General features: G+C 52.7%; 49 protein-coding genes (1 of these 49 running past the window's edge). 36 read left to right on the top strand and 13 right to left on the bottom strand.

Annotated features, from left to right (window positions below):
* The 5 genes from purL to glnB form a co-directional block, all read left to right on the top strand.
* Positions 1 to 1,748, top strand: the 3' portion of a protein-coding gene (purL, locus tag D9597_RS07805; protein WP_130222053.1) for a phosphoribosylformylglycinamidine synthase. It extends 2,140 nt beyond the left edge of the window; the window shows 1,748 of its 3,888 coding nt (coding positions 2,141-3,888); its start codon lies beyond the left edge, outside the window; its stop codon occupies positions 1,746 to 1,748.
* A 596-nt stretch (positions 1,749 to 2,344) separates the two neighbouring features.
* The gene (gene qseE / locus D9597_RS07800) at positions 2,345 to 3,772 is read left to right on the top strand and encodes a two component system sensor histidine kinase QseE/GlrK (protein ID WP_130214661.1); all 1,428 of its coding nucleotides are present in this window, start codon (positions 2,345 to 2,347) and stop codon (positions 3,770 to 3,772) included.
* Positions 3,773 to 3,935: 163 nt separating this feature from the next.
* Positions 3,936 to 4,649 carry a two-component system QseEF-associated lipoprotein QseG gene (gene qseG, locus D9597_RS07795; protein ID WP_130222052.1) on the top strand — a complete coding sequence of 238 codons (714 nt, stop codon included), beginning with the start codon at positions 3,936 to 3,938 and terminating at the stop codon, positions 4,647 to 4,649.
* Positions 4,639 to 5,973, top strand: coding sequence for a two-component system response regulator GlrR (gene glrR / locus D9597_RS07790; RefSeq protein ID WP_064526171.1), 1,335 nt, complete (start codon positions 4,639 to 4,641; stop codon positions 5,971 to 5,973). Before qseG ends, glrR begins: the two co-directional genes overlap by 11 nt.
* A gap of 60 nt (positions 5,974 to 6,033) precedes the next feature.
* Positions 6,034 to 6,372: a nitrogen regulatory protein P-II gene (gene glnB, locus D9597_RS07785; RefSeq protein ID WP_000717691.1), complete on the top strand. Its 339-nt coding sequence runs from the start codon at positions 6,034 to 6,036 to the stop codon at positions 6,370 to 6,372.
* Positions 6,373 to 6,415: 43 nt separating this feature from the next.
* On the opposite strand, the gene hmpA is transcribed toward glnB, so the two are convergent.
* Complete coding sequence (gene hmpA, locus D9597_RS07780; RefSeq protein WP_130214657.1) at positions 6,416 to 7,606, bottom strand: NO-inducible flavohemoprotein; 1,191 nt, start codon at positions 7,604 to 7,606, stop codon at positions 6,416 to 6,418.
* Positions 7,607 to 7,936: 330 nt separating this feature from the next.
* Here hmpA and glyA point away from each other — a divergent pair, with 330 nt between their 5' ends.
* On the top strand, positions 7,937 to 9,190 hold the full coding sequence (gene glyA / locus D9597_RS07775; protein ID WP_000919159.1) for a serine hydroxymethyltransferase: 1,254 nt from the start codon (positions 7,937 to 7,939) through the stop codon (positions 9,188 to 9,190).
* 197 nt (positions 9,191 to 9,387) lie between these two features.
* On the opposite strand, the gene D9597_RS07770 is transcribed toward glyA, so the two are convergent.
* The gene (locus D9597_RS07770; RefSeq protein ID WP_130222051.1) at positions 9,388 to 10,581 is read right to left on the bottom strand and encodes an ROK family protein; all 1,194 of its coding nucleotides are present in this window, start codon (positions 10,579 to 10,581) and stop codon (positions 9,388 to 9,390) included.
* A 117-nt stretch (positions 10,582 to 10,698) separates the two neighbouring features.
* Here D9597_RS07770 and D9597_RS07765 point away from each other — a divergent pair, with 117 nt between their 5' ends.
* The 6 genes from D9597_RS07765 to D9597_RS07740 all read left to right on the top strand — a co-directional run bounded on the left by D9597_RS07765 (position 10,699) and on the right by D9597_RS07740 (position 19,628).
* Positions 10,699 to 13,980 carry a DUF5107 domain-containing protein gene (locus tag D9597_RS07765; RefSeq protein ID WP_130222050.1) on the top strand — a complete coding sequence of 1,094 codons (3,282 nt, stop codon included), beginning with the start codon at positions 10,699 to 10,701 and terminating at the stop codon, positions 13,978 to 13,980.
* A gap of 96 nt (positions 13,981 to 14,076) precedes the next feature.
* Positions 14,077 to 15,060 carry a substrate-binding domain-containing protein gene (locus D9597_RS07760; protein WP_105268353.1) on the top strand — a complete coding sequence of 328 codons (984 nt, stop codon included), beginning with the start codon at positions 14,077 to 14,079 and terminating at the stop codon, positions 15,058 to 15,060.
* Between the two features lie 22 nt (positions 15,061 to 15,082).
* Complete coding sequence (locus D9597_RS07755; RefSeq protein ID WP_130222049.1) at positions 15,083 to 16,594, top strand: sugar ABC transporter ATP-binding protein; 1,512 nt, start codon at positions 15,083 to 15,085, stop codon at positions 16,592 to 16,594.
* A gap of 24 nt (positions 16,595 to 16,618) precedes the next feature.
* On the top strand, positions 16,619 to 17,617 hold the full coding sequence (locus D9597_RS07750) for an ABC transporter permease (RefSeq protein WP_001276664.1): 999 nt from the start codon (positions 16,619 to 16,621) through the stop codon (positions 17,615 to 17,617).
* Positions 17,618 to 17,649: 32 nt separating this feature from the next.
* Positions 17,650 to 18,744: a zinc-binding dehydrogenase gene (locus tag D9597_RS07745; protein ID WP_165383535.1), complete on the top strand. Its 1,095-nt coding sequence runs from the start codon at positions 17,650 to 17,652 to the stop codon at positions 18,742 to 18,744.
* Between the two features lie 11 nt (positions 18,745 to 18,755).
* Positions 18,756 to 19,628, top strand: a complete 873-nt coding sequence (locus tag D9597_RS07740; protein ID WP_130222048.1) for an aldose 1-epimerase — start codon at positions 18,756 to 18,758, stop codon at positions 19,626 to 19,628.
* A gap of 159 nt (positions 19,629 to 19,787) precedes the next feature.
* Here the strand turns inward: D9597_RS07740 and D9597_RS07735 are convergent, their stop codons facing one another.
* The 6 genes from D9597_RS07735 to hcaE form a co-directional block, all read right to left on the bottom strand.
* Positions 19,788 to 20,210, bottom strand: a complete 423-nt coding sequence (locus tag D9597_RS07735; RefSeq protein WP_001087245.1) for a DoxX family protein — start codon at positions 20,208 to 20,210, stop codon at positions 19,788 to 19,790.
* Between the two features lie 96 nt (positions 20,211 to 20,306).
* Positions 20,307 to 21,509 (bottom strand): phenylpropionate dioxygenase ferredoxin reductase subunit, encoded by a 1,203-nt coding sequence (gene hcaD, locus D9597_RS07730; protein ID WP_130222047.1) that lies wholly within the window; start codon positions 21,507 to 21,509, stop codon positions 20,307 to 20,309.
* 9 nt (positions 21,510 to 21,518) lie between these two features.
* Complete coding sequence (gene hcaB, locus D9597_RS07725; RefSeq protein WP_130222046.1) at positions 21,519 to 22,331, bottom strand: 3-phenylpropionate-dihydrodiol/cinnamic acid-dihydrodiol dehydrogenase; 813 nt, start codon at positions 22,329 to 22,331, stop codon at positions 21,519 to 21,521.
* Positions 22,328 to 22,648 carry a bifunctional 3-phenylpropionate/cinnamic acid dioxygenase ferredoxin subunit gene (locus tag D9597_RS07720; protein WP_130222045.1) on the bottom strand — a complete coding sequence of 107 codons (321 nt, stop codon included), beginning with the start codon at positions 22,646 to 22,648 and terminating at the stop codon, positions 22,328 to 22,330. The genes hcaB and D9597_RS07720 overlap by 4 nt, the downstream gene beginning before the upstream one ends.
* Positions 22,648 to 23,166, bottom strand: coding sequence for a 3-phenylpropionate/cinnamic acid dioxygenase subunit beta (hcaF, locus tag D9597_RS07715; RefSeq protein ID WP_130222044.1), 519 nt, complete (start codon positions 23,164 to 23,166; stop codon positions 22,648 to 22,650). The genes D9597_RS07720 and hcaF overlap by 1 nt, the downstream gene beginning before the upstream one ends.
* Complete coding sequence (hcaE, locus tag D9597_RS07710) at positions 23,163 to 24,524, bottom strand: 3-phenylpropionate/cinnamic acid dioxygenase subunit alpha (RefSeq protein WP_130222043.1); 1,362 nt, start codon at positions 24,522 to 24,524, stop codon at positions 23,163 to 23,165. Before hcaE ends, hcaF begins: the two co-directional genes overlap by 4 nt.
* A 135-nt stretch (positions 24,525 to 24,659) precedes the next feature.
* Between hcaE and hcaR the strand changes: the two genes are divergently transcribed.
* A complete protein-coding gene (gene hcaR / locus D9597_RS07705) occupies positions 24,660 to 25,550 on the top strand; it encodes a DNA-binding transcriptional regulator HcaR (RefSeq protein ID WP_130214633.1) in 891 nt (296 codons plus the stop codon).
* A 159-nt stretch (positions 25,551 to 25,709) separates the two neighbouring features.
* Positions 25,710 to 26,849 (top strand): 3-phenylpropionate MFS transporter, encoded by a 1,140-nt coding sequence (locus D9597_RS07700; RefSeq protein WP_130222042.1) that lies wholly within the window; start codon positions 25,710 to 25,712, stop codon positions 26,847 to 26,849.
* Here D9597_RS07700 and csiE read toward each other — a convergent pair.
* The 3 genes from csiE to suhB form a co-directional block, all read right to left on the bottom strand.
* A complete protein-coding gene (gene csiE, locus D9597_RS07695; RefSeq protein WP_130222041.1) occupies positions 26,841 to 28,121 on the bottom strand; it encodes a stationary phase inducible protein CsiE in 1,281 nt (426 codons plus the stop codon). The two genes, D9597_RS07700 and csiE, sit on opposite strands and share 9 nt — an antisense overlap.
* 190 nt (positions 28,122 to 28,311) lie before the next feature.
* Positions 28,312 to 29,166: an alpha/beta hydrolase gene (locus D9597_RS07690; RefSeq protein ID WP_130222040.1), complete on the bottom strand. Its 855-nt coding sequence runs from the start codon at positions 29,164 to 29,166 to the stop codon at positions 28,312 to 28,314.
* Between the two features lie 144 nt (positions 29,167 to 29,310).
* Positions 29,311 to 30,114, bottom strand: a complete 804-nt coding sequence (gene suhB / locus D9597_RS07685; protein ID WP_000553451.1) for an inositol-1-monophosphatase — start codon at positions 30,112 to 30,114, stop codon at positions 29,311 to 29,313.
* Positions 30,115 to 30,232: 118 nt separating this feature from the next.
* On the opposite strand from suhB, the gene trmJ reads away from it, so the two are divergent.
* From trmJ to sseB, 11 genes are all read left to right on the top strand, one after another.
* Positions 30,233 to 30,973: a tRNA (cytosine(32)/uridine(32)-2'-O)-methyltransferase TrmJ gene (gene trmJ / locus D9597_RS07680; protein ID WP_000940019.1), complete on the top strand. Its 741-nt coding sequence runs from the start codon at positions 30,233 to 30,235 to the stop codon at positions 30,971 to 30,973.
* Positions 30,974 to 31,241: 268 nt separating this feature from the next.
* Positions 31,242 to 31,730 (top strand): Fe-S cluster assembly transcriptional regulator IscR, encoded by a 489-nt coding sequence (gene iscR / locus D9597_RS07675; RefSeq protein ID WP_001241354.1) that lies wholly within the window; start codon positions 31,242 to 31,244, stop codon positions 31,728 to 31,730.
* Between the two features lie 115 nt (positions 31,731 to 31,845).
* Positions 31,846 to 33,060 carry a cysteine desulfurase gene (gene iscS, locus D9597_RS07670; protein WP_130222039.1) on the top strand — a complete coding sequence of 405 codons (1,215 nt, stop codon included), beginning with the start codon at positions 31,846 to 31,848 and terminating at the stop codon, positions 33,058 to 33,060.
* Positions 33,061 to 33,087: 27 nt separating this feature from the next.
* Positions 33,088 to 33,474, top strand: a complete 387-nt coding sequence (gene iscU / locus D9597_RS07665) for a Fe-S cluster assembly scaffold IscU (protein WP_000331707.1) — start codon at positions 33,088 to 33,090, stop codon at positions 33,472 to 33,474.
* 16 nt (positions 33,475 to 33,490) lie between these two features.
* Positions 33,491 to 33,814, top strand: a complete 324-nt coding sequence (gene iscA / locus D9597_RS07660; protein WP_000028953.1) for an iron-sulfur cluster assembly protein IscA — start codon at positions 33,491 to 33,493, stop codon at positions 33,812 to 33,814.
* Positions 33,815 to 33,909: 95 nt separating this feature from the next.
* Positions 33,910 to 34,425, top strand: coding sequence for a co-chaperone HscB (hscB, locus tag D9597_RS07655; RefSeq protein WP_000384413.1), 516 nt, complete (start codon positions 33,910 to 33,912; stop codon positions 34,423 to 34,425).
* Positions 34,426 to 34,441: 16 nt separating this feature from the next.
* Positions 34,442 to 36,292: a Fe-S protein assembly chaperone HscA gene (gene hscA / locus D9597_RS07650; RefSeq protein WP_130222038.1), complete on the top strand. Its 1,851-nt coding sequence runs from the start codon at positions 34,442 to 34,444 to the stop codon at positions 36,290 to 36,292.
* 1 nt (position 36,293) lies between these two features.
* Positions 36,294 to 36,629, top strand: coding sequence for an ISC system 2Fe-2S type ferredoxin (gene fdx / locus D9597_RS07645; protein ID WP_001124469.1), 336 nt, complete (start codon positions 36,294 to 36,296; stop codon positions 36,627 to 36,629).
* 11 nt (positions 36,630 to 36,640) lie between these two features.
* Positions 36,641 to 36,841, top strand: a complete 201-nt coding sequence (iscX, locus tag D9597_RS07640; RefSeq protein ID WP_000523616.1) for a Fe-S cluster assembly protein IscX — start codon at positions 36,641 to 36,643, stop codon at positions 36,839 to 36,841.
* A gap of 177 nt (positions 36,842 to 37,018) precedes the next feature.
* The gene (gene pepB, locus D9597_RS07635; RefSeq protein ID WP_130222037.1) at positions 37,019 to 38,302 is read left to right on the top strand and encodes an aminopeptidase PepB; all 1,284 of its coding nucleotides are present in this window, start codon (positions 37,019 to 37,021) and stop codon (positions 38,300 to 38,302) included.
* Between the two features lie 117 nt (positions 38,303 to 38,419).
* Positions 38,420 to 39,196, top strand: a complete 777-nt coding sequence (gene sseB / locus D9597_RS07630) for an enhanced serine sensitivity protein SseB (RefSeq protein ID WP_001298396.1) — start codon at positions 38,420 to 38,422, stop codon at positions 39,194 to 39,196.
* Between the two features lie 30 nt (positions 39,197 to 39,226).
* Here sseB and timP read toward each other — a convergent pair whose 3' ends face one another.
* Positions 39,227 to 39,352, bottom strand: coding sequence for a small toxic inner membrane protein TimP (gene timP / locus D9597_RS23515; RefSeq protein ID WP_276319951.1), 126 nt, complete (start codon positions 39,350 to 39,352; stop codon positions 39,227 to 39,229).
* A gap of 339 nt (positions 39,353 to 39,691) precedes the next feature.
* A complete protein-coding gene (gene sseA / locus D9597_RS07625; RefSeq protein ID WP_130222036.1) occupies positions 39,692 to 40,537 on the bottom strand; it encodes a 3-mercaptopyruvate sulfurtransferase in 846 nt (281 codons plus the stop codon).
* Between the two features lie 206 nt (positions 40,538 to 40,743).
* On the opposite strand from sseA, the gene yfhM reads away from it, so the two are divergent.
* The 11 genes from yfhM (at position 40,744) to D9597_RS07570 (ending at position 57,413) form a co-directional block, all read left to right on the top strand.
* Positions 40,744 to 45,702, top strand: a complete 4,959-nt coding sequence (gene yfhM, locus D9597_RS07620; protein WP_130222035.1) for an alpha2-macroglobulin — start codon at positions 40,744 to 40,746, stop codon at positions 45,700 to 45,702.
* Positions 45,703 to 48,015, top strand: coding sequence for a peptidoglycan glycosyltransferase PbpC (gene pbpC, locus D9597_RS07615; RefSeq protein WP_130222034.1), 2,313 nt, complete (start codon positions 45,703 to 45,705; stop codon positions 48,013 to 48,015).
* A gap of 148 nt (positions 48,016 to 48,163) precedes the next feature.
* A complete protein-coding gene (gene ndk, locus D9597_RS07610; protein WP_000963835.1) occupies positions 48,164 to 48,595 on the top strand; it encodes a nucleoside-diphosphate kinase in 432 nt (143 codons plus the stop codon).
* A gap of 149 nt (positions 48,596 to 48,744) precedes the next feature.
* Positions 48,745 to 49,899 (top strand): bifunctional tRNA (adenosine(37)-C2)-methyltransferase TrmG/ribosomal RNA large subunit methyltransferase RlmN, encoded by a 1,155-nt coding sequence (locus D9597_RS07605; protein ID WP_130207500.1) that lies wholly within the window; start codon positions 48,745 to 48,747, stop codon positions 49,897 to 49,899.
* A gap of 284 nt (positions 49,900 to 50,183) precedes the next feature.
* A complete protein-coding gene (gene rodZ, locus D9597_RS07600; RefSeq protein ID WP_130222033.1) occupies positions 50,184 to 51,194 on the top strand; it encodes a cytoskeleton protein RodZ in 1,011 nt (336 codons plus the stop codon).
* Between the two features lie 26 nt (positions 51,195 to 51,220).
* Positions 51,221 to 52,339 carry a flavodoxin-dependent (E)-4-hydroxy-3-methylbut-2-enyl-diphosphate synthase gene (gene ispG / locus D9597_RS07595; protein WP_000551807.1) on the top strand — a complete coding sequence of 373 codons (1,119 nt, stop codon included), beginning with the start codon at positions 51,221 to 51,223 and terminating at the stop codon, positions 52,337 to 52,339.
* A 110-nt stretch (positions 52,340 to 52,449) separates the two neighbouring features.
* Positions 52,450 to 53,724 carry a histidine--tRNA ligase gene (gene hisS, locus D9597_RS07590; protein ID WP_130222032.1) on the top strand — a complete coding sequence of 425 codons (1,275 nt, stop codon included), beginning with the start codon at positions 52,450 to 52,452 and terminating at the stop codon, positions 53,722 to 53,724.
* Between the two features lie 17 nt (positions 53,725 to 53,741).
* A complete protein-coding gene (gene yfgM / locus D9597_RS07585; protein ID WP_130214611.1) occupies positions 53,742 to 54,362 on the top strand; it encodes an ancillary SecYEG translocon subunit YfgM in 621 nt (206 codons plus the stop codon).
* A gap of 10 nt (positions 54,363 to 54,372) precedes the next feature.
* Positions 54,373 to 55,551: an outer membrane protein assembly factor BamB gene (gene bamB, locus D9597_RS07580; RefSeq protein WP_130222031.1), complete on the top strand. Its 1,179-nt coding sequence runs from the start codon at positions 54,373 to 54,375 to the stop codon at positions 55,549 to 55,551.
* A gap of 117 nt (positions 55,552 to 55,668) precedes the next feature.
* The gene (der, locus tag D9597_RS07575) at positions 55,669 to 57,135 is read left to right on the top strand and encodes a ribosome biogenesis GTPase Der (RefSeq protein WP_130222030.1); all 1,467 of its coding nucleotides are present in this window, start codon (positions 55,669 to 55,671) and stop codon (positions 57,133 to 57,135) included.
* 62 nt (positions 57,136 to 57,197) lie between these two features.
* Positions 57,198 to 57,413, top strand: coding sequence for a zinc ribbon domain-containing protein (locus D9597_RS07570; protein ID WP_130207487.1), 216 nt, complete (start codon positions 57,198 to 57,200; stop codon positions 57,411 to 57,413).
* Positions 57,414 to 57,671 lie beyond the last annotated feature (258 nt).

Here is a 57,671-nt window from a genome sequence, read left to right as displayed (position 1 = left end):
TGGCTGTCGGTGAAGCGTTAACCAATATTGCCGCAACACAGATTGGCGATATCAAACGCATTAAACTTTCCGCTAACTGGATGGCGGCGGCAGGCCACCCTGGTGAAGATGCGGGCCTGTATGAAGCCGTTAAAGCCGTGGGCGAAGAGCTTTGTCCGGCGCTGGGCCTGACGATCCCGGTGGGTAAAGATTCAATGTCGATGAAAACCCGCTGGCAGGAAGGTAGCGAAGAGCGTGAAATGACCTCGCCGCTGTCGCTGGTTATTTCTGCATTTGCCCGCGTGGAAGATGTGCGTCACACCATCACGCCGCAGCTTTCTACCGAAGATAACGCACTGCTGCTGATTGATTTGGGCCTTGGCAATAATGCGCTGGGCGCAACGGCGCTGGCGCAGGTTTATCGTCAGCTTGGCGACAAACCGGCTGATGTGCGCGACGTCGCGCAACTGAAAGGCTTCTATGACGCGATTCAGGCGCTGGTTGCACAGCGTAAGTTGCTCGCGTACCACGACCGCTCTGATGGCGGCCTGCTGGTAACGCTGGCGGAAATGGCATTTGCCGGTCATTGCGGCATTGAAGCGGATATCGCCTCTCTGGGCGACGATCACCTGGCGGCGCTGTTTAACGAAGAACTGGGAGCGGTGATTCAGGTGCGTGCCGCTGACCGTGAAGCGGTCGAAGCGGTACTGGCACAGCATGGCCTTGCTGAGTGCGTCCATTATGTCGGCCAGGCTGTATCTGGCGACCGTTTTGTGATTACCGCCAACGGGCAGTCGGTATACAGCGAAAGCCGCACTACGCTGCGAGTCTGGTGGGCGGAAACCACCTGGCAGATGCAGCGCCTGCGTGACAACCCGGAGTGTGCCGATCAGGAGCATCAGGCGAAATCCAACGACGCTGATCCGGGCCTGAATGTGAAACTGTCGTTCGATATTAACGAAGATGTAGCAGCTCCGTTTATCGCTACTGGCGCGCGCCCGAAAGTTGCCGTACTGCGTGAGCAAGGCGTGAACTCGCATGTTGAAATGGCGGCAGCTTTCCATCGTGCGGGCTTCGATGCTATCGACGTGCATATGAGCGATCTGCTGGCTGGACGCACTGGTCTGGAGGATTTCCATGCCCTGGTCACGTGCGGTGGTTTCTCCTACGGTGATGTGCTGGGTGCCGGTGAAGGTTGGGCGAAGTCTATTCTGTTCAACAACCGTGTACGCGATGAGTTTGCAACCTTCTTCCATCGTCCGCAAACGCTGGCGCTGGGGGTATGTAACGGTTGCCAGATGATGTCTAATCTGCGTGAGCTGATCCCAGGTAGCGAGCTGTGGCCACGTTTTGTGCGTAACACCTCCGATCGCTTTGAAGCGCGTTTCAGCCTGGTTGAAGTGACCCAAAGCCCGTCTCTGCTGTTGCAGGGGATGGTGGGCTCGCAAATGCCGATTGCTGTGTCTCACGGTGAAGGGCGCGTTGAAGTACGCGACGCGGCGCATCTGGCGGCACTGGAAAGCAAAGGGCTGGTTGCGCTGCGCTATGTCGATAATTTCGGCAAAGTCACCGAAACCTACCCGGCTAACCCGAACGGTTCCCCGAATGGTATTACGGCGGTCACGACTGAAAGTGGTCGAGTCACCATTATGATGCCGCACCCGGAGCGTGTTTTCCGTACTGTCAGCAACTCCTGGCATCCGGAAAACTGGGGCGAGGATGGCCCATGGATGCGTATTTTCCGTAATGCGCGTAAGCAGCTGGGGTAAGGCTGCGGAAATTTCACGCAACCCATTGTTTTGTAGGCCGGATAAGACTTTTACGCCGCATCCGGCATTACACACAACCACTTAGCCAACAATTATAAGCTCCCAACTCCGGGAGCTTTTTTTGTGTCTGTAAATCACGACAATGGGTGGTTTGCCGTGTCGCTTATAGGTGACATGTAACTTATTGATTTAATTTAAAACGAATAATTTAAGCTTTGGGCGTCTCTTTTAAGCGACACACTGGCTGATTTATAGCCAATCTGTGAAACAGCCATTAATCCATTAAAGCTATGTTTTATCAGTACGTTATCAAACTATTTTATTTATTGGCACAGTTACTGCATAATAATAACCAGTGGCTCATTCACCCACTTATGTCAGCCCCTTCGGGACGTGCTACATAAAATTCGAATGACGCACAACAAGGTGCCTGCCGTCCAACTTCTGATATCAGCGTAGCTATATCAACCATCGGGCGAAACGTCGAGTTAGGCACCGCCTTATTCCACAACAAAGCCGGGTAATTCCCGGCTTTGTTGTATCTGAACTCCCCCTCGGTTAGCATCAGGCTATTCGCGTCTGACGAGAGTAACACCTTGAAACGCTGGCCTGTTTTTCCCCGTTCATTACGACAATTAGTCATGCTGGCATTCTTGCTGATTCTGCTGCCTCTGCTGGTACTGGCATGGCAAGCCTGGCAAAGCCTGAATGCGCTTAGCGATCAGGCGGCGCTGGTCAATCGCACAACGCTTATTGACGCCCGGCGCAGTGAGGCAATGACTAATGCGGCACTGGAGATGGAGCGTAGCTACCGTCAGTATTGCGTGCTGGACGACTCAACCCTGGCGAAGGTCTATCAAAGCCAGCGTAAACGTTACAGCGAAATGCTCGATGCCCACGCTGGCGTGCTGCCGGACGATAAACTTTACCAGGCATTGCGTCAGGATTTGAACAATCTTGCCCAACTCCAGTGTAACAACAGTGGGCCGGATGCGGCTGCTGCCGCGCGTCTGGAAGCCTTTGCCAATGCCAATGCCGAAATGGTACAGGCCACGCGCACCGTGGTGTTTTCACGCGGGCAGCAACTCCAGCGAGAGATAGCCGAACGCGGACAGTATTTCGGCTGGCAGTCACTGGTGTTGTTTCTGGTGAGTCTGATAATGGTGCTGCTTTTCACCCGAATGATTATTGGTCCGGTGAAAAATATCGAGCGGATGATCAACCGTCTGGGGGAAGGACGCTCACTGGGTAATAGCGTCTCGTTTAGTGGACCGAGCGAGTTACGCTCGGTTGGGCAACGTATTCTTTGGTTAAGTGAACGCCTGTCATGGCTGGAATCCCAGCGCCATCAATTTTTAAGACATTTATCTCATGAATTAAAAACGCCACTGGCGAGTATGCGCGAGGGCACTGAATTACTGGCTGACCAGGTTGTCGGGCCGCTTACGCCAGAGCAAAAAGAGGTGGTAAGCATCCTCGACAGCAGCAGCCGCAATTTGCAAAAACTTATAGAACAACTGCTTGATTACAATCGTAAACAGGCAGATGGCGCGGTGGAACTGGAGAATGTTGAGCTGGCACCGTTGGTGGAGACGGTAGTTTCCGCTCACAGCCTGCCAGCTCGGACTAAAATGATGCATACCGACGTTGATCTCAAGGCAACTGCATGCCTGGCGGAACCCATGCTACTGATGAGTGTGCTGGATAATCTTTACTCCAATGCGGTGCACTACGGGGCTGAATCCGGTAACATTTGCCTTCGCAGCAGTTTACATGGCGCACGGGTTTATATTGATGTCATCAATACAGGCACACCCATTCCGCAAGAGGAACGCGCCATGATCTTCGAACCCTTTTTTCAGGGAAGTCACCAGCGAAAAGGGGCGGTGAAGGGGAGCGGTCTGGGATTAAGCATTGCCAGGGATTGTATTCGCCGTATGCAGGGGGAACTGTATCTGGTCGACGAGAGCGGGCAAGACGTTTGCTTCCGCATTGAATTGCCTTCGTCGAAAAACACGAAATAATGTTAAGGCCTATCCCATCAGGCTATTTTATTTGCCAGTTCGGCCCCGGGCAGTGCTCGAAATCCTCACGTACTACGTGTACGCTCCGGTTTCTCCGCACTGTCCGTGTCCAAACTGCCTGCAACAATTACGCCCACTGGGATAGGCTCTGAGTCTGGTGAATATGCGACACATTTTTCAACGATTTTTATCCCGACGGCTGTGGCTGGCGGGGTTGCCTTGTCTGGCGCTGCTGGGCTGCGTGCAGAATCACAATAAGCCAGCCATTAATGCGCCAGTAGAAGAAAAAATCCCGGTTTATCAACTGGCTGATTATCTTCCTACTGAATGTAGCGACATCTGGGCGCTGCAAGGTAAATCAACTGAAACTAACCCGCTTTACTGGCTACGGGCGATGGATTGCGCCAATCGCTTAATGCCAGCGCAGTCGCGTCAGGAAGCGCGCAAGTATGGTGATGGCAGCTGGCAAAATACCTTTAAGCAGGGGATTTTGCTTGCCGATGCCAAAATCACGCCTTTTGAGCGCCGCCAACTGGTCGCGCGCATTGATGCGTTAAGTACTGAGATCCCGGCGCAGGTTCGCCCGTTGTATCAACTCTGGCGCGACGGACAGGCGTTGCAACTGCAACTGGCGGAAGAGCGCCTACGTTACAGTAAACTCCAGCAATCCAGCGACAGCGAACTGGACGCCCTGCGCCAGCAACATCACGTTCTACAGCAACAACTGGAACTAACCACCCGCAAGCTGGAGAACCTGACGGATATTGAACGCCAACTCTCGACTCGCAAACCGGCCGGAAATTTCCCACCGGACACGCCGCACGAGAGTGAAAAAAACGCGCCATCCACCAATGAGGTCACCCCTGATGAGCCATAAACCTGCGCATTTATTATTGGTCGATGACGATCCGGGATTACTGAAATTACTTGGCCTGCGCCTGACCAGCGAAGGCTACAGCGTGGTCACGGCAGAAAGTGGTGCCGAGGGGCTGCGGATACTGAATCGTGAAAAAGTGGATTTAGTCATCAGCGACCTGCGGATGGATGAAATGGATGGTATGCAACTGTTTGCTGAAATCCAGAAAGTGCAGCCAGGTATGCCGGTAATCATCCTCACCGCGCATGGCTCCATTCCCGATGCCGTTGCCGCGACACAGCAGGGCGTGTTTAGTTTCCTCACCAAGCCCGTTGATAAAGACGCACTATATCAGGCAATTGATGATGCGCTGGAACAATCCGCGCCAGCCACCGACGAACGTTGGCGCGAGGCGATTGTCACTCGCAGCCCGCTGATGCTGCGCTTGCTGGAACAGGCCCGGCTGGTGGCGCAATCCGACGTTAGCGTTTTGATTAACGGTCAGAGCGGCACCGGGAAAGAGATTTTTGCTCAGGCTATCCACAACGCCAGCCCGCGTAACAGCAAGCCGTTTATTGCCATTAACTGTGGCGCATTGCCCGAGCAGTTGCTGGAGTCGGAGCTGTTTGGTCATGCACGCGGCGCGTTTACTGGTGCCGTCAGCAATCGCGAAGGTTTATTCCAGGCGGCGGAAGGCGGTACGCTGTTTCTCGATGAGATTGGCGATATGCCCGCGCCGTTGCAGGTCAAACTGCTGCGCGTGTTGCAGGAGCGTAAAGTGCGCCCGCTGGGCAGTAACCGCGATATTGATATCGACGTGCGGATTATTTCTGCGACCCACCGCGACTTACCAAAAGCGATGGCGCGCGGGGAATTCCGCGAAGATCTCTATTACCGCCTCAATGTCGTCAGCCTTAAAATTCCGGCACTGGCGGAGCGCACAGAAGACATTCCGCTACTGGCAAACCACTTATTGCGCCAGGCGGCAGAGCGACATAAACCGTTTGTCCGCGCGTTCTCAACCGATGCGATGAAACGCCTGATGACTGCCAGCTGGCCGGGAAATGTGCGTCAGTTGGTCAACGTGATTGAACAATGTGTGGCACTGACCTCATCTCCGGTGATTAGCGATGCATTAGTAGAGCAGGCGCTGGAGGGCGAAAACACGGCGCTGCCCACCTTTGTTGAGGCACGTAACCAGTTTGAACTCAATTACTTGCGCAAGTTGCTGCAAATCACCAAAGGCAACGTCACTCACGCGGCGAGAATGGCGGGGCGTAACCGGACAGAATTTTATAAACTGCTTTCCCGACACGAGCTGGATGCAAACGATTTCAAGGAATGAATCGGTGTAATGTGTTACGTTTAGCAGATCAAAAGACAGGCGACCTTTTCAAGGAATAGCATGAAAAAGATTGATGCGATTATTAAACCCTTCAAGCTGGACGATGTCCGTGAAGCACTGGCCGAAGTCGGTATTACCGGCATGACCGTGACCGAAGTGAAAGGCTTTGGCCGCCAGAAAGGCCACACTGAGCTGTATCGCGGTGCGGAATATATGGTGGATTTTCTGCCGAAGGTGAAAATTGAGATCGTCGTGCCGGACGACATTGTCGATATCTGCGTAGACACGATTATTCGTACGGCGCAAACCGGCAAAATCGGTGACGGTAAAATCTTCGTCTTCGACGTGGCACGGGTCATTCGTATCCGTACCGGCGAAGAGGACGACGCGGCGATTTAAACCGCGTCAGGGTTGCCGGATGTCTCCATCCGGCAACATCAAATCACAGCACTTTATGCGGGCCAAAGCATTCGTAATGAATGTTTTCCTGCTTCACGCCCAGGTCCACTAACTGTTTCGCGGCAAACTGCATGAAGCCAACCGGACCGCAGAGATAGAACTGCATGGCCGGATCGCTGAACGCACCTTCCAGTTTGCTCAAATCCATCAGACCTTCGCTATCAAACTGACCTTTAGCGCGATCGGCTTCGCTCGGCTGGCGATACCAGGTATGCGCGGTAAAGCGCGGTAGTGCTTGCCCCAGTTCCTTAACTTCATCAGCAAAGGCGTGAACATCGCCATTTTCTGCCGCGTGGAACCAGTTTACCTGGGCGTTATGGCCTGCTTTTGCCAGCGTATCGAGCATTGCCAGCATTGGCGTTTGCCCTACACCCGCAGAGATCAGTGTTACCGGCGTGTCATCTGTCACATCCATAAAGAAATCACCCGCCGGAGCTACCAGCTTCACGACATCGCCAACGTTGGCGTGATTGTGCAGCCAGTTGGATACCTGCCCGCCATCTTCGCGTTTCACCGCAATACGATAGCCTTTGCCATCAGGTTTACGAGTCAAAGAGTACTGACGAATTTCCTGATGCGGGAAACCTTCTGGTTTCAGCCAGACGCCGAGATATTGTCCCGGACGGTATTCTGCCACTGCGCCACCGTCGACCGGCTCCAGTTCGAAGCTGGTGATCAGTGCGCTGCGCGGTGTTTTAGCCACAATGCGGAAATCGCGAGTACCTTCCCAGCCACCGGCTTTGCTGGCGTTTTCGTTATAGATTTCCGCCTCGCGATTGATAAATACATTAGCCAGTACGCCATAGGCTTTACCCCACGCGTCCAGCACTTCCTGGCCCGGGCTGAACATTTCGTCCAGCGTCGCCAACAGGTGTTCGCCAACGATGTTGTACTGTTCCGGTTTGATCTGGAAACTGGTGTGCTTCTGCGCGATTTTTTCTACCGCTGGCAGCAGCGCAGGCAGGTTTTCAATATTACTGGCGTAGGCGGCAATCGCGTTAAACAGGGCTTCACGTTGATCGCCATTACGCTGGTTACTCATGTTAAAAATTTCTTTGAGTTCTGGGTTATGAGTAAACATACGGTCGTAGAAATGGGCGGTTAACTTTGGCCCTGTTTCCACCAGTAAAGGGATGGTGGCTTTTACTGTAGCGATGGTTTGAGCGTCAAGCATATGGTCTTCCTTTTTTTGCATCTTAATTGATGTATCTCAAATGCATCTTATAAAAAATAGCCCTGCACTGTAAATGGTTCTTTTGGTGTTTTTCATCAAGAATGTGATGAAGTGAAAAATTTGCATCACAAACCTGAAAAGAAATCCGTTTCCGGTTGCAGGCCCTTTATTCTCCAAAGCCTTGCACAGCTTGAAGGTAATCGTTTGCGTAAATTCCTTTGTCAAGACCTGTTATCGCACAATGATTCGGTTATACTGTTCGCCGTTGTCCATCAGGACCGCCAAAATTAGGCGAAAAAATTTTATTGTTAGCTGAGTCAGGAGATGCGGATGTTAAAGCGTGAAATGAACATTGCCGATTATGATGCCGAACTGTGGCAGGCTATGGAGCAGGAAAAAGTACGTCAGGAAGAGCACATCGAACTGATCGCCTCCGAAAACTACACCAGCCCGCGCGTAATGCAGGCGCAGGGTTCTCAGCTGACCAACAAATATGCTGAAGGTTATCCGGGCAAGCGCTACTACGGCGGTTGCGAGTATGTTGATATCGTTGAACAACTGGCGATCGATCGTGCGAAAGAGCTGTTCGGCGCTGACTACGCTAACGTCCAGCCGCACTCCGGCTCCCAGGCTAACTTTGCGGTCTACACCGCGCTGCTGGAACCAGGTGATACCGTACTGGGTATGAACCTGGCGCATGGCGGTCACCTGACTCACGGTTCTCCGGTTAACTTCTCCGGTAAACTGTACAACATCGTTCCTTACGGTATCGATGCAACTGGCCATATCGACTACGCAGATCTGGAAAAACAAGCCAAAGAACACAAGCCGAAAATGATCATCGGTGGTTTCTCTGCATATTCCGGCGTGGTTGACTGGGCGAAAATGCGTGAAATCGCTGACAGCATCGGTGCTTACCTGTTCGTTGATATGGCGCACGTTGCGGGCCTGGTTGCCGCTGGCGTCTATCCAAACCCGGTTCCTCATGCTCACGTAGTGACTACTACCACTCACAAAACCCTGGCGGGTCCGCGCGGCGGCCTGATCCTGGCAAAAGGCGGTAGCGAAGAACTGTACAAAAAACTGAACTCTGCCGTTTTCCCTGGTGGTCAGGGCGGTCCGCTGATGCACGTTATTGCGGGTAAAGCAGTAGCGCTGAAAGAAGCGATGGAGCCTGAGTTCAAAACTTACCAGCAGCAGGTTGCTAAAAACGCTAAAGCGATGGTAGAAGTGTTCCTGGAACGCGGCTACAAAGTGGTTTCCGGCGGTACTGATAACCACCTGTTCCTGGTTGATCTGGTTGATAAAAACCTGACCGGTAAAGAAGCAGACGCCGCTCTGGGCCGTGCTAACATCACCGTCAACAAAAACAGCGTACCGAACGATCCGAAGAGCCCGTTTGTGACCTCCGGTATTCGTGTAGGTACTCCGGCGATTACCCGTCGCGGCTTTAAAGAAGCCGAAGCGAAAGAACTGGCTGGCTGGATGTGTGACGTGCTGGACAGCATCAATGATGAAGCCGTTATCGAGCGCATCAAAGGTAAAGTTCTCGACATCTGCGCACGTTACCCGGTTTACGCGTAAGCGAAACGGTGATTTGCTGACAATGTGCTCGTTGTTCATGCCGGATGCGGCGTGAACGCCTTGTCCGGCCTACAAATTCTTGCAAATTCAATATATTGCAATCTTCGTGTAGGCCTGATAAGCGTAGCGCATCAGGCAATCTTACGTTTGTGATCATCAAGGCTTCCTTCGGGAAGCCTTGTTACGTTATCGCGCCGTCAAATCTGTCGTAACTGTGCCTCAACATACAAATAGCCAATTCCCAGCACCTGTTGTGCGCGGCTTAATTGCCCGAAGCCAATTTGCGTCGCTTTCACGCTCGGTCCTTCGTCACGGTCGAACGGGTTAAATCCTGTCTGGCGAATAATGGTATTAAGCCAGTGTTCACCAAAGGCACAACTGCGACCGTACAACCAAATCTGATTAATATTGAGGATGTTGAGGAAGTTATACAGACTCAAACCAATGGCATTGGCACTGCGGTCAACCCAACTGGTGATCCACGGTTCTCCACTCTGCCAGGCAGCGATTAATTGCGCTGTAGTCAGTTTTTCTGGATCAAGTTGAGTATTGCCAGGTTGTGATTTTAGCCATACTCGAGCCTGTTTTTTTAATGCGCTTAACGAGGCGACGGTTTCCAGGCAGCCATAACGTCCACAGTCGCAGGCAACGCCATCGGGATTCACAATGGTGTGACCAATCTGCCCGCTGCCATACAAACTGCCGCGATAAATTTGTTCGTTAATCACAAACGACGAGCCAATGCCGTAATCAACGTTGATCACGCAGAAATCACGTCCCTGCGAATTATTTTGCCATTTCTCCGCCAGCGCCAGCATCACGCAGTCATTATCGACCATCACCCGAATGCCCAGCTTCTCTTCCAGCAGATACTTCACCTCAACTGGCGTTGTCCACGGCGCTTGCGGCATGGTTTGCGATACGCCGGTCACCGGATCAACCTGCCCGTGGATTGCCAGCGCCAGATTGATGGTGCGGCCCGGCCACAGTTTGCGATGACGATGCCAGCATTTTTCGATTTCGGACAGCAGTGCCTGCGGTGTCGGTGCATCAATCTGAAAATATTCAAATTCACCTTTCGGACTTAAACAAGCGTTAGCGACCTGGCACTCAATGCTGGTGGGCGTCACGTTCAGGCATAGCGTCCAGTCACCTTCCGGCGCAATCAGCCATGTGCCGCTGCTATGCCCGCGCGTCTGGCTTTCATCGTCGATATTCACCACCCGCTTTTCGTTTTCCAGTTCCTGCAAAATATTACTGACCGCCGGAATTGAAATTTGCGCCAGCCGGGCCAGCGTCGACTTGTTGGCACGCTTTTGCCGGTACAGCAGTTCCAGAATCACGCATTTGTTATGGTGGCGGATCTGTTGATTGTTAATGCAGGCTCTCATCTTCACTAAACCTTGTTTAGTTAATTGCGTGATTATTCCGCGAAAACATTGCCAGATTGTTCAATACACTGCCACAAATCTTTTAATTCAGTATGTCTTGTTAATATTGAGGGCACCATGACTCCAGTAAAAGTGTGGCAAGAGCGCGTTGAGATCCCGACCTATGAAACCGGTCCGCAGGATATACATCCCATGTTCCTGGAAAATCGCGTTTATCAGGGATCGTCCGGCGCGGTTTATCCCTATGGCGTGACCGATACGCTGAGCGAGCAGAAAACCCTGAAATCCTGGCAGGCGGTGTGGCTGGAAAACGACTACATCAAAGTGATGATCCTGCCGGAACTGGGCGGTCGTGTGCATCGCGCGTGGGATAAAGTGAAACAGCGCGATTTTGTCTATCACAATGAAGTCATTAAGCCGGCGTTGGTGGGGCTGCTGGGGCCGTGGATTTCGGGCGGGATTGAGTTTAACTGGCCACAACACCATCGCCCGACCACCTTTATGCCCGTTGATTTCACCCTCGAAGCCCATGACGACGGCGCACAGACGGTGTGGGTCGGTGAAACGGAGCCGATGCACGGTTTACAGGTGATGACTAGTTTCACACTGCGCCCTGACCGGGCGGCGCTGGAAATCGCCAGCCGCGTCTATAACGGCAACGCCACGCCGCGTCATTTCTTGTGGTGGGCCAACCCGGCAGTGAAAGGGGGTGAAGGGCATCAGAGCGTTTTCCCGCCGGATGTGACTGCGGTGTTTGATCACGGCAAACGGGCTGTTTCAGCTTTCCCTATCGCTACTGGCACTTATTATAAAGTGGACTACTCCGCCGGAGTGGACATTTCTCGCTATAAAAATGTGCCTGTTCCAACCTCATATATGGCCGAAAAATCGCAGTACGATTTTGTCGGTGCGTGGTGTCACGATGAAGATGGCGGTTTGCTGCACGTTGCCAACCACCATATTGCGCCAGGTAAAAAACAGTGGAGCTGGGGACACAGTGAATTTGGCCAGGCGTGGGATAAGAGTCTGACCGACAATAACGGCCCGTATATCGAACTGATGACCGGTATTTTTGCCGATAACCAGCCCGATTTTACCTGGCTTGATGCTTACGAAGAGAAGCGGTTCGAGCAGTATTTCCTGCCTTATCATTCTCTGGGCATGGTGCAAAATGCCTCCCGCGATGCGGTGATAAAACTCCAGCGTAGCGAGCGGGGGATTGAGTGGGGGCTGTATGCCATCTCCCCGTTGAGTGGATATCGTCTGGCGATCCGCGAAATCGGCAAATGCAACGCGTTGCTCGATGATGCCGTGGCCCTGACACCAGCGACCGCCATCCAGGGCGTGTTGCACGGTATCAATCCTGACAGACTGACTATCGAACTTTCCGATGCTGACGGCAATATTGTACTGAGTTATCAGGAACATCAGCCGCAAGAGTTGCCGTTGCCGGACGTTGCCAAAGCGCCACTGGCTGCACAAGACATTGCCAGTACAGATGAAGCCTGGTTTATCGGTCAGCATCTGGAGCAATATCATCACGCCAGTCGTTCACCGTTCGATTACTACCTGCGCGGCGTGGCGCTGGACCCGCTGGATTATCGCTGTAACCTGGCGCTGGCGATGCTGGAATATAACCGCGCAGATTTCCCGCAAGCGGTGGCGTATGCCAGTCAGGCGCTGAAACGCGCACATGCGCTGAACAAAAACCCGCAGTGTGGACAGGCAAGTTTGATTCGCGCCAGTGCTTACGAACGTCAGGGACAATATCAACAGGCCGAAGAGGATTTCTGGCGTGCGGTCTGGAGCGGCAATAGTAAAGCGGGCGGCTATTATGGTCTGGCACGGCTGGCGGCGCGCAATGGTAACTTCGACGCGGGTCTGGATTTTTGCCAACAAAGTCTTCGTGCCAGCCCAACCAACCAGGAAGTGCTTTGCCTGCATAACCTGCTGCTGGTGTTAAGTGGTCGTCAGGACAACGCGCGTTTGCAGCGCGAGAAACTGCTGCGTGATTATCCGCTGAACGCCACTCTGTGGTGGCTGAACTGGTTCGATGGTCGTAGCGAATCAGCCCTCGCGCAGTGGCGCGGTCTGTGTCAGGGACGCGACGTTAACGCCCTGATGACCGCCGGGCAACTGATTAACTGGGGAATGCCCGCCCTGGCGGCAGAGATGCTGAACGTACTGGACTGCCAGCGCACGCTTCCGCTTTACCTGCAAGCCAGCTTGCTGCCGAAAGCCGAACGCGGCGAACTGGTCGCAAAAGCCATTGATGTCTTCCCACAGTTTGTCCGTTTCCCGAATACGCTGGAAGAAGTGGCGGCGCTGGAGAGTATTGAAGAGTGCTGGTTTGCCCGTCATTTACTGGCCTGCTTCTATTACAACAAGCGTAGCTACAACAAAGCCATTACTTTATGGCTGCGTTGCGTAGAGATGTCACCGGAGTTTGCCGACGGCTGGCGCGGTTTGGCGATCCATGCGTGGAATAAGCAACACGATTATGAGCTGGCCGCGCGCTATCTTGATAATGCTTATCAGCTTGCGCCGCAGGATGCACGTCTGCTTTTCGAACGGGATTTGCTGGATAAGTTAAGCGGAGCCACACCGGAGAAACGACTGGCGCGTCTGGAAAATAATCTGGAAATTGCGCTGAAACGCGACGACATGACCGCAGAACTGCTCAATTTGTGGCATCTCACTGGTCAGGCCGACAAAGCGGCGGACATTCTCGCCACGCGCAAATTCCACCCGTGGGAAGGTGGGGAAGGGAAGGTCACCAGTCAGTTTATTCTCAACCAGTTATTACGCGCCTGGCAGCATCTTGATGCCAGAGAGCCGCAGCAGGCCAGCGAACTGCTTCATGCCGCGCTGCATTATCCGGAGAATTTAAGCGAAGGCCGTTTACCGGGGCAAACTGACAACGACATCTGGTTCTGGCAGGCGATATGCGCCAAAGCCCTGGGCGATGAAACTGAAGCGACGCGTTGTTTACGTCTGGCGGCGACCGGCGATCGCACCATTAACATCCACAGTTATTACAACGATCAGCCGGTTGATTATCTCTTCTGGCAAGGAATGGCGCTGCGACTGCTGGGCGAACAACACACCGCACAGCAACTGTTTAGTGAAATGAAACAGTGGGCGCAAGAGATGGCGAAAACCAGTATCGAAGCGGATTTCTTTGCCGTCTCGCAACCTGACTTGTTGTCGCTGTATGGCGATTTACAACAGCAGCATAAAGAAAAATGCCTGATGGTGGCGATGCTGGCGGCCGCGGGACTAGGGGAGATTGCGCACTATGAATCTGCTCGCGCTGAATTGACGGCGATTAATCCGGCCTGGCCGAAAGCGGCATTATTCACCACCGTGATGCCTTTTATTTTTAACCGCGTTCACTAAACCCTATTAACTGTAATATTTGAGCGGCACGCGCTGCCGCTCACGCTCAAATAATTAAAATAAGCCGTTGTAAATAAAAACCCTACAGGAGGCACTATGCCTAAAAAAATGAGAACAACCCGTAATCTATTATTAATGGCTACGCTATTAGGTAGCGCACTATTTGCCAACGCTGCGGATAAAGAAATGACCATTGGTGCAATATACCTTGATACCCAGGGATATTACGCTGGAGTGCGTCAGGGCGTTCAGGATGCGGCAAAAGATTCTTCAGTACAGGTACAGTTAATTGAAACTAACGCCCAGGGCGATATTTCGAAAGAAAGTACTTTTGTAGATACCCTCGTGGCGCGTAATGTCGATGCCATTATTTTATCGGCAGTGTCTGAAAATGGCAGTAGCCGTACCGTTCGTCGCGCCAGTGAAGCGGGTATTCCGGTGATTTGCTACAACACCTGTATTAATCAAAAGGGTGTCGATAAATATGTCTCGGCATATCTGGTTGGTGACCCGCTGGAATTTGGTAAAAAGCTGGGTAACGCTGCCGCCGATTATTTTATTGCCAACAAAATTGACCAGCCGAAAATTGCCGTCATCAATTGCGAAGCCTTTGAAGTTTGTGTGCAACGACGTAAAGGGTTTGAAGAAGTATTAAAAGCCCGCGTTCCCGGCGCGCAAATTGTCGCTAATCAGGAAGGGACTGTTTTAGATAAAGCGATTTCTGTCGGTGAAAAACTGATTATCTCCACGCCAGATCTCAACGCCATTATGGGGGAATCGGGCGGAGCGACACTCGGTGCGGTAAAAGCGGTGCGCAATCAAAATCAGGCCGGAAAAATTGCCGTTTTCGGTTCGGACATGACCACTGAAATTGCTCAGGAGCTGGAAAACAACCAGGTGCTGAAAGCGGTAGTGGATATTTCCGGTAAGAAAATGGGCAATGCTGTTTTCGCGCAAACATTGAAGGTTATCAATAAACAAGCCGACGGTGAAAAAGTGATTCAGGTGCCAATCGATCTTTATACCAAAACTGAAGACGGTAAACAGTGGCTGGCAACGCACGTTGATGGTCTGCCCTAATAGCTGATTCGCAGAGGTCCCTATGTTCACGGCAACAGAGGCAGTCCCGGTAGCAAAAGTGGTGGCAGGAAATAAGCGTTACCCCGGCGTCGTTGCGCTGGATAACGTTAACTTCACGCTCAATAAAGGCGAAGTTCGCGCGCTGTTAGGCAAAAACGGTGCGGGAAAATCGACCCTCATTCGAATGCTTACCGGTAGCGAACGTCCGGATAGCGGTGATATCTGGATTGGCGAGACGCGACTGGAAGGCGACGAAGCTACGCTGACTCGCCGTGCCGCTGAACTGGGAGTACGCGCGGTTTATCAGGAGTTAAGTCTGGTGGAAGGGCTGACGGTGGCAGAAAACCTCTGCCTTGGTCAATGGCCTCGCCGCAACGGCATGATTGATTACCTGCAAATGGCGCAGGATGCCCAACGTTGCTTACAGGCGCTGGGCGTTGACGTTAGTCCTGAACAACTTGTTTCAACGCTAAGCCCGGCGCAAAAGCAACTGGTGGAAATTGCGCGGGTGATGAAGGGCGAGCCGCGCGTGGTCATCCTTGATGAACCCACCAGCTCGCTTGCCAGTGCGGAAGTTGAACTGGTGATCAGCGCCGTGAAAAAAATGTCGGCACTGGGCGTGGCGGTGATTTACGTCAGCCACAGGATGGAGGAAATCCGCCGTATCGCTTCCTGTGCCACCGTCATGCGTGACGGGCAGGTGGCGGGCGATGTGATGCTCGAAAACACCTCAACTCGCCATATTGTGTCGTTGATGCTCGGACGCGATCACGTTGATATTGCACCGGTTGCAGCTCAGGAGATTGCGGACCAGACCGTACTGGAAGTTCGCGCGTTACGCCACAGACCAAAACTTACGGAGATCAGTTTTTCACTGCGTCGTGGCGAAGTGCTCGGCATTGCCGGCCTGCTGGGGGCAGGGCGCAGTGAATTGCTGAAAGCGATAGTTGGGCTGGAAGCGTATGAACAGGGCGAAATTGTTATCAACGGCGAGAAAATCACGTGCCCCGATTACGGCGACATGCTGAAACGCGGCATTGGCTATACGCCAGAAAACCGCAAAGAAGCGGGGATCATTCCCTGGCTGGGCGTTGACGAAAATACAGTGCTGACCAATCGGCAAAAAATCAGCGCCAACGGCGTACTGCAATGGTCCACCATCCGCCGCCTGACCGAAGAGGTGATGCAGCGGATGACGGTCAAGGCTGCCAGTAGCGAAACACCCATCGGCACGCTTTCTGGCGGTAATCAGCAAAAAGTGGTGATCGGTCGTTGGGTCTATGCCGCCAGCCAGATTTTGTTGCTCGACGAGCCAACGCGCGGCGTCGATATCGAAGCCAAACAGCAGATTTACCGTATTGTCCGCGAGCTGGCTGCCGAAGGAAAAAGCGTGGTGTTTATCTCCAGTGAAGTGGAGGAGTTACCGCTGGTGTGCGACCGCATTCTGTTGTTACAGCACGGTACGTTCTCGCAGGAGTTTCACTCTCCGGTCAATGTGGATGAGCTGATGTCCGCCATTCTGTCTGTGCACTGATGAATTTTACCGAGGAACCTGAAGATGTCTGCTTCGTCATTACCATTGCCGCAGGGCAAGAGCGTCTCGCTCAAACAATTTGTCAGTCGCCATATTAATGAGATCGGTTTGCTGGTGGTGATTGCCATTTTGTATCTGGTCTTCTCCCTGAACGCGCCTGGCTTTATCTCATTGAATAACCAAATGAACGTGCTGCGCGATGCCGCCACCATTGGGATCGCCGCCTGGGCGATGACGCTGATTATTATCTCCGGGGAAATTGATGTCAGCGTTGGGCCGATGGTGGCTTTTGTCTCGGTGTGCCTGGCATTTTTGCTGCAATTTGAAGTTCCGCTGGCGATTGCTTGTCTGCTGGTGTTGCTGTTAGGCGCGCTGATGGGAACGCTGGCCGGGGTGCTGCGCGGTGTGTTTAACGTACCAAGTTTCGTTGCCACGCTGGGGCTGTGGAGCGCCCTGCGCGGAATGGGGCTGTTTATGACTAACGCCCTGCCAGTGCCGATTGACGAAAACGAGGTACTGGACTGGCTGGGTGGACAATTTCTCGGAGTGCCGGTATCCGCGCTGATCATGATGGTGTTGTTTGCGCTGTTTGTGTTCATCAGTCGTAAAACCGCTTTCGGGCGCTCGGTTTTTGCCGTTGGCGGTAATGCTACGGCGGCGCAGTTGTGCGGCATCAACGTTCGTCGGGTGCGCATTCTTATCTTTACCCTTTCGGGATTATTAGCGGCGGTGACTGGCATTTTGCTGGCGGCGCGCCTCGGTTCTGGTAACGCAGGTGCGGCAAACGGTCTGGAGTTTGACGTCATCGCCGCGGTCGTGGTCGGCGGTACGGCACTTTCCGGCGGTCGCGGTTCCCTGTTCGGTACATTGCTTGGTGTGCTGGTGATTACGCTAATCGGTAACGGTCTGGTATTGCTCGGGATTAACTCCTTTTTCCAGCAGGTGGTACGCGGCGTCATTATCGTGGTGGCGGTGCTGGCGAATATCTTGCTGACCCAGCGAAGCAGTAAAGCGAAACGCTAAACCTTAACGCCCCTGGCGCGGGTGCGGCAGGGATGAAAATTAATCGTATTGTTAATGAGGGATTTATGAAAACGATGCTGGCAGCTTATTTACCAGGAAATTCGACCGTCGATCTGCGGGAAGTTGCGGTGCCGACGCCGGGGATTAACCAGGTACTGATCAAAATGAAATCCTCCGGGATTTGCGGAAGCGATGTCCACTATATCTACCATCAACACCGCGCCACGGCGGCGGCGCCCGATAAACCGTTATACCAGGGCTTTATCAACGGTCATGAGCCGTGCGGGCAAATTGTGGCGATGGGGCAAGGCTGTCGCCATTTTAAAGAGGGTGATCGCGTGCTGGTGTATCACATTTCTGGCTGTGGTTTTTGCCCGAACTGCCGCCGCGGCTTTCCTATCTCTTGTACTGGCAAAGGAAAAGCGGCTTACGGCTGGCAGCGTGACGGCGGTCATGCCGAATATCTGCTGGCGGAAGAAAAAGATCTGATCCTCCTGCCGGATGCGCTGAGCTACGAAGATGGTGCGTTTATCAGTTGCGGCGTTGGCACGGCCTATGAAGGGATTTTGCGCGGCGAAGTTTCCGGCAGCGATAACGTGCTGGTGGTCGGTCTGGGGCCGGTCGGCATGATGGCGATGATGCTGGCGAAAGGTCGCGGTGCAAAACGGATCATCGGCGTTGATATGCTGCCGGAACGTCTGGCGATGGCAAAACAGTTAGGAGTGATGGATCACGGGTATTTAGCGACCACCGAAGGTCTGCCGCAGATAATTGCTGAACTTACCCACGGTGGCGCGGATGTTGCGCTCGATTGTTCCGGTAATGCCGCAGGTCGCTTGCTGGCACTGCAATCCACTGCTGACTGGGGGCGGGTGGTTTACATTGGTGAAACCGGAAAAGTGGAATTCGAGGTCAGCGCCGATCTGATGCACCATCAACGGCGGATTATCGGCTCCTGGGTGACCAGTATGTTCCATATGGAAAAATGCGCCCACGATTTGACTGACTGGAAACTGTGGCCGCGTAACGCCATTACCCATCGCTTCACGCTGGAACAGGCAGGTGATGCCTATGCGCTGATGGCGAGCGGCAAATGCGGGAAAGTTGTGATTAACTTCCCGGATTAAGGAGTTAGCGGATGACCATCTATACCTTATCTCACGGGCCGCTAAAGCTGGACGTTTCTGACCAGGGCGGCGTAATCGAAGGCTTCTGGCGCGATACGACGCCGCTCTTACGTCTTGGTAAAAAAAGCGGAGTGGCAACCGATGCCTCTTGTTTTCCGCTGGTACCATTTGCAAACCGGGTGAGTGGCAACCGTTTTGTCTGGCAGGGGCGTGAGTATCAACTGCAACCGAATGTTGAGTGGGATACGCACTATCTACACGGCGATGGCTGGTTGGGCGAGTGGCAATGTGTCTCGCACAGCGATGATTGTTTGTGTCTGGTGTATGAACATCGCAGCGGTGTCTATCACTATCGGGTAAGTCAGGCGTTTCATTTAACAGCGGATACGCTGACGGTCACGCTCTCTGTCACCAATCAAGGGGCAGAGACGCTGCCATTTGGTACCGGCTGGCATCCTTATTTTCCGTTGTCGCCGCAAACGCGGATTCAGGCACAGGCGAATGGTTACTGGCTGGAGCGGGAGCAGTGGCTGGCGGGTGAGTTTTGCGAGCAGCTACCGCAGGAACTGGATTTCAACCAGCTCGCGCCATTGCCGCGCCAGTGGGTGAACAATGGTTTTGCCGGATGGAATGGTCAGGCCCGCATCGAGCAGCCGCTGGAGGGTTACGCCGTCATCATGGAAACGACGCCGCCTGCGCCGTGCTATTTCATCTTTGTCTCCGATCCCGCGTTTGATAAAGGGTATGCGTTTGATTTCTTCTGTCTGGAGCCGATGAGCCATGCGCCGGATGACCATCATCGCCCGGAAGGGGGGGACCTCATTGCGCTTGCACCAGGGGAATCAACAACCTCAGAGATGTCGTTGCGGGTAGAGTGGCTGTAATTTATAAAATGCCGGATGCACAGGCCTACAGGGTAATTTCGATTTTGTAGCACTCGGCGCACCATGCCTGATGCGACGCTTGCCGCGTCTTATCAGGCCTACAATTGGTGTTGGAGCGGTCGGCCGGATAAGGCGTTCACGCCGCATCCGGCATCTTTCCTAACGCCGATCGAGAGAAATTGCCCCCGGCCCGGTAATTGCCAGCAGCAGGAATGCGCCAGCAATGCTGATATTCTTCCAGAAATTAATCATATTTGGTCCAACCGCATCGCCGGTCATATCCCAGTAATGATGACCAATCACCGCCGTTCCCAGCGTGTAGAAAATAAACAGCACCGCCAGCGGACGGGTGAAAAAGCCAAGTATGATTAATATCGCGGCGGGTACTTCCATAATCACCGCAATAACTGCCGCCAGCATCGGCATCGGTGCGCCCAGCGAGGCCATATATTGTACCGTTCCGTCAAAGCCCATCATTTTGGGAAAACCAAAAATAATGAAAATTAAGATGACGGCGATACGGGCAATTAATAACAAAACGGGGCGGGCAGCACCAAAATCAAAATAACGTAGTGAGTTCATAACCAATCCCTTTGCAAGATAATGTGATTTAAACGTAATACACACTCTTGCACCTCGCCACGCCCCAGGCGTTGAGATATTCGCTAATTATCCTGGTTACAGTGATTTAAGGGCGATGTTCTCATCTGTCAGCCGTTTCGCATCAAACGTTTTACCGCTCTGGATCCATTTGCGGATTGAGCGAATCTCACGTCCCTCATTCAGCGTTACCGCGCCGATAAGCACACCGCTTTGCAGATTAAACCAAATCGCTTTCTGGGCTTCCGGGTTGCCACGACAAATCCAGTCATCGCCACGCATATTGCCAATAAACTGTAAGTTATCACTGTACTGATCGCTCCAGAACCACGGCGGCGGCAGTAGCGGAAGCGGTAGTCCCAACATTGCGGCTGCGGCAGTTTGCGCCTGGTTATTGGCGTTTTCCCAGCTTTCGCAGCGGTGCAGCAGACCATTATCAAGACGAGTGATTGCCACATCGCCACCGGCAAAGATCGCGGGATCGCTGGTGCGGCAAGCCTCGTCAATGACAATACCATTTACCGTATCAAGGTTGGCCTCACGTGCCAGGCGGTCGTTGGCGCTGATACCAATACCGTAAATCACTACATCGGCCTGAAGCGTTTCGCCGCTTTGCAACGTCAGCTCTACTTTCTCACCATCGACCACATGCTCAATGGCATTGTTGAGCAAGACGCGCACACCAGCCTGCTGATGGCGCTGCAAAAGATAGCGTTGCACGGGCGGCGGCGCATTGCGGCCCATGACGGTTGCTGCCAGTTCAATCACTGTCACCTTACAACCGCGCTGCGTGGCGCTGGCAGCCAGTTCCAGACCAATAGTTCCGGCACCGACAATCACGACTGACCCTTCGGGCTGCAGAACTTCTCGCAGTCTGGCGGCATCACCGGCATGGCGCAGGGTAAAGCAGCGTTCTCCCAGTGCATCAAGTAACGGCAGTGGTCGGGCTGCCGCGCCCGTTGCTATAAAAAGCTGATCCCAGTGCCAGCTTTCGCCGTTGGCTAACACTAACTGCCGTGTGTCGCGTCCCAATGTTTTGATGGTTACGCCAGAATGCAGATGAACGTTGTTTTCCTGCCACCAGATAGCGGGTAACACGGGCTGCAAGTGCGGGGAATCCTCCAGTAACATGGTTTTCGAGAGCGGTGGTCGTTCATAAGGAAGATGTTGCTCATCGGAAAACAGGTGCAGCTCACCGGTGAACCCTTGCTGGCGTAGCGAGGCCGCAGCCATTGACGCTGCTTGCCCGCCACCGACAATAATGATCGTTTTTTCTTTCATCGTGCTTCCTTAAAGATCCAGCCCAGCCGCTACGTGGCGAATGCCGCGAATCGCTAAACCCGCATCAGCGTTGATCATCACCCCGCTTAATGCGCGATTATTGCGCCGCGATGCCAACATCACATACGGACCCGTAAAATCCGCCGGTTGCGGGAAAAATTGCAGCGGTAAAATGGCGGCAATTTTCTCCGGCGTCAGAGACTGCATTATCGATGTTTCACTTTGCCCCAACGCCTGTGGGCCGCGCAGATCGCTGGCCATACCGCACGGGCCGACGCCATTCACCCGTACTTTCGGTGCCAGTTCATAAGCCAGTTGGCGAATAAGCCCGGTTGCGGCATGTTTACTGGCGGTGTACAGCGGGCCACCGCCGCCGGGGTACCAGGCGGCATTTGACAGTGTGAAAATTATGCTGCCTTCACTGGCGATTAACGCCGGAGCGCAGGCTTTTGCGCCCAGCAGATAACCGAGTACGTTGACGTTAAACAGTTCATGGAAGCCGGTTTCCAGCGCCTCCGCCGGGGTATTAACCAGTGAGGCATTGTGATCCCAGATGCCCGCATTGCCGATAAAACAATCCAGCTTGCCGGAACGGGTCAGGATCTGATCGACCGCGCGTTGATAATCGGCATAACAGGTCACGTTACCTTCCACCGCCAGAATATGTTCGCCAAATCGCTGACGCAGACTGGCGACCTTTGCCGCCGACAGTTCCAGCGTGGCAACCTGCGCGCCTTCCTCGATAAATCGCTCGACCAGCGCCAGGCCTAATCCCGAGCCGCCGCCGGTAATAAAAATGGATTCGTTGTGCAGATCGCTCATGGCTGCGCCCCCGGTAAGTCGATGAAGATGTCACCACCTTCAACGTGTACTGGATAAGTGGTTAGCGGATCGGTGGCGGGCAGGCATAACGCTTTCCCCGTTTTCAGGCAAAAACTGGCGGCGTGCAGTGGGCATTCCACCGTTGCGTCATCTTCCAGATACCCTTCTGACATCGACGCATTACCATGGCTGCAACGATCGTTAATGGCATAAAACTCGCCGCCGACGTTGAACAGGGCGATGACGGGTGAGGTATCGATCCGGAGAGACTCACCCTCCGGCACATCCGCAACGGGACACGCATAAATTCGATTCATCAGAACAGTACACTCAGGTTATGGGAGGAGATGACCGCTTGATCCAGGACGATATCCCGTTCCAGCAAGCGCCAGTTCCCGTCTTCCAGACGGCGAACTTTGTCGAAACGCGTTCCAACATAGAACGTTTCATCGCGCTCTTTTTGAGCCCGGTAGAGCAAATAATTCACCCGCACGGCAAATACGTTTGGTATGTCGGTTTCGCTTACCTGGCAGTTGCTGATTAAGTGGCGGGTGCGTGACGGCGGTTCTTCCGCCCAGGCCATGCCCGTTTCCAGACGGGCGATTCGCCGCTCCAGCTGGTCTTTGGTGTCATTAAAAATCCAGGTTGTCGGGGGCTGGACGCCTTTGCGGCGGTCGCGTGTTTGCGCGTTAACCGTGGTGCGCATGGTGTAACGAATTTCTTCGTCGAGCTGTGCCAGCCAGTCACGAAATTTCCAGTCATCCAGTAAGCTGGCTTCGTGAAAGAGAAACTGACTAATACGGTGATGTAACTCCAGCGAAACTAAGGCACTCATTTCATCACCTCCTGCTGGTAAGCGGCGGTTTTATCGAGCACGTCCTGCCAGCTTTCGCTGCTCAGGAGATCGGCCCAGCGTTGGTACATTCCACGTGCGGCCGTTTCTGAGAAGATATAGTTAGTAATACCTGGAATGCCGTCGTCGCGACGTTTTTCCTGACCGAGCCCCATCTCCAGACACAGTTTGCTGTTGCGGGCGCGGTGACCTTTCAGCAATTTCTGGATTTCACACCAGTTCTCCGAGTCATCCTGCTCGAGAAAACCAGCCGGACCAAAAGCGCGGGTGGCGCTGTTTTCAAAAGCGGCTTTAACTTCATCGGAGGCGGCTTTGTCGGTGATACAGAACGCCCACACTTCTACCTGGTCGGGGCCGCGCGGATGCCAGACGCGGAGCGTGGCAGTGCCGTTGAGCCAGGAAAGTGTCGGGAAGATGTTGTTATGACCTGCCAGGCGCAGGGCGCGAACTTCACCTAAACGTTGTTCCGCCTCGGCGTAGGTTTCGCGGTAATAGCTGGAAACTGCGCCATCAACCCAGACATTAGCATCCGGTTTTTCAGTAAAGAAGAAGCCGCTGCCGTGACCGTCCTGACCAAATTGCAGGGCATCTTTAGCGGTTTCCCATACCGGGCGAGCGGTTTGTCCATCGCCGAGGCGTTTATCACTGCCATCATCTTTTGCTCCTAATACCTGAACGGCAGAAGCGTGGCTGAACAGAGCGTGATATTGGTCGCTGGCGAATTGCTCCGCCGGGAATTTCCAGTTGCAGTTGATAACCCATTTCTGTACACCGCCGACAATTTCGGTGCCGCCTTCGCGACGATCCAGCATGCCATCCAGATACCAGGCAATGTCACCAAGGTAATCACGCAGGCCCGGTGCAGTGGTGTCCCAGTTGCCAAAAATCAACCCTTTATAACTTTCTACGCAGGGAACTTCGTTTAATCCCCAGTGGGATTTACACAGACCTTGCGGGTAGGCGCGAGATTCCAGCGGTACGTCGATCAATTCGCCGTTAATGCCGTAAGACCAGCCGTGATATGGGCAAGTGAAGGCGCGAGTATTGCCGCAATCGGCATAGCTCACGCGCATGGCCCGGTGGCGGCACTGGTTGAGAAACGCCTTAATGCTGCCGTCTTTCTGGCGCACCACGACAACCGCATCTTCCCCCATGTAGGTGTTAAAGAAATCACCAGGTTTTGGGATCTGGCTTTCATGGGCGAGAAATAGCCAGCAACGACCGAAAATGCGCTCAAGCTCCAGTTGGTAAATGTCCGGGTCGGTATAAATACGTGGAGTGACCCGACCGTTTTGGGTGTCAATCAGTTGGTAAATGTTCAAATCTGAGGGGGTGGTCATATTTTTTAATCCTGAAAGATAAGATGTATTGACCTTCTATTTTTGTGCCATAAGGATGTTGCTGGTTGGTTGCTTATATGTGAAATAGTTAATTTCTACCAACTGATACGTTTTTTCGATAACAAGGGGAAGGTGATGGAACTACGGCATTTACGCTATTTCGTCGCAGTAGCTCAGGCGCTGAACTTCACTCGTGCGGCGGAAAAACTGCATACATCACAACCTTCGTTAAGCAGCCAGATCCGCGATCTCGAAAACTGTGTCGGTGTTCCGTTACTGGTGAGGGATAAGCGCAAAGTCGCGTTGACGGCGGCGGGAGAATGTTTTCTCCAGGACGCGCAGGCGATTCTCGAACAAGCGGAAAATGCCAAACAACGGGCGCGGAAAATTGTTCAGGAAGATAAGCATTTGACTATCGGTTTTGTGCCATCGGCGGAAGTGAATTTACTGCCAAAAGTATTGCCCATGTTCCGACTGAAGCAGCCAGAAACCTTGATTGAGCTGGTGAGTTTAATTACCACGGAACAGGAAGAAAAAATTCGCCGTGGTGAACTGGACGTCGGCTTAATGCGCCATCCTGTTTATAGCCCGGAGATTGATTATCTGGAACTTTTTGACGAACCATTAGTGGTGGTTTTGCCGGTTGATCATCCTTTAGCACAAGAAAAAGAGATTACCGCCGCGCAGCTTAATGGCGTTAATTTCGTCAGTACCGATCCGGCGTATTCCGGCTCGCTTGCACCGATTGTTAAAACCTGGTTTGCGCAAGAAAACAGCCAGCCAAATATTGTGCAGGTGGCAACTAATATTCTGGTGACCATGAATCTGGTGGGGATGGGGTTGGGCGTCACTTTGATACCCGGTTATATGAATAATTTTAATACCGGGCAGGTTGTTTTTCGGCCAATTGCCGGAAATGTGCCTTCCATTGCTTTACTGATGGCGTGGAAGAAAGGGGGGATGAAACCGGCGTTACGTGATTTCATCGCCATTGTGCAGGAACGTTTGGCAAGCGTAACGGCATAATTACGCATTATTTTTGCAAGATACGTCGCAGGTCGCATCTTTTTGTCATTTCCTGATATGCATGACAATCGGCGGGAAGCGGACTCGAATTTTCTTATTTTTCAACTTGCACCAACATTCGATTAACTCCAGACTAACGCCTCCTGACGGGAGGGACTCATGGTTTTGCAATCCACGCGCTGGTTGGCGCTCGGTTATTTCACATACTTTTTTAGCTACGGTATTTTTCTACCTTTCTGGAGCGTCTGGCTTAAGGGAATTGGCTTAACGCCAGAAACCATCGGCCTGTTGTTGGGGGCCGGGCTGGTTGCCCGTTTTCTCGGTAGTTTGATAATTGCGCCTCGCGTCAGCGATCCTTCTCGCCTGATTTCTGCGCTGCGTGTGCTGGCGTTGCTGACGCTACTCTTTGCCATCGCCTTCTGGGCGGGTGCGCACGTGGCGTGGTTGATGGTGGTGATGGTTGGTTTTAACCTCTTTTTCTCACCGCTGGTACCGTTGACCGATGCACTGGCGAATACGTGGCAAAAGCAGTTCCCGCTTGATTATGGCAAAGTGCGACTTTGGGGCTCGGTGGCGTTTGTCATTGGCTCGGCGCTGACGGGCAAACTGGTCACTATGTTTGATTATCGGGTGATCCTCGCGCTGTTGACGTTGGGCGTGGCATCCATGCTGCTCGGCTTTCTTATCCGTCCGACGATTCAGCCACAGGGGGCAAGCCGTCAGCAGGAGAGCACGGGGTGGCCAGCGTGGCTGGCGCTGGTCCGCCAGAACTGGCGTTTTCTGGCCTGCGTTTGTTTATTGCAGGGGGCGCATGCGGCCTATTACGGTTTTAGCGCCATTTACTGGCAGGCAGCTGGCTACTCGGCTTCGGCGGTGGGCTATTTGTGGTCGCTGGGCGTGGTGGCGGAAGTCATTATCTTTGCGCTGAGTAATAAGCTTTTCCGCCGTTGTAGCGCCCGTGACATGTTGCTGATCTCGGCGGTATGCGGGGTAGTACGTTGGGGCATTATGGGGGCAACCACTGAGTTGCCGTGGTTGATTATGGTGCAAGTTCTGCATTGCGGCACCTTTACGGTGTGCCATCTGGCCGCTATGCGCTACATTGCCGCTCGTCAGGGAAGTGAGGTTATCCGCTTGCAGGCAGTTTATTCTGCCGTCGCGATGGGCGGCAGTATCGCCATCATGACCGTCTTCGCCGGTTTCCTGTATCAATATCTGGGGCATGGCGTGTTCTGGGTGATGGCATTGGTGGCGTTTCCGGCAGTGTTTTTGCGCCCGAAAGTCGTTCCCTCATGCTGATTCAAGTATTTTGCGGATCTGTTCCTGTTGATGTGCCGTCAGGGTCAGATCCGTATAAATAAGCGGTGGTGAAAAAAGCGGTAGTGGCATGGTATAAGGCGCAATAATAAGCGCGGTGTTGCGCGGCGCGCCAATCTGCAAAAATGTCTTCACAGACATGTGTTTAATATTGAGCGGCAGTATCGTTAGCTCACGCAATTGCAGCTCAATATTCGCTTCTCGTTCGCTGTCATTGCCCGTCAACAAAATAATCTGTTTTTCGTGAATTTCATTTGCCTGCATCAGCCATGCACCGAAAATCACTGCCACCAGACAACTTTCTTCATCGGAAAGACTGACGTTGTACTCATTTTCAAACCCGACCAGCGCTTCGCGGGTGGTGTGCACGAGCCGTGGATAAAGTCGACGGAACTCTTCCGGTAAAGTGTTATCAATGCCGATAGAAAACAAACAGCGGTTTAACGCCTGGGCGAGGTGAGTATAAAGCTGATAGCACAACCCCTGTTCATCATAGAAACGGACGTTACTCAACTGCCGAAAATGCTGTACCAGACGGTTAATTGACAGGCGCAACTGTTTGCCATGCTGATGGGTGTCTCGCAGTGGATCGGGAACCCGCAACAGGGAAAAAAGTAATGCCATAAATAGTGGCTCATCAGTGGGGACAGGTTGACGCGCCCGCCGTTGCCAGTGGCGGCCAATTTCCTGTGCAACCTGAAATTCAATGCAAGATTCCAACCAGTGACGTTGCAGCGGGTTAAACAGGGGCGAGATTCCGGCATGGTGTTGCAATAAGCAATATTGCAGATACAAACACAGGAAATGAACATCACGCGCATCAAAGTGTTTTTGCAGCCTTCGCGAGCAGAGATTAACTAACGCCAGTAGATTGGTGTCGTCATAAAAATTACGAGCAATCCCCCGACGCTTTAGCTCCCCCTTTAACGCGGGCGTAAAATGGCTGCTGATAAATGACGGACAAAGGCGAAAAGCGCGTCGTAGCCAATGAAATAAACATAAGCGTTGGTTAAGTATTGTACCTTCAATCCGGTAGCTCCCGTCATATCCAGTTGTAATGGTGAGTTGATGATAGCGCTGGATCTCCCGTCCTGTTTCGCTGATATCGCGACCCACCATTTCATCATCCACACCATTAATCTCGCTGAAAGTTGCCGTGGTGGCGCTCAACCCCGGCTGGAACAGCGTCAGCAATACCTGGCAACGGCGCTGGGGAGCTGAAAGTACAGATGGTGGGGCAAGTGTAGGTATCATCTGTAGATCTCCCATAAGCATAATTTATAAGAATAGCTAAAGTTTGCTTAGGGATACGGTGAATGGAATGCTATTAATCAGAAATGATGACAAACATCACAGAATTTTTATCGATATAAACACTTTTTGGCAGTTTAATGCCATCCCATAAGGTGATTTCTTGCTGTTTTATCTGGTTTCGACCATAAGGTTAATTCTGTGGATTCAATGCGCTAAGGATAAAGTCCACCATCTGCTCGCGATAAACGTCTCCGTGACGATCGGAAAAGGCATCAAGATGTTCGCCATCGGGGATCAAAATCAGGCGTTTTGGCTCTTTCGCCAGGGCAAATAATTTCTCGCTATGCTGCCATGGAATGACATGATCAGCTTTGCCGTGAATCAGTAAAAGCGGGATCGGGCTGACGCTGGCGATGTAATTTTCGCCGCTGTAACTCTCATCAAGTAAGTAGCCGCTGCCGGGTATCATCTGGTTGGCGATGGTCGAATAAGAGGCAAATGTGGAGTCGAGGATCACCGCACGTATGCCCTCGCGATCTCCTAACCCAATAACGTCAAGAATATTCGCCCCGCCAATACTCTGCCCGAACAGCACCAGCCGCTTGGGGTTTACATCGCTACGATGGCGTACCACATTAATGGCACTTTGCGTATCGTCCAGTAATCCGGCTTGTGATGGCATGCCTTTAGATTTACCAAACCCGCGATAATCAAACATAAAAACATTGAAATTATGTTCTGGTAACCAACTGACCAGCGGCCAGTGGGCGGACATATTCCCGGCATTGCCATGAGCATGAATGATGGTTGCGATGGCGTTGTCAGCGGGGCCCGTCGAAGAAGGAATAAACCAGCCTTGCAGACGAGTACCGTCCTTAGCCGTAAATTCGACGGATTCCGCCGACCAGGGGTCGGGACCGTAAATTTTATCGTCAGGATAATAGAAGAAGTTGATGGCAACGCGCGGCACTAAATAAACGCAGAAGGCAACAACAAAGAGAATAAACAGAATTTTGAGAACGCGTTTGTTCACTGGCAGCGCCATAACCTTTCCTTGCGACTTCTTTATCATCCATTAATCGGGGAAAGATGGTGGGAGAGTGACGAAAGAAAGTAAAGCGGTGAGGAAGTATTTCGGAATAGCGCCTGAAAGGCGAGGGCGGGTGAGTGATATCACCCGCCAGAGTCATTAACGCTTCAGAGCGTCGCTTAACTCATCACGCATGTTCGCAAGCATGGCTTTAACAACGCGCGGGTTACCAGCAACGATGTTACCGGTCAGCATATAGTTATGACCACCGGTGAAGTCGCTGACGATGCCGCCCGCTTCACGAACCAGCAGCTCGCCTGCCGCGAAATCCCACGGGCGCAGACCGATTTCAAAGAAACCGTCAACACGGCCCGCAGCAACGTAAGCCAGATCCAGCGCCGCAGAACCGGTACGACGGAAGTCTGCACATTCGTTGAACAGTTTGCCGACGATGTTGATGTAGGTGGTGGCGTACTGTTTTGCTTTGAACGGGAAGCCGGTCGCCAGAATAGTACCGTCGAGATCGCGAGCGGTGCTGCCGCGCAGACGGTAGCCGTTCAGCTGTGCGCCCTGACCGCGAGTGGCGGTGAACAGTTCGTTACGCATAGGATCGTAAACCACAGCAACTTCGGTGCGGCCTTTGATACGAACGGCGATAGATACCGCGAAGTGCGGCAGACGTTTGATAAAGTTGGTAGTGCCATCCAGTGGATCGATAACCCATTGAACATCCTGATCAGTACCTTCAAGTTCACCGCTTTCTTCGGTGATGATGGTGTGCTGTGGGTAAGATTTACGAATCGTGTCGATAATCACCGCTTCGGCAGCTTTATCTACGTTGGTCACGAAATCGTTACTGCCTTTCTGGCTCGCTTCTACAGCGTCCGGGGTTTCATAGTTTTTGGCAATTAAATTACCCGCCTTGCGCGCTGCGCGCACGGCGATGTTCAGCATCGGATGCATCGGTCTCTCTCACTGGATGTTAAAGAACGGGAAAACGGCGCAGAGTATAGCAGCGAGATCGGCATCTGTCTTCGTTTTATGTTAAGATGCGCGAATAATCTTTAGACGAAGAAAGACAATGCTGCAAAATATTCGAATTGTGCTGGTGGAGACGTCACACACCGGCAATATGGGTTCTGTTGCCCGTGCCATGAAAACAATGGGATTAACCAATCTGTGGCTGGTTAATCCACTGGTGAAACCCGACTCCCAGGCGATTGCCCTGGCGGCAGGCGCCAGCGATGTGATTGGTAATGCTCACATCGTCGATACGCTCGACGAAGCATTAGCCGGTTGTAGCCTGGTGGTTGGCACCAGTGCACGTTCTCGCACGTTGCCGTGGCCGATGCTCGACCCGCGCGAATGCGGTCTGAAAAGCGTCGCTGAAGCGGCAAATACCCCGGTGGCGCTGGTTTTTGGTCGCGAACGTGTCGGCCTGACCAATGAAGAGTTGCAGAAGTGCCATTATCATGTCGCGATTGCCGCTAACCCGGAATACAGCTCGCTGAACCTGGCGATGGCGGTTCAGGTTATTGCCTATGAAGTGCGCATGGCCTGGCTGGCAACGCAGGAAAATGGCGAGCAGGTCGAGCATGAAGAGACGCCGTATCCGCTGGTCGATGATCTGGAGCGTTTTTATGGTCATCTCGAACAAACGCTGCTGGCAACCGGTTTTATCCGTGAAAACCATCCGGGGCAGGTGATGAATAAATTGCGCCGTCTGTTTACCCGTGCGCGCCCGGAAAGCCAGGAATTGAATATCCTGCGCGGGATTCTGGCTTCTATAGAGCAGCAGAATAAAGGTAACAAGGCCGAATAACAGTGATTGCCTGATGCGACGCTTAACGCGTCTTATCAGGCCTGGAAGTGCACGTAATCGTGGGTCGGATAAGGCGTTCACGCCGCATCTGACAACAGGTACAAACGCCACGATAAAAAATGGCACTGAAGGTTAAATACCTGACTAAATCAGTCAAGTAAATAGTTGACCAAATTACTCGGGAATGTCAGACTTGACCCTGCTATGCAATACCCCCACTTTTACAATAAAAACCCCGGGCAGGGGCGAGTTTGAGGTGAAGTAAGACATGAGACTGACATCTAAAGGGCGCTATGCCGTGACCGCAATGCTTGACGTTGCGCTCAACTCCGAAGCAGGCCCGGTACCGTTGGCTGATATTTCCGAACGACAGGGAATTTCCCTTTCTTATCTGGAACAACTGTTTTCCCGTCTGCGTAAAAATGGTCTGGTTTCCAGCGTACGTGGACCAGGCGGTGGTTATCTGTTAGGCAAAGACGCCAGCAGCATTGCCGTTGGCGAAGTGATTAGCGCCGTTGACGAATCTGTAGATGCCACCCGTTGTCAGGGTAAAGGCGGCTGTCAGGGCGGGGATAAATGCCTGACCCACGCGCTGTGGCGTGATTTGAGCGACCGTCTCACCGGTTTTCTCAACAACATTACTTTAGGCGAACTGGTTAATAACCAGGAAGTGTTGGATGTGTCTGGTCGTCAGCATACTCACGACGCGCCACGCAGCAATCGTAACGATGCAATTGATGTTAAGTTGCGCGCATAAAAGATAAAAAGTATTCAGAATCAGGCCGGGGCGTATCGCGCTCCGTAAACACGGTCGTACATCCAGCCGGTAGCCTGGTTCCTTGCATTGAGTGATGTACGGAGTTTATAGAGCAATGAAATTACCGATTTATCTCGACTACTCCGCAACCACGCCGGTGGACCCGCGTGTTGCCGAGAAAATGATGCAGTTTATGACGATGGACGGAACCTTTGGTAACCCGGCCTCCCGTTCTCACCGTTTCGGCTGGCAGGCTGAAGAAGCGGTAGATATCGCCCGTAATCAGATTGCCGATCTGGTCGGCGCTGACCCGCGTGAAATCGTCTTTACCTCTGGTGCAACCGAATCTGACAACCTGGCGATCAAAGGTGCAGCCAACTTTTATCAGAAAAAAGGCAAGCACATCATCACCAGCAAAACCGAACACAAAGCGGTACTGGATACCTGCCGTCAGCTGGAGCGCGAAGGTTTTGAAGTCACCTACCTGGCACCGCAGCGTAACGGCATTATCGACCTGAAAGAACTTGAAGCAGCGATGCGTGACGACACCATCCTTGTTTCTATCATGCACGTGAATAACGAAATCGGCGTGGTGCAGGATATCGCGGCTATCGGCGAAATGTGCCGTGCTCGTGGCATTATCTATCACGTTGATGCAACCCAGAGCGTGGGCAAACTGCCTATCGATCTGAGCCAGTTGAAAGTTGACCTGATGTCTTTCTCCGGCCACAAAATTTATGGCCCGAAAGGTATCGGTGCGCTGTATGTGCGTCGTAAACCACGCGTACGCATCGAAGCGCAAATGCACGGCGGCGGTCACGAGCGCGGTATGCGTTCCGGCACTCTGCCTGTTCACCAGATCGTCGGTATGGGCGAAGCCTATCGCATCGCAAAAGACGAGATGGCGACCGAGATGGAACGTCTGCGCGGCCTGCGTAACCGTCTGTGGAACGGCATCAAAGATATCGAAGAAGTTTACCTGAACGGTGACCTGGAACACGGTGCGCCGAACATTCTCAACGTCAGCTTCAACTACGTTGAAGGTGAGTCGCTGATTATGGCGCTGAAAGACCTCGCAGTTTCTTCAGGTTCCGCCTGTACGTCAGCAAGCCTCGAACCGTCCTACGTGCTGCGCGCGCTGGGGCTGAACGACGAGCTGGCACATAGCTCTATCCGTTTCTCTTTAGGTCGTTTTACTACTGAAGAAGAGATCGACTACACCATCGAGTTAGTTCGTAAATCCATCGGTCGTCTGCGTGACCTTTCTCCGCTGTGGGAAATGTACAAGCAGGGCGTGGATCTGAACAGCATCGAATGGGCTCATCATTAATCGGTATCGGAATCAGGAGAATTTATAATGGCTTACAGCGAAAAAGTTATCGACCATTACGAGAATCCGCGTAACGTGGGTTCCTTTGACAACAACGACGAGAACGTCGGCAGCGGCATGGTGGGTGCACCGGCCTGTGGCGACGTGATGAAGTTGCAGATTAAAGTCAACGATGAAGGTATCATTGAAGACGCGCGTTTTAAAACTTACGGCTGCGGTTCTGCTATCGCTTCCAGCTCCCTGGTCACCGAATGGGTGAAAGGGAAGTCTCTCGACGAAGCGCAGGCGATCAAAAACACCGATATTGCTGAAGAACTTGAACTGCCGCCGGTGAAAATTCACTGTTCTATTCTGGCAGAAGACGCGATCAAAGCCGCCATTGCGGACTATAAAAGCAAACGTGAAGCAAAATAAGAGTTGAGGTTTGGTTATGTCGATTACACTGAGCGACAGTGCAGCAGCGCGAGTAAATACCTTTCTGGCTAACCGCGGCAAAGGGTTTGGCCTGCGTCTGGGCGTGAGAACCTCCGGATGTTCAGGTATGGCTTATGTACTGGAATTTGTTGACGAACCGACGCCGGAAGACATCGTGTTTGAAGACAAAGGCGTGAAAGTCGTGGTCGATGGCAAAAGCCTGCAATTTCTGGACGGTACGCAGCTGGACTTCGTAAAAGAAGGCCTGAACGAAGGGTTTAAATTCACCAACCCGAACGTTAAAGATGAGTGTGGTTGCGGCGAAAGCTTCCACGTCTAATGCGCATACCGATAACCCCACCGTGGTCGCCTGCGCGTGGGGTTTGTTTTACCTGATTCGCCGTTATCGCGGCGGATCGCAGCCCTGAGAATGTTATGGATTACTTCACCCTCTTTGGCTTGCCTGCCCGTTATCAACTCGATACCCAGGCACTGAGCCTGCGTTTTCAGGATCTACAACGTCAGTATCATCCTGATAAATTCGCCAGCGGAAGCCAGGCGGAACAACTCGCCGCCGTACAGCAATCTGCAACCATTAACCAGGCCTGGCAAACGCTGCGTCATCCGTTAATGCGCGCGGAATATTTGCTTTCTTTGCACGGTTTTGATCTCGCCAGCGAGCAGCATACTGTGCGCGACACCGCGTTCCTGATGGAACAGCTGGAGCTGCGCGAAGAACTGGACGAGATCGAACAGGCGAAAGATGAAGCGCGGCTGGAAAGCTTTATCAAACGTGTGAAAAAGATGTTTGATACCCGCCATCAGTTGATGGTTGAACAGTTAGACAACGAGACGTGGGACGCGGCGGCGGATACCGTGCGTAAGCTGCGTTTTCTCGATAAACTGCGAAGCAGTGCCGAACAACTCGAAGAAAAACTGCTCGATTTTTAATTTCTGGAAGCTAAACATGGCCTTATTACAAATTAGTGAACCTGGTTTGAGTGCTGCGCCGCATCAGCGTCGTCTGGCGGCCGGTATTGACCTGGGCACAACCAACTCGCTGGTGGCGACAGTGCGCAGCGGTCAGGCCGAAACGTTAGCCGACCATGAAGGCCGCCACCTGCTGCCGTCTGTTGTTCACTATCAACAGCAAGGGCATTCGGTGGGTTATGACGCGCGTACTAACGCAGCGCTTGACACCGCCAACACCATTAGTTCTGTTAAACGCCTGATGGGGCGCTCGCTGGCTGATATCCAGCAACGCTATCCGCATCTGCCTTATCAATTCCAGGCCAGCGAAAACGGCCTGCCGATGATTGAAACGGCGGCGGGGCTGCTGAACCCGGTGCGCGTTTCGGCGGACATCCTCAAAGCACTGGCGGCGCGGGCAACTGAAGCCCTGGCAGGCGAGCTGGATGGTGTAGTTATCACCGTTCCGGCGTACTTTGACGATGCCCAGCGTCAGGGCACCAAAGACGCGGCGCGTCTGGCGGGCCTTCACGTCCTGCGCTTACTTAACGAACCGACCGCTGCGGCTATCGCCTACGGGCTGGATTCCGGCCAGGAAGGCGTGATCGCTGTTTATGACCTCGGCGGCGGGACGTTTGATATTTCCATTCTGCGCTTAAGTCGCGGTGTGTTTGAAGTGCTGGCGACCGGCGGTGATTCCGCGCTCGGTGGCGATGATTTCGACCATCTGCTGGCGGATTATATTCGCGAGCAGGCGGGCATTCCTGATCGTAGCGATAACCGCGTTCAGCGTGAACTGCTGGATGCCGCCATTGCAGCCAAAATCGCGCTGAGCGATGCGGACTCCGTGACCGTGAATGTTGCGGGCTGGCAGGGCGAAATCAGCCGTGAACAATTCAATGAACTGATCGCGCCACTGGTAAAACGAACCTTACTGGCCTGTCGTCGTGCGCTGAAAGACGCTGGCGTAGAAGCTGATGAAGTGCTGGAAGTGGTGATGGTTGGCGGTTCTACTCGCGTGCCGCTGGTGCGTGAACGTGTAGGCGAATTTTTCGGTCGTCCACCGCTGACTTCCATCGACCCGGATAAAGTCGTCGCTATTGGCGCGGCGATTCAGGCGGATATTTTGGTGGGTAACAAACCGGACAGCGAAATGCTGTTGCTGGATGTGATCCCGCTGTCGCTGGGCCTCGAGACTATGGGCGGCCTGGTGGAGAAAGTGATCCCGCGTAATACCACGATTCCGGTGGCCCGCGCCCAGGATTTCACCACCTTTAAAGATGGTCAGACGGCGATGTCTATCCATGTAATGCAGGGTGAGCGCGAACTGGTGCAGGACTGCCGCTCGCTGGCGCGTTTTGCGCTGCGTGGTATCCCGGCGTTACCGGCTGGCGGAGCGCATATTCGCGTGACGTTCCAGGTCGATGCCGACGGTCTTTTGAGCGTGACGGCGATGGAGAAATCCACCGGCGTTGAGGCGTCTATTCAGGTCAAACCTTCTTATGGCCTGACCGACAGCGAAATCGCCTCGATGATCAAAGACTCAATGAGCTATGCCGAGCAGGACGTAAAAGCCCGTATGCTGGCAGAACAAAAAGTAGAAGCGGCGCGTGTGCTGGAAAGTTTGCATGGCGCGCTGGCTGCTGATGCCGCGCTGTTAAGTGCCGCAGAGCGTCAGGTTATTGACGATGCTGCCGCTCACCTGAGTGAAGTGGCGCAGGGCGATGATGTTGACGCCATCGAACAAGCGATTAAAAACGTAGACAAACAAACCCAGGATTTCGCCGCTCGCCGCATGGACCTGTCGGTTCGTCGTGCGCTGAAAGGCCATTCCGTGGACGAGGTTTAATATGCCAAAGATTGTTATTTTGCCTCATCAGGATCTCTGTCCTGATGGCGCTGTTCTGGAAGCGAATAGCGGTGAAACCATTCTCGACGCAGCTCTGCGTAACGGTATCGAGATTGAACACGCCTGTGAAAAATCCTGTGCTTGCACCACCTGCCACTGCATCGTTCGTGAAGGTTTTGACTCACTGCCGGAAAGCTCAGAGCAGGAAGACGACATGCTGGACAAAGCCTGGGGGCTGGAGCCGGAAAGCCGTTTAAGCTGCCAGGCGCGCGTTACCGACGAAGATTTAGTGGTCGAAATCCCGCGTTACACTATCAACCATGCGCGTGAGCATTAACAGAGGTTAGTATGGGACTTAAGTGGACCGATAGCCGCGAAATTGGCGAAGCACTGTACGATGCGTATCCCGATCTTGATCCGAAAACGGTTCGATTCACCGATATGCATCAGTGGATTTGCGATCTGGAAGACTTCGATGATGATCCGCAGGCATCCAACGAGAAAATCCTCGAAGCGATTTTGTTAGTCTGGCTGGACGAAGCTGAGTAATTTCCGCGTCATGCTTCACGCCGCAGATGCGTTGGCTGCGCTCGTTCACCCCAGTCACATAGTTATCTATGCTCCTGGGGCTTCACTCACTTGCCGCCTTCCTGCAACGCGAATCATTTAGCGGAAAAATCCTGGGGCTGCCAACTGGCGGCCCTTTTACAAATAAGGATAACTAAAATGACAGAAGCGATGAAAATTACCCTCTCTACCCAACCTGCCGACGCGCGCTGGGGAGAAAAAGCAACTTACAGCATTAATAATGATGGCATTACCCTGCATTTGAACGGGGCGGACGATCTGGGGCTGATCCAGCGTGCGGCGCGCAAGATTGACGGTCTGGGCATCAAGCATGTTCAGTTAAGCGGTGAAGGCTGGGATGCAGATCGCTGCTGGGCATTCTGGCAAGGTTACAAAGCTCCGAAAGGCACGCGCAAAGTGGAGTGGCCGGATCTGGACGATGCCCAACGCCAGGAACTGGATAACCGCCTGATGATCATCGACTGGGTGCGTGACACCATCAACGCACCGGCGGAAGAACTGGGGCCATCGCAACTGGCACAGCGTGCTGTTGATCTGATCAGCAACATCGCAGGCGATCGTGTGACTTACCGGATCACCAAAGGCGAAGATCTGCGCGAGCAAGGTTATATGGGGCTGCACACCGTCGGACGCGGTTCAGAACGTTCTCCGGTATTGCTGGCGCTGGATTACAACCCAACTGGCGATAAAGAAGCGCCGGTGTACGCGTGCCTGGTAGGTAAAGGCATCACCTTTGATTCCGGCGGCTACAGCATCAAACAGACCGCGTTTATGGACTCGATGAAGTCGGACATGGGCGGCGCGGCAACGGTTACCGGGGCGCTGGCGTTTGCCATTACGCGCGGACTGAACAAGCGCGTGAAGCTGTACCTCTGCTGTGCGGATAACCTGATCAGCGGAAATGCGTTCAAACTGGGCGATATCATCACCTATCGCAACGGTAAAAAAGTCGAAGTGATGAACACTGATGCCGAAGGGCGTCTGGTGCTGGCCGATGGCCTGATTGATGCCAGTGCGCAGAAACCGGAACTGATCATTGATGCGGCGACCCTCACCGGGGCGGCGAAAACCGCGCTGGGTAATGATTATCACGCGCTGTTCAGTTTTGACGATGCGCTGGCCGGTCGCTTACTGGCGAGTGCCGCGCAGGAGAACGAACCGTTCTGGCGTCTGCCGTTGGCGGAGTTCCACCGCAGCCAGCTGCCGTCTAACTTTGCCGAACTGAACAATACCGGAAGCGCGGCGTATCCGGCAGGTGCAAGTACGGCGGCGGGCTTCCTGTCGCATTTTGTTGAGAACTATCAGCAAGGCTGGCTGCATATTGACTGCTCGGCGACTTACCGTAAAGCGCCGGTTGAACAGTGGTCTGCGGGCGCGACCGGGCTGGGTGTGCGCACGATTGCTAATCTGTTAACGGCGTAAGCGCTTTATTCGGCCTACAAATTGTGCAAATTCAACAAATTGCGAATCCCTTGTAGGCCTGATAAGCGTAGTGCATCAAGCACTTGTGCCCCGAACGTTGAATGAATTGTGGTTCTTATGTCCGAAACAAAAAACGAACTTGAAGACCTGCTGGAAAAAGCAGCAACCGAACCGGCGCACCGTCCGGCCTTTTTCCGTACTCTACTGGAATCCACCGTCTGGGTGCCGGGGACGGCGGCGCAGGGCGAGGCTGTGGTTGAAGATAGCGCGCTTGATTTACAGCACTGGGAAAAAGAAGACGGCACCAGCGTCATTCCTTTTTTTACCTCGTTAGAAGCGCTTCAACAGGCGGTTGAAGACGAACAGGCATTTGTCGTAATGCCCGTGCGCACATTGTTTGAGATGACCCTTGGTGAAACGCTCTTCCTTAATGCCAAACTGCCAACCGGTAAAGAATTTATGCCGCGTGAAATCAGTTTGCTGATTGGTGAAGAAGGGAATCCGCTGAGCAGTCAGGAAGTACTGGAAGGCGGTGAATCGCTGATATTATCGGAAGTCGCAGAGCCACCAGCACAAATGATTGATTCACTCACCACCTTATTTAAAACCATTAAGCCAGTGAAGCGTGCTTTTATTTGTTCAATTAAAGAGAACGAAGAGGCACAGCCTAATTTACTTATTGGCATTGAAGCCGATGGTGATATCGAAGAAATTATTCAGGCGGCGGGAAGTGTAGCGACCGATACATTACCTGGCGATGAACCAATCGATATTTGTCAGGTGAAAAAAGGGGAAAAAGGAATTAGCCACTTTATTACCGAACATATTGCGCCATTCTATGAACGTCGCTGGGGTGGTTTTTTGCGTGACTTTAAACAGAATCGGATAATATAAAATATGCCGCCCAAAGGGCGGCATTCGGGCTTACTTGCTGCTCTGAAGGTTGTTAACCACCAGTAAATTGTTACCAGAGAGACTCCGGTTATTATTTACTTCGGAAAACAGCGCACCAGAAACAATAAGTACGATACAGAAGCACCGTATCTTCATTGTGCGGTCCATACGAAGACCGCATCACGACAGCACCACTGGCGATATTGCCGCGATAGCAAGCGCTGTGAAACACCTGCATTTACGGCCATGGAACATCCTTTCCTTAAGCCAGCGCCCGTTTGCGAGACGGCGGAAAGGGCCGTAGTGGATAATACACTGGCTGAACAAAAATTACTCTCTTTGGCTTGACAAAAAGAGAGTTACTGGCGAGTATTGCTCTGCTGTGAAGCACCTGCGTTGTTCATGCAACACAAGTCAACCTGCTGGAAAGGCCGCGAACCAGACCAGCAATAAAAAACCGCCAAATTCGGCGGTTTTTTATTGCCTGTAAAAAGCTTATTTCATTGGCTCAACCGGTAAATCTGCCCGTGCGCCCCATTCACTCCATGCGCCGTCGTACAGTTTCACGTTTGGCACATCCAGCGTTGCGAGTGCCAACAAAACCACGGCTGCCGTTACACCAGAGCCGCAGCTGACAATAATTGGTTTGTCATAGCTGACGCCGCGACCAAAAAATATCGCATCCAGTTCATCGGTCGTTTTCAGTTCGCCTTCGCGCACCAGCTCTGTCCATGGAACATTCAGCGCGCCGGGAATATGTCCGCGACGTAAACCTGGGCGAGGTTCATCAACTTCTGCGTTAAAACGTGTAGCCGGGCGGGCATCGATAATTTGTGCCGTTTTTTCATGACTTGCCAATAACACATCGGTCACTTTCACCACGGCTTCCGGGGTAAACGCGACGTTAAACTCTCCTTCCGGCAGTGCCACTGCACCTTCTTCTAACAGCAGATCATCACGTTGCCAGCCCGCTAAGCCACCGCCAAGGATTGACACTTTCTCCACACCAAAAGTGCGCAGCATCCACCACGCGCGCGGCGCAGAAAATAGGTTTCCTTCATCATAGACAATCAGATGCTTGTCCTGATTAACGCCCAGTTCACGCATCGCGACGGCGAACGTTTCCGGGCGAGGCAGCATGTGCGGAAGGGGGGATGTATGATCAGAGAGAGCTTCGATATCGAAAAATACTGCACCGGGGATATGACCGTTCAGATACTCCTGGGCAACGTTACGCTCTTCCTGCCCGGGCGGTGCCATACGAGCATCAATAATCTGAATTTCCGGGTCATCAATATGTTCGGCGAGCCAGTCGGCTCCTACAAACCATGTCGTGGACATAGGCATCTCCATTTTTGCCGGGGTTAAGTTAAATTGTCGGATGTTTGCCGAAAAGCGACAAGCAAAAGAGGCTGATTTGGCTGCCTGAGCCACATTTCTCACTAAAATTCGGATTTTGTAGATGTGATAGTGAATTACATAACGTCATTTCTCACGCATAATAATCATTCGACGTTGCTAACGGGCCATTGTGGCAGGGATGAGAGATGAAAAAGTTACGCTTAGCCGCCTGTATGTTGATGCTGGCGCTGGCAGGGTGCGACAACAACGATAACGCGCCAACTGCAGTGAAAAAAGATACGTCTTCTGAAGTTGCTAAAGAGTCATCTTCGACAAATGCGACTTCTGCGAAACTCTCCTCGCCGGCGCGACAAAAACTGGCACAACAGAGTGCGGGTAAGGCACTGACATTGCTGGATCTCTCTGAGGTACAGCTCGATGGCGCAGCCACGCTGGTACTGACTTTCTCCGTTCCTCTCGACCCGGATCAGGACTTCTCGCGTGTTATTCATGTCGTCGATAAAAAGAGCGGCAAAGTGGATGGCGCCTGGGAGTTGTCAGATAATCTCAAAGAACTGCGTTTACGCCACCTCGAACCGAAACGTGATTTGATCGTCACTATTGGCAAGGAAGTTAAGGCACTCAATAACGCAACCTTCAGTAAAGATTACGAAAAAACCATCACCACCCGCGATATCCAACCCAGCGTCGGCTTTGCCAGCCGTGGTTCGCTGCTGCCCGGAAAAGTCGTGGAAGGACTGCCAGTAATGGCGCTCAACGTTAACAATGTCGATGTTAACTTCTTCCGTGTTAAGCCGGAATCGCTGCCAGCTTTCATTAGCCAATGGGAATACCGCAATTCGCTGGCGAACTGGCAATCGGACAAACTGTTGGAGATGGCGGACCTGGTCTACACCGGACGTTTTGATCTCAATCCTGCGCGTAACACCCGCGAAAAATTATTGCTGCCGCTCGGCGATATCAAGCCGCTTCAGCAGGCGGGCGTGTATCTGGCTGTAATGAATCAGGCCGGACATTACGATTACAGTAATCCAGCCACGCTATTTACGTTAAGTGATATCGGCGTTTCAGCTCACCGTTATCACAATCGTCTGGATATCTTTACTCAAAGCCTGGAAAACGGCGCGGCCCAGCAAGGAATTGAAGTCTCGCTATTAAATGAGAAAGGGCAGACTCTGACTCAGGCGACCAGTGATTCACAGGGCCATGTGCAGTTGGAAAATGATAAAAATGCGGCGCTACTGCTGGCGCGTAAAGACGGTCAAACAACGCTGCTCGATTTAAAACTACCGGCATTGGACTTAGCGGAATTTAACATTGCTGGCGCGCCAGGCTACAGCAAACAGTTCTTTATGTTTGGCCCGCGCGATCTTTATCGCCCTGGCGAAACGGTCATCCTCAACGGCTTACTGCGTGATGCAGACGGTAAAGCTCTGCCGGATCAACCCATCAAACTGGACGTGATTAAACCTGACGGGCAGGTACTGCGTAGTGTTGTTAGCCAGCCGGAAAATGGCCTCTACCACTTTACCTGGCCGCTGGATAGCACTGTGGCAACCGGAATGTGGCATATCCGAGCCAACACTGGGGATAACCAGTATCGGATGTGGGATTTCCACGTCGAAGATTTTATGCCGGAGCGCATGGCGCTGAATCTGACCGGCGAGAAAACGCCATTAACACCAAAAGACGAAGTGAAATTCTCCGTGGTGGGGTACTACCTGTACGGTGCGCCCGCTAATGGCAATACCTTGCAGGGACAGCTTTTCTTGCGGCCGCTGCGTGAAGCGGTTTCTGCATTGCCTGGTTTCGAATTTGGCGATATTGCTGCCGAAAACCTTTCTCGCTCGCTGGATGAAGTCCAGCTGACGCTGGATGATAAAGGGCGTGGCGAAGTTTCCACTGAAAGCCAGTGGAAGGAAGTACATTCCCCATTACAGGTTATTTTCCAGGGGAGTTTGCTGGAATCTGGCGGTCGCCCCGTGACGCGCCGCGCTGAGCAGGCTATCTGGCCTGCCGATGTGCTGCCAGGGATCCGTCCGCAGTTCTCTTCAAAATCAGTTTACGATTATCGTACTGACAGCATGGTAAAACAGCCCATTGTTGATGAAGACAGTAACGCTGTTTTTGATATCGTTTATAGCGATGCGCAGGGCGTGAAAAAAGCAGTGTCGGGCTTGCAGGTGCGACTGATTCGCGAACGTCGCGATTACTACTGGAACTGGTCGGAAGATGAAGGCTGGAAGTCACAGTTTGATCAAAAAGATCTGATCGAAAATGAGCAAACGCTGGATCTGAAAGCGGACGAAACCGGCAAGGTCAGTTTTCCGGTAGAGTGGGGCGCTTATCGTCTGGAAGTCAAAGCGCCGAATGAAGCGGTCAGTAGCGTGCGTTTTTGGGCCGGATATAGCTGGCAGGACAATAGCGACGGTAGCGGCGCAGTGCGTCCGGACCGTGTCACGCTGAAACTGGATAAAGCCAGTTATCGCCCGGGCGACACCATTAAGTTGCATATCGCCGCGCCAACGGCGGGTAAAGGTTATGCGATGGTCGAGTCCAGTGAAGGGCCGCTGTGGTGGCAAGAGATTGATGTTCCGGCTCAAGGGCTGGATCTGACGATTCCGGTCGATAAAACCTGGAATCGTCATGATCTGTATTTAAGTACGCTGGTGGTGCGTCCTGGCGATAAATCTCGCTCCGCGACGCCAAAACGCGCGGTTGGTGTGTTGCATTTGCCGCTTGGTGATGAAAACCGTCGCCTCGATCTGGCGCTGGAAACACCAGCAAAAATGCGTCCCAATCAACCATTAACCGTGAAAATTAAAGCCAGCACTAAAAATGGCGAGAAGCCTAAACAGGTGAATGTGCTGGTGTCTGCCGTTGATAGTGGTGTGCTGAATATTACTGACTACGTCACGCCAGATCCGTGGCAGGCGTTCTTTGGTCAGAAACGCTATGGCGCAGACATTTACGATATTTACGGTCAGGTTATTGAAGGTCAGGGGCGTCTGGCTGCACTGCGTTTTGGTGGCGATGGTGATGAACTGAAACGCGGTGGCAAACCGCCAGTAAATCACGTCAATATTGTCGCGCAACAGGCGCTGCCGGTAACGCTCAACGAGCAGGGCGAAGGCACGGTTACATTGCCAATTGGCGATTTTAACGGTGAATTGCGCGTCATGGCGCAAGCATGGACGGCAGATGATTTCGGCAGCAACGAAAGCAAAGTGGTTGTTGCCGCACCCGTGATAGCGGAACTGAACATGCCGCGCTTTATGGCTAGCGGCGACACCTCACGTCTGACGCTGGATATCACTAATCTTACTGATAAACCGCAAAAACTTAACGTTGCTCTGACCGTCAGTGGCTTGCTTGAACTGGTGAGTAATTCCCCCGCACCTGTTGAATTAGCGCCAGGGGTGCGTACTACGCTGTTTATCCCGGTGCGTGCTCTGACGGGGTTTGGCGATGGTGAAATTCAGGCCACCATTAGCGGGTTAGCGTTACCAGGTGAAACCGTTGCCGATCAGCATAAGCAGTGGAAAATCGGCGTCCGTCCGGCATTCCCGGCACAAACGGTCAATTACGGTACGGCGTTACAGCCTGGTGAAACCTGGGCGCTCCCGGCTGATGGGTTGCAAAACTTCTCTCCTGTTACGCTGGAAGGGCAGTTGTTGTTGAGCGGCAAACCACCGCTGAACATCGCACGTTATATCAAAGAGTTAAAAGCGTATCCGTACGGCTGTCTGGAGCAAACCGCCAGCGGCCTGTTCCCGTCACTTTATACCAACGCAGCCCAGCTACAGGCGTTGGGCATCAAAGGCGACAGCGATGATAAACGCCGTACGGCAGTCGATATTGGTGTTTCTCGTTTGCTGCAAATGCAACGTGATAACGGCGGCTTTGCCCTGTGGGATAAAAACGGTGACGAAGAGTACTGGCTGACCGCCTACGTGATGGATTTCCTTGTCCGCGCAGGTGAACAGGGTTACAGCGTGCCGACAGAAGCCATTAATCGTGGAAACGAGCGTCTGCTGCGCTATTTACAAGATCCGGGCATGATGTCGATTCCGTACGCTGATAATCTTAAAGCCAGTAAGTTTGCCGTTCAGTCTTACGCTGCACTGATCCTGGCACGGCAGCAAAAAGCACCGCTGGGTGCGCTACGTGAAATCTGGGAGCGTCGTGCAGATGCGGCTTCTGGTTTACCGCTGCTGCAACTTGGCGTTGCGCTGAAAACCATGGGTGATGCGACGCGTGGTGAAGAGGCGATTGCGCTGGCGCTGAAAACGCCGCGTAACGATGAACGGAAATGGCTGGGTGATTACGGTAGCCCACTGCGCGACAACGCGTTAATGCTCTCCTTACTTGAAGAGAACAAGCTACTGCCTGATGCACAGAATGCATTGCTTAACACCCTTTCACAGCAGGCATTTGGCGAACGTTGGCTCTCGACCCAGGAAAGTAACGCGCTGTTCCTGGCTGCCCGTACGATTCAGGATTTACCGGGTAAATGGCAGGCGCAAACCTCTTTCTCAACTGAGCCGCTGACAGGCGAGAAAGCGCAAAACAGCAATCTGAATAGCGATCAACTTGCCACCTTGCAGGTGACCAACCGTGGTGACCAGCCGTTATGGCTGCGTGTGGATGCCAGCGGTTATCCGCAATCCGCACCACAACCAGCGAGCAATGTGCTGCAAATTGAGCGTCATATTCTTGGTACTGACGGTAAGAGTAAGTCTCTGGACTTGTTGCGTAGCGGCGATCTGGTGCTGGTCTGGTTGCAGGTAAAAGCCAGTGACAGCGTGCCGGATGCTTTGGTCGTTGATTTACTGCCAGCGGGCCTGGAACTGGAAAACCAGAACCTGGCTAACGGCAGCGCCAGCCTGGAGCAAAGTGGCAGCGAAGTGCAAAACCTACTCAATCAAATGCAACAAGCGAACATTAAGCATATTGAGTTTCGGGACGATCGCTTTGTGGCGGCGGTTGCTGTTGATGAATATCAGCCGGTAACGCTGGTGTATCTGGCACGGGCGGTAACGCCGGGAACGTATCAGGTTCCGCAACCGATGGTGGAATCAATGTATGTTCCCCAATGGCGGGCGACTGGCGCTACTGAAGATTTGCTGATTATCAGACCGTAAATGCCTCGTCTGTTAACCAAACGTGGCTGCTGGATAACGCTGGCAGTCACGCCCTTTATTATCATTCTGGCGGCGTGGGGGGCAGATAAACTCTGGCCTCTGCCGCTACATGAAGTTAACCCCGCACGCGTCGTCGTGGCGCAGGATGGGACGCCGCTCTGGCGCTTTGCCGATGCTGACGGCATCTGGCGTTATCCGGTAACCATCGAAGATGTTTCTCCGCGTTATCTCGAAGCACTGATCAATTACGAAGATCGCTGGTTCTGGAAGCATCCAGGCGTGAACCCATTCTCGGTGGCTCGTGCTGCCTGGCAGGATCTTACTTCTGGTCGGGTTATCTCCGGCGGCAGTACGCTCACTATGCAGGTAGCTCGCCTGCTTGATCCACATTCGAAAACCTTTGGCGGTAAAATTCGCCAGCTCTGGCGCGCATTTCAACTGGAATGGTACCTGTCTAAACGTGAAATTCTGACCTTGTATCTTAACCGCGCCCCGTTTGGCGGTACGTTACAGGGGATCGGTGCGGCAAGCTGGGCTTATCTCGGGAAATCGCCTGCAAATTTGAGCTATTCCGAGGCAGCAATGTTGGCGGTGTTACCGCAAGCGCCCAGCCGACTGCGCCCGGATCGCTGGCCGGAACGTGCCGAGGCCGCACGTAATAAAGTGCTCAAACGGATGGCTGCGCAAGGTGTGTGGTCCCGTGAGCAGGTAAAAGAATCTAGTGAAGAGCCTATCTGGCTGGCCCCCCGACAAATGCCGCAATTGGCACCGCTGTTTTCGCGCATGATGCTCGGTAAAAGGAAAAGCGACAAAATCGTTACTACGCTGGATGCAGGTCTTCAACGACGTCTGGAAGAACTGGCGCAAAACTGGAAAGGACGATTGCCGGCGCGCAGCTCACTGGCAATGATCGTGGTTGATCATACCGATATGCGTGTTCGCGGCTGGGTAGGATCGGTCGATCTCAACGATGATTCACGCTTTGGTCATGTTGATATGGTTAATGCGATCCGATCGCCAGGATCGGTGCTCAAACCATTTGTTTATGGTCTGGCTCTGGATGAAGGTTTGATCCACCCGGCATCGCTGTTGCAAGACGTCCCCCGACGCACCGGTGATTATCGACCTGGTAACTTTGACAGCGGTTTTCATGGCCCGATCAGCATGAGCGAGGCGCTGGTGCGCTCGCTGAACTTACCTGCTGTGCAGGTGCTGGAAGCCTATGGCCCGAAACGGTTTGCGGCAAAATTACGCAATGTTGGATTGCCGTTGTATTTGCCCAACGGTGCTGCGCCCAATCTTTCGCTCATTCTCGGCGGCGCTGGTGCAAAACTGGAAGATATGGCCGCAACGTATACCGCGTTTGCTCGCCACGGTAAGGCGGGTAAGTTGCGCTTACAGCCGGGCGACCCATTACTTGAGCGACCGTTAATGTCGCCGGGGGCCGCGTGGATTATCCGCCGTATTATGGCAGATGAAGCGCAGCCGCTTCCGGATGGTGCCTTGCCACGCGTCGTACCACTGGCGTGGAAAACAGGAACCAGTTATGGCTACCGCGATGCATGGGCAATAGGGATAAACGCTCGCTATGTGGTCGGTATCTGGACCGGCAGGCCGGACGGCACGCCCGTTGTCGGTCAGTTTGGTTTTGCCAGCGCCGTACCGCTGTTGAATCAGGTCAATAATATCTTACTGTCGCGCAGTGCGAATCTGCCGGAAGACCCGCGTCCTGACTCCGTAAGCCGTGGCGTTATCTGCTGGCCTGGCGGACAGTCTTTGCCGGAAGGTGACGGTAACTGTCGCCGCCGCCTGGCAACCTGGCTGCTGGACGGGAGCCTGCCGCCAACGCTATTACTGCCGGAGCAGGAAGGCATTAACGGCATTCGTTTCCCCATCTGGCTGGATGAAAACGGCAAACGTGTTGCCGCTGATTGCCCTCAGGCGCGACAAGAAATGATAAATGTCTGGCCGCTACCGCTGGAACCCTGGCTGCCCGCATCGGAGCGCCGCGCCGCACGCCTGCCATCGGCATCAACAAGTTGCCCGCCGTACGGTCACGATGCCCAGCTCCCGCTGCAGCTGACAGGCGTTCGCGATGGCGCGATTATTAAACGTTTACCTGGCACTGCTGATGCTTCTTTGCCTGTGCAAACCACGGGTGGCGCAGGTGGACGATGGTGGTTTCTTAATGGTGCGCCGTTAACTGAACGTGGGCGTAACATTACGTTGCGTTTGAGTGAAAAAGGTGATTATCAGTTACTGGTGATGGATGAAATGGGACAGGTCGCGACGGTGAGATTTGCCATGCAGTAGTCTGTTTTGTCAGATTTTGTTGCTTAAACTCGGTTTATTTTAAAAAAATGTTACCTTCATCAATGGTCAACGGCCCTGTAGCTCATTATAATCCGCGCCATCTCGTACGCTGGTACAGACAACAACAGAATAATTTACAGAGGTAAAAATGGCTATTGAACGTACTTTTTCCATCATCAAACCGAATGCGGTAGCAAAAAACGTTATTGGTAATATCTTTGCGCGCTTTGAAGCTGCTGGATTCAAAATTGTCGGCACCAAAATGCTGCACCTGACCGTTGAACAGGCTCGTGGCTTTTATGCTGAACACGATGGAAAACCGTTCTTTGATGGTCTGGTTGAGTTCATGACCTCTGGCCCGATCGTGGTTTCCGTACTGGAAGGTGAAAACGCCGTTCAGCGCCACCGCGATCTGCTGGGCGCGACCAACCCGGCAAACGCACTGGCCGGTACTCTGCGCGCTGATTACGCTGACAGCCTGACCGAAAACGGTACCCACGGTTCTGATTCCGTCGAATCCGCCGCTCGCGAAATCGCCTTCTTCTTCGGTGAAGGCGAAGTGTGTCCGCGCACACGTTAATATTTTCGTAAATGCCGCGTGCAAACGTGGCATCCATGCGCCAGAATTTGTACAATGTAGCGCCCCCGGACGAGCAGCAGCTCACCGGGGCGTTTCTTTTTTCAACCCTCCAGGGGCCATAACGTGTAATAACGAGGCCGGAATAGCATATGTCTGAACAATTAGTCACACCTGAAAACGTCACCACAAAAGATGGAAAAATCAACCTGCTGGATCTCAACCGTCAGCAGATGCGGGAGTTTTTTAAAGATTTAGGTGAAAAACCCTTCCGCGCCGATCAGGTGATGAAGTGGATGTATCACTATTGCTGCGACAACTTTGATGAGATGACCGACATCAACAAAGTGTTGCGCGGCAAACTGAAAGAGGTGGCGGAGATCCGCGCACCGGAAGTGGTTGAAGAACAGCGTTCATCTGACGGCACCATTAAATGGGCAATTGCCGTGGGCGATCAGCGCGTTGAAACGGTGTACATTCCGGAAGACGACCGCGCCACACTTTGCGTCTCCTCGCAGGTTGGCTGTGCGCTGGAGTGTAAATTTTGTTCCACTGCCCAGCAAGGTTTCAACCGTAACCTGCGGGTGTCGGAAATTATCGGCCAGGTGTGGCGTGCGGCGAAAATCGTCGGCGCAGCAAAAGTCACCGGTCAGCGTCCGATCACTAACGTAGTGATGATGGGCATGGGCGAGCCGCTGCTCAACCTGAACAATGTCGTTCCGGCGATGGAAATCATGCTCGACGACTTTGGCTTTGGCTTGTCTAAACGTCGCGTGACGCTCTCTACATCGGGTGTTGTTCCGGCACTGGATAAACTGGGCGATATGATTGACGTTGCGCTGGCAATCTCTCTGCATGCGCCGAACGACGAAATTCGTGACGAAATTGTACCGATCAACAAAAAGTACAATATCGAAACTTTCCTCGCTGCGGTGCGCCGTTATCTGGAAAAGTCCAATGCCAATCAGGGCCGCGTCACCATTGAATACGTGATGCTTGACCATGTTAACGACGGTACAGAGCACGCGCATCAACTGGCGGAGCTGCTGAAAGATACACCGTGTAAGATCAACCTGATTCCGTGGAACCCGTTCCCGGGCGCGCCGTATGGCCGCAGTTCGAACAGTCGTATCGATCGCTTCTCAAAAGTGTTGATGAGCTATGGGTTCACAACCATCGTGCGTAAAACGCGTGGGGATGATATCGACGCAGCCTGCGGGCAATTAGCGGGCGAGGTTATCGACCGTACTAAACGTACCCTGCGCAAACGGATGCAGGGAGAAGCCATCGACGTGAAAACGGTTTGATGTCTCTTGCGCCACGGTTACTTTTTGTACCGTGGCGTAATCTTTTATGAATATAGCATTAAGTTGCAATTGTCTGATCAATATTAACGGTGCGTTTTTGCTGACTTTAAGGCAGTATGTAACGATGCAACAGTGAGTTAGCTTTGATTCATGTGGGCTTTGTCATGAGCACACAGACAGTCTTATACTGTATGATAAAGGTTAACTTAATGGATGTCTCGCGGTGTGGGTGAGTATGATGACTCACCGGCATCTCAATTCTCATTTAAACGTACCTGCAGCGAATGAATACTGAAGCCACGCACGACCAAAATGAAGCACTTACTACCGGCGCTCGCTTGCGTAATGCCCGCGAACAACTTGGACTTAGCCAGCAAGCCGTTGCCGAACGACTTTGTCTGAAGGTTTCCACGGTACGCGATATTGAAGAGGATAAGGCGCCAGCCGACCTTGCATCAACATTCCTGCGCGGGTATATCCGGTCTTATGCACGACTGGTGCATATTCCGGAAGAAGAACTGCTGCCGGGGCTGGAAAAACAGGCTCCGTTACGGGCCGCAAAAGTTGCGCCCATGCAGAGTTTCTCTCTCGGCAAGCGACGTAAAAAACGCGATGGCTGGCTGATGACCTTCACCTGGCTGGTGTTATTCGTGGTGATTGGACTGAGCGGTGCCTGGTGGTGGCAAGATCACAAAGCCCAGCAGGAAGAGATCACGACTATGGCCGATCAGACCACAGCCGAACTGAACGGTAATAGCGACCAGGCGCAGAGCGTGCCGTTAGATACCTCCTCAAATGCTAGTCAGAGTGACTCCACCACGACGTCAGCACCTGCGGATACTACCGCTGCAAACACGCAAACGTCAGACGTGACCACGCCAGCCCCTGCCGTTGAACCAGCGCAGAACGCAGTTGTTCCGCCATCGCAGGCGAATGTGGATACCGCGGCTACGACCGCGCCAACTGCAACGACGCCAGATGACGCGGCACCACTGCCAACCGATCAGGCTGGTGTAACAACACCAGCGGCTGACCCGAATGCGCTGGTCATGAACTTTACTGCCGATTGCTGGCTGGAAGTCACCGATTCTACTGGCAAAAAACTGTTCAGCGGGATGCAGCGTAAAGGCGGTAACTTGAATTTAGCCGGTCAGGCACCGTATAAACTGAAAATTGGTGCGCCAGCCGCAGTACAGATCCAGTATCAAGGGAAACCTGTCGATCTGAGTCGTTTTATCAGAACTAACCAGGTTGCGCGTCTGACCCTAAATGCCGAACAATCACCGGCGCAGTAACAGACGGGTAACGCGGGAGATTTTGCATGCATAACCAGGCTCCAATTCAACGTAGAAAATCAACACGTATTTACGTTGGGAATGTGCCGATTGGCGATGGAGCTCCCATCGCCGTACAGTCCATGACTAATACGCGCACGACGGACGTCGAAGCGACGGTCAATCAAATCAAGGCGCTGGAACGTGTTGGTGCCGATATCGTCCGTGTTTCAGTACCGACGATGGACGCGGCAGAAGCGTTCAAACTCATCAAACAGCAGGTTAACGTACCGCTGGTGGCCGACATCCACTTTGACTATCGCATTGCGCTGAAAGTGGCGGAATACGGCGTCGACTGCCTGCGCATTAACCCAGGCAATATCGGTAATGAAGAGCGTATTCGCATGGTGGTTGACTGTGCGCGCGATAAAAACATTCCGATCCGTATTGGCGTTAACGCCGGATCGCTGGAAAAAGATCTGCAAGAAAAGTATGGCGAACCGACGCCGCAGGCGTTGCTTGAGTCCGCCATGCGTCATGTTGATCATCTTGATCGTCTGAACTTCGATCAGTTTAAAGTCAGTGTTAAAGCGTCAGACGTTTTCCTGGCAGTAGAATCGTACCGTCTGCTGGCAAAACAGATCGATCAGCCGCTGCATCTTGGGATCACCGAAGCCGGTGGCGCACGCAGTGGGGCGGTGAAATCTGCCATCGGTTTAGGTCTGTTGCTGTCTGAAGGTATTGGTGACACGCTGCGCGTTTCGCTGGCTGCCGATCCGGTTGAAGAGATCAAAGTCGGTTTCGATATCCTTAAATCGCTGCGAATCCGTTCGCGCGGGATCAACTTCATCGCCTGCCCGACCTGTTCTCGTCAGGAGTTTGACGTCATTGGTACGGTTAACGCACTTGAGCAGCGTCTGGAAGATATCATTACCCCGATGGACGTTTCGATCATTGGTTGCGTGGTGAATGGCCCTGGTGAGGCACTGGTTTCTACACTCGGCGTCACGGGCGGTAACAAGAAAAGCGGCCTTTACGAAGATGGCGTGCGCAAAGACCGTCTGGACAACAATGACATGATCGACCAGCTGGAAGCGCGCATTCGTGCGAAAGCCAGTCAGCTGGACGAAGCGCGTCGAATTGACGTTCAGCAGGTTGAAAAATAATAACGTGATGGGAAGCGCCTCGCTTCCCGTGTATGATTGAACCCGCATAGCTCCCGAAACATTGACGGAAGCGTTGAGGGTTCATTTTTATATTCAGAAAGAGAATAAACGTGGCAAAAAACATTCAAGCCATTCGCGGCATGAACGATTACCTGCCTGGCGAAACGGCCATTTGGCAGCGCATTGAAGGCACACTGAAAAACGTGCTCGGCAGCTACGGTTACAGTGAAATCCGCTTGCCGATTGTAGAGCAGACCCCGCTATTCAAACGTGCGATTGGTGAAGTCACCGACGTGGTTGAAAAAGAGATGTACACCTTTGAGGATCGCAATGGCGACAGCCTGACTTTGCGCCCTGAAGGGACGGCGGGCTGTGTACGCGCCGGCATCGAGCATGGTCTTCTGTACAATCAGGAACAGCGTCTGTGGTATATCGGGCCGATGTTCCGCCATGAGCGTCCGCAAAAAGGCCGTTATCGTCAATTCCATCAGCTAGGTTGTGAAGTCTTCGGTCTGCAGGGGCCGGATATTGACGCCGAATTGATCATGCTCACCGCCCGCTGGTGGCGTGCGCTGGGTATCTCTGAACACGTTACCCTCGAGTTGAACTCTATCGGCTCGCTGGAAGCACGCGCCAATTACCGCGATGCGTTGGTGGCATTCCTCGAACAGCATAAAGAAAAGCTGGACGAAGACTGCAAACGCCGCATGTACACCAACCCGCTGCGCGTGCTGGATTCCAAAAATCCGGAAGTGCAGGCGTTACTCAATGACGCTCCGGCGTTAGGCGATTATCTTGACGAGGAGTCTCGCGAGCATTTTGCTGGTCTGTGCAAACTGCTGGAGAGCGCAGGTATTGCCTACACCGTCAACCAGCGTTTGGTGCGTGGTCTGGATTACTACAATCGTACCGTTTTCGAATGGGTGACTAACAGCCTCGGTTCCCAGGGAACCGTGTGCGCAGGCGGTCGTTATGACGGTCTGGTGGAACAGCTGGGTGGCCGTGCAACACCGGCAGTAGGTTTTGCGATGGGCCTCGAACGTCTTGTATTGTTAGTTCAGGCAGTTAATCCGGAATTTAAAGCCGATCCCGTTGTCGATATATACCTGGTGGCTTCAGGCGCCGATACACAATCTGCGGCGCTGGCATTAGCTGAGTGTCTGCGTGATGAATTACCGGGTGTGAAATTGATGACCAACCACGGCGGCGGCAACTTTAAGAAACAGTTTGCCCGTGCTGATAAATGGGGCGCACGCGTTGCTGTGGTGCTGGGTGAGTCCGAAGTGGCCAACGGCACGGCAGTAGTGAAGGATTTGCGCTCTGGTGAGCAAACGGCAGTTGCGCAGGATAGCGTAGCCGCGCATTTGCGCACGTTACTGGGTTAAGGAAGGAGAAGGACAGCGTGGAAATTTACGAGAACGAAAACGACCAGGTTGAAGCGGTTAAACGCTTTTTTGCTGAAAATGGCAAAGCACTGGCTGTTGGGGTGATTTTGGGCGTTGGCGCACTGATTGGCTGGCGCTACTGGAACAGCCATCAGGTTGATTCCGCACGCTCCACTTCTCTTGCCTATCACAATGCGGTTACCGCAGTTAGCGAAGGCAAACCAGACAGCATTCCAGCGGCGGAAAAATTCGCTGCTGAAAATAAAAATACTTATGGCGCGCTGGCTTCTTTGGAACTTGCGCAGCAATTTGTTGACAAAAATGAACTAGAGAAAGCTGCCGCCCAATTGCAACAAGGGTTGGCGGACACGAGCGATGAAAATCTCAAAGCCGTGATAAATCTGCGTCTTGCCCGAGTTCAGGTGCAGCTCAAGCAGGCTGATGCCGCGCTGAAAACCCTTGAAACCATTAAAGGTGAAGGGTGGGCTGCTATTGTTGCCGACCTGCGTGGTGAAGCATTGCTGAGCAAAGGTGATAAGCAAGGTGCGCGTAGTGCATGGGAAGCAGGCGTGAAAAGCGATGCTACCCCGGCACTGAGCGAAATGATGCAGATGAAAATTAATAATTTGTCCATCTGAGAGGGACCCGATGCAATTGCGTAAATTACTGCTGCCAGGACTGCTTTCCGTTACTCTTTTAAGCGGCTGTTCGCTGTTTAACAGCGAAGAAGATGTGGTAAAGATGTCCCCATTGCCGACCGTTGAAAACCAGTTTACGCCGACCACGGCGTGGAGCACCTCTGTTGGTAGCGGCATTGGCAACTTCTATTCTAATCTTCATCCGGCACTGGCGGACAACGTTGTCTATGCAGCGGATCGCGCTGGTTTAGTAAAAGCGATGAATGCGGATGACGGCAAAGAAATCTGGTCTGTCAGTCTGGCCGAGAAAGATGGCTGGTTGTCTAAAGAGCCGGCATTGCTTTCTGGCGGCGTGACCGTAGCAGGTGGTCACGTTTACATTGGCAGCGAAAAGGCGCAGGTTTACGCGCTGAATACCAGCGATGGTACTGTAGCATGGCAAACTAAAGTCGCAGGCGAAGCACTTTCTCGCCCGGTGGTTAGCGATGGTCTGGTACTTATCCACACCAGTAATGGTCAGTTGCAAGCGCTGAACGAAGCAGACGGTGCTGTTAAATGGACAGTTAACCTCGATATGCCTTCGCTCTCTTTGCGTGGCGAATCTGCGCCAGCCACAGCGTTTGGCGCAGCAGTCGTTGGTGGTGATAATGGCCGCGTCAGCGCAGTACTGATGCAACAGGGCCAGATGATTTGGCAACAGCGCATCTCCCAGTCGACCGGTTCTACTGAAATCGACCGTCTGAGCGATGTTGACACAACTCCAGTAATCATTAACGGCGTTGTTTTTGCACTGGCCTATAATGGTAACCTGACGGCGCTTGATCTGCGCAGCGGTCAGATTATGTGGAAACGCGAACTGGGTTCGGTGAATGATTTCATCGTCGACGGTAACCGTATCTATCTGGTCGATCAAAATGACCGGGTGATGGCGTTGACCATTGATGGCGGCGTTACGCTGTGGACGCAAAGCGATCTGTTGCATCGCCTGCTGACTTCTCCGGTGCTGTATAATGGCAACCTGGTGGTGGGTGACAGTGAAGGCTATCTGCACTGGATTAATGTCGAAGATGGTCGTTTCGTTGCCCAGCAAAAAGTTGATAGCTCCGGTTTCCAGACCGAACCGGTTGCCGCTGATGGCAAACTGCTGATCCAGGCAAAAGACGGGACTGTGTACTCCATTACACGTTAATCGTCTCTGTCGTTCACTTTGAAAACGGCTCCTGGACAGGGGCCGTTTTCCTGTTTTTAACAACGACGCAAAAAAAGCGATCGTTGTCTGATGATTTATAAAAATGAGGCTTTAAACATGGTACCTGTGGTCGCGCTTGTCGGGCGCCCTAACGTAGGAAAATCCACGTTATTTAACCGTCTAACTCGCACCCGAGATGCGCTGGTTGCGGATTTCCCGGGTCTGACTCGTGACCGTAAGTACGGTCGTGCAGAAATTGAAGGCCGCGAGTTTATCTGTATTGATACCGGCGGTATTGACGGTACGGAAGACGGTGTTGAAACCCGCATGGCGGAACAGTCGCTGCTGGCGATTGAAGAAGCAGACGTTGTACTGTTTATGGTTGATGCGCGTGCTGGCCTGATGCCGGCAGATGAAGCTATTGCCAAGCACCTGCGCTCCCGAGAAAAACCTACCTTCCTGGTGGCAAACAAAACTGATGGTTTAGATCCAGACCAGGCAGTTGTTGATTTCTATTCGCTCGGTTTAGGCGAAATCTACCCAATTGCCGCGTCTCATGGCCGTGGCGTATTAAGCCTGCTGGAGCACGTCCTTCTGCCGTGGATGGAAGATCTCGCCCCGCAAGAAGAAGTGGACGAAGACGCAGAATACTGGGCGCAATTTGAAGCGCAAGAGAACGGCGAAGAGGAAGACGACTTCGATCCTCAAAGTCTGCCGATCAAACTGGCGATAGTGGGTCGTCCGAACGTCGGTAAGTCTACGCTCACTAACCGTATTCTCGGTGAAGAACGCGTTGTGGTTTACGACATGCCAGGCACAACGCGTGACAGTATTTACATTCCAATGGAACGTGACGGACGTGAGTATGTACTCATTGACACCGCAGGCGTACGTAAACGCGGCAAAATCACCGATGCTGTAGAGAAATTCTCAGTAATCAAAACGTTGCAGGCAATTGAAGATGCCAACGTGGTGATGCTGGTCATTGATGCACGCGAAGGTATTTCCGATCAGGATCTCTCCCTGCTGGGCTTTATTCTCAATAGTGGGCGCTCACTTGTGATTGTGGTGAACAAGTGGGATGGCCTGAGCCAGGAAGTGAAAGAGCAGGTGAAAGAGACGCTGGACTTCCGTCTGGGCTTTATCGATTTTGCTCGCGTGCACTTTATTTCTGCATTGCACGGCAGTGGTGTTGGTAACCTCTTTGAATCAGTGCGTGAAGCATATGACAGCTCTACCCGTCGCGTGGGTACGTCTATGCTGACACGAATCATGACCATGGCTGTTGAAGATCACCAGCCGCCGCTGGTTCGCGGGCGTCGCGTGAAGCTGAAATATGCCCACGCTGGTGGTTATAACCCGCCGATTGTGGTGATTCACGGTAACCAGGTGAAAGACCTGCCGGATTCCTACAAGCGTTATCTGATGAACTATTTCCGCAAGTCTCTGGATGTGATGGGGACGCCGATTCGTATTCAGTTCAAAGAAGGGGAAAACCCATATGCGAACAAGCGTAACACCCTGACGCCGACCCAGATGCGCAAGCGTAAGCGCCTGATGAAGCATATCAAGAAAAGTAAGTAATTACTTATCTGGTTTCCCTTTCCATATGGAAAGGGAAACCCATGAAAATATGAGGATCATTTATGGAACTCAGCTGCCCAATCTGCCAAAAACCTCTCGAACGTCAAGGTGAGACGGCTCACTGCGTAACTTGCGACAAAGATTTCATCGTCCAGGCACTTTGCCCTGACTGCCACCAACCGTTACAGGTGTTAAAAGCGTGTGGTGCGGTGGATTATTTCTGCCAGCATGGTCACGGTTTAATTTCTAAAACCCGTATTGAATTTGTCATTGCTTAATATCACTGGAATATATGATTTTGCATCATATATTCCTAATATAAATATTATAATCTTTTCTCTATTAGATTAACGGCTAATTAAAAATGAGCAAAGTCTCATTATTATAACTTTAAGACTATGTTTAGCACTTCTGGTGTGCAGCTGCTGCGTTATCTGGAATACAATATTAGACATTATTTTAGAATTAAATTCCCACAGGGAAAAACATGTTGCAATGGATCCGCTATATAACACTAATATTTATCTCCGGTGCTG

The sequence above is a fragment of the Escherichia sp. E13S3 genome, assembly GCF_004212325.1.
Classification (GTDB): Bacteria; Pseudomonadota; Gammaproteobacteria; order Enterobacterales; family Enterobacteriaceae; genus Escherichia.
Note: the sequence above shows the minus strand (reverse complement) of the source record. Positions and strands in the feature narration are given on the sequence as shown.

Bases quoted from the DNA above. Each gene is read 5' to 3' on its own strand.
- hcaD (WP_130222047.1), bottom strand. From the start codon at position 21,509: ATGAAAGAAAAAACGATCATTATTGTCGGTGGCGGGCAAGCAGCGTCA.
- D9597_RS07750 (WP_001276664.1), top strand. From the start codon at position 16,619: ATGTCTGCTTCGTCATTACCATTGCCGCAGGGCAAGAGCGTCTCGCTC.
- D9597_RS07605 (WP_130207500.1), top strand. From the start codon at position 48,745: ATGTCTGAACAATTAGTCACACCTGAAAACGTCACCACAAAAGATGGA.
- qseG (WP_130222052.1), top strand. From the start codon at position 3,936: ATGCGACACATTTTTCAACGATTTTTATCCCGACGGCTGTGGCTGGCG.
- iscX (WP_000523616.1), top strand. From the start codon at position 36,641: ATGGGACTTAAGTGGACCGATAGCCGCGAAATTGGCGAAGCACTGTAC.
- csiE (WP_130222041.1), bottom strand. From the start codon at position 28,121: ATGATACCTACACTTGCCCCACCATCTGTACTTTCAGCTCCCCAGCGC.
- D9597_RS07760 (WP_105268353.1), top strand. From the start codon at position 14,077: ATGCCTAAAAAAATGAGAACAACCCGTAATCTATTATTAATGGCTACG.
- hcaR (WP_130214633.1), top strand. From the start codon at position 24,660: ATGGAACTACGGCATTTACGCTATTTCGTCGCAGTAGCTCAGGCGCTG.
- iscR (WP_001241354.1), top strand. From the start codon at position 31,242: ATGAGACTGACATCTAAAGGGCGCTATGCCGTGACCGCAATGCTTGAC.
- D9597_RS07740 (WP_130222048.1), top strand. From the start codon at position 18,756: ATGACCATCTATACCTTATCTCACGGGCCGCTAAAGCTGGACGTTTCT.
- hcaE (WP_130222043.1), bottom strand. From the start codon at position 24,524: ATGACCACCCCCTCAGATTTGAACATTTACCAACTGATTGACACCCAA.
- iscS (WP_130222039.1), top strand. From the start codon at position 31,846: ATGAAATTACCGATTTATCTCGACTACTCCGCAACCACGCCGGTGGAC.
- rodZ (WP_130222033.1), top strand. From the start codon at position 50,184: ATGAATACTGAAGCCACGCACGACCAAAATGAAGCACTTACTACCGGC.
- trmJ (WP_000940019.1), top strand. From the start codon at position 30,233: ATGCTGCAAAATATTCGAATTGTGCTGGTGGAGACGTCACACACCGGC.
- D9597_RS07770 (WP_130222051.1), bottom strand. From the start codon at position 10,581: ATGAGAGCCTGCATTAACAATCAACAGATCCGCCACCATAACAAATGC.
- sseB (WP_001298396.1), top strand. From the start codon at position 38,420: ATGTCCGAAACAAAAAACGAACTTGAAGACCTGCTGGAAAAAGCAGCA.
- D9597_RS07765 (WP_130222050.1), top strand. From the start codon at position 10,699: ATGACTCCAGTAAAAGTGTGGCAAGAGCGCGTTGAGATCCCGACCTAT.
- sseA (WP_130222036.1), bottom strand. From the start codon at position 40,537: ATGTCCACGACATGGTTTGTAGGAGCCGACTGGCTCGCCGAACATATT.
- fdx (WP_001124469.1), top strand. From the start codon at position 36,294: ATGCCAAAGATTGTTATTTTGCCTCATCAGGATCTCTGTCCTGATGGC.
- yfhM (WP_130222035.1), top strand. From the start codon at position 40,744: ATGAAAAAGTTACGCTTAGCCGCCTGTATGTTGATGCTGGCGCTGGCA.
- glyA (WP_000919159.1), top strand. From the start codon at position 7,937: ATGTTAAAGCGTGAAATGAACATTGCCGATTATGATGCCGAACTGTGG.
- pbpC (WP_130222034.1), top strand. From the start codon at position 45,703: ATGCCTCGTCTGTTAACCAAACGTGGCTGCTGGATAACGCTGGCAGTC.
- hmpA (WP_130214657.1), bottom strand. From the start codon at position 7,606: ATGCTTGACGCTCAAACCATCGCTACAGTAAAAGCCACCATCCCTTTA.
- iscU (WP_000331707.1), top strand. From the start codon at position 33,088: ATGGCTTACAGCGAAAAAGTTATCGACCATTACGAGAATCCGCGTAAC.
- ndk (WP_000963835.1), top strand. From the start codon at position 48,164: ATGGCTATTGAACGTACTTTTTCCATCATCAAACCGAATGCGGTAGCA.
- D9597_RS07700 (WP_130222042.1), top strand. From the start codon at position 25,710: ATGGTTTTGCAATCCACGCGCTGGTTGGCGCTCGGTTATTTCACATAC.
- D9597_RS07570 (WP_130207487.1), top strand. From the start codon at position 57,198: ATGGAACTCAGCTGCCCAATCTGCCAAAAACCTCTCGAACGTCAAGGT.
- suhB (WP_000553451.1), bottom strand. From the start codon at position 30,114: ATGCATCCGATGCTGAACATCGCCGTGCGCGCAGCGCGCAAGGCGGGT.
- D9597_RS07720 (WP_130222045.1), bottom strand. From the start codon at position 22,648: ATGAATCGAATTTATGCGTGTCCCGTTGCGGATGTGCCGGAGGGTGAG.
- iscA (WP_000028953.1), top strand. From the start codon at position 33,491: ATGTCGATTACACTGAGCGACAGTGCAGCAGCGCGAGTAAATACCTTT.
- glnB (WP_000717691.1), top strand. From the start codon at position 6,034: ATGAAAAAGATTGATGCGATTATTAAACCCTTCAAGCTGGACGATGTC.
- D9597_RS07755 (WP_130222049.1), top strand. From the start codon at position 15,083: ATGTTCACGGCAACAGAGGCAGTCCCGGTAGCAAAAGTGGTGGCAGGA.
- der (WP_130222030.1), top strand. From the start codon at position 55,669: ATGGTACCTGTGGTCGCGCTTGTCGGGCGCCCTAACGTAGGAAAATCC.
- hscB (WP_000384413.1), top strand. From the start codon at position 33,910: ATGGATTACTTCACCCTCTTTGGCTTGCCTGCCCGTTATCAACTCGAT.
- D9597_RS07690 (WP_130222040.1), bottom strand. From the start codon at position 29,166: ATGGCGCTGCCAGTGAACAAACGCGTTCTCAAAATTCTGTTTATTCTC.
- hcaF (WP_130222044.1), bottom strand. From the start codon at position 23,166: ATGAGTGCCTTAGTTTCGCTGGAGTTACATCACCGTATTAGTCAGTTT.
- D9597_RS07735 (WP_001087245.1), bottom strand. From the start codon at position 20,210: ATGAACTCACTACGTTATTTTGATTTTGGTGCTGCCCGCCCCGTTTTG.
- hcaB (WP_130222046.1), bottom strand. From the start codon at position 22,331: ATGAGCGATCTGCACAACGAATCCATTTTTATTACCGGCGGCGGCTCG.
- ispG (WP_000551807.1), top strand. From the start codon at position 51,221: ATGCATAACCAGGCTCCAATTCAACGTAGAAAATCAACACGTATTTAC.
- D9597_RS07745 (WP_165383535.1), top strand. From the start codon at position 17,650: ATGAAAATTAATCGTATTGTTAATGAGGGATTTATGAAAACGATGCTG.
- hscA (WP_130222038.1), top strand. From the start codon at position 34,442: ATGGCCTTATTACAAATTAGTGAACCTGGTTTGAGTGCTGCGCCGCAT.
- timP (WP_276319951.1), bottom strand. From the start codon at position 39,352: ATGAAGATACGGTGCTTCTGTATCGTACTTATTGTTTCTGGTGCGCTG.
- pepB (WP_130222037.1), top strand. From the start codon at position 37,019: ATGACAGAAGCGATGAAAATTACCCTCTCTACCCAACCTGCCGACGCG.
- bamB (WP_130222031.1), top strand. From the start codon at position 54,373: ATGCAATTGCGTAAATTACTGCTGCCAGGACTGCTTTCCGTTACTCTT.
- glrR (WP_064526171.1), top strand. From the start codon at position 4,639: ATGAGCCATAAACCTGCGCATTTATTATTGGTCGATGACGATCCGGGA.